At 63.9% G+C, this 56,004-nt stretch carries 57 protein-coding genes (1 of these 57 running past the window's edge); 32 read left to right on the forward strand and 25 right to left on the reverse strand.

Translation table 11 applies throughout. The features are described from left to right. From QA635_RS14530 to QA635_RS14540, 3 genes are all read left to right on the forward strand, one after another. Nucleotides 1-2,687 carry the 3' portion of a molybdopterin-dependent oxidoreductase gene (locus QA635_RS14530; RefSeq protein WP_283069851.1) on the forward strand. The gene continues 715 nt to the left of window position 1, outside the view, so only the last 2,687 of its 3,402 coding nucleotides appear in the window; the start codon falls outside the window, past its left edge; its stop codon occupies nucleotides 2,685-2,687. A 53-nt stretch (nucleotides 2,688-2,740) separates the two neighbouring features. Next, nucleotides 2,741-4,195: a short-chain fatty acid transporter gene (locus tag QA635_RS14535; RefSeq protein ID WP_283069853.1), complete on the forward strand. Its 1,455-nt coding sequence runs from the start codon at nucleotides 2,741-2,743 to the stop codon at nucleotides 4,193-4,195. Nucleotides 4,196-4,555: 360 nt separating this feature from the next. Beyond that, nucleotides 4,556-4,777: a hypothetical protein gene (locus QA635_RS14540; protein WP_283069855.1), complete on the forward strand. Its 222-nt coding sequence runs from the start codon at nucleotides 4,556-4,558 to the stop codon at nucleotides 4,775-4,777. Between the two features lie 9 nt (nucleotides 4,778-4,786). On the opposite strand, the gene QA635_RS14545 is transcribed toward QA635_RS14540, so the two are convergent. Genes QA635_RS14545 through QA635_RS14555 form a run of 3 tightly spaced genes read right to left on the reverse strand, consistent with a single transcriptional unit; the run spans nucleotide 4,787 to nucleotide 9,232 of the window. Next, nucleotides 4,787-5,512, reverse strand: a complete 726-nt coding sequence (locus QA635_RS14545; RefSeq protein ID WP_283071641.1) for a formyltransferase family protein — start codon at nucleotides 5,510-5,512, stop codon at nucleotides 4,787-4,789. A gap of 38 nt (nucleotides 5,513-5,550) precedes the next feature. Then, nucleotides 5,551-6,909, reverse strand: coding sequence for a hypothetical protein (locus tag QA635_RS14550; protein ID WP_283069858.1), 1,359 nt, complete (start codon nucleotides 6,907-6,909; stop codon nucleotides 5,551-5,553). A 58-nt stretch (nucleotides 6,910-6,967) separates the two neighbouring features. After that, nucleotides 6,968-9,232 carry a hypothetical protein gene (locus QA635_RS14555; protein ID WP_341850423.1) on the reverse strand — a complete coding sequence of 755 codons (2,265 nt, stop codon included), beginning with the start codon at nucleotides 9,230-9,232 and terminating at the stop codon, nucleotides 6,968-6,970. A 751-nt stretch (nucleotides 9,233-9,983) separates the two neighbouring features. On the opposite strand from QA635_RS14555, the gene QA635_RS14560 reads away from it, so the two are divergent. From QA635_RS14560 to QA635_RS14610, 11 genes are all read left to right on the forward strand, one after another. Further along, nucleotides 9,984-10,685 (forward strand): RNA polymerase sigma factor, encoded by a 702-nt coding sequence (locus QA635_RS14560; RefSeq protein WP_283069862.1) that lies wholly within the window; start codon nucleotides 9,984-9,986, stop codon nucleotides 10,683-10,685. A gap of 140 nt (nucleotides 10,686-10,825) precedes the next feature. Then, nucleotides 10,826-11,650 (forward strand): flagellin, encoded by an 825-nt coding sequence (locus QA635_RS14565; RefSeq protein WP_028336954.1) that lies wholly within the window; start codon nucleotides 10,826-10,828, stop codon nucleotides 11,648-11,650. A gap of 63 nt (nucleotides 11,651-11,713) precedes the next feature. Further along, on the forward strand, nucleotides 11,714-13,411 hold the full coding sequence (fliD, locus tag QA635_RS14570; RefSeq protein ID WP_283069864.1) for a flagellar filament capping protein FliD: 1,698 nt from the start codon (nucleotides 11,714-11,716) through the stop codon (nucleotides 13,409-13,411). Beyond that, on the forward strand, nucleotides 13,411-13,854 hold the full coding sequence (locus QA635_RS14575) for a flagellar export chaperone FliS (protein WP_283069865.1): 444 nt from the start codon (nucleotides 13,411-13,413) through the stop codon (nucleotides 13,852-13,854). Before fliD ends, QA635_RS14575 begins: the two co-directional genes overlap by 1 nt. Nucleotides 13,855-13,957: 103 nt before the next feature. Further along, complete coding sequence (locus tag QA635_RS41775; RefSeq protein ID WP_425249155.1) at nucleotides 13,958-14,464, forward strand: hypothetical protein; 507 nt, start codon at nucleotides 13,958-13,960, stop codon at nucleotides 14,462-14,464. 231 nt (nucleotides 14,465-14,695) lie between these two features. Continuing rightward, nucleotides 14,696-15,355 (forward strand): flagellar hook assembly protein FlgD, encoded by a 660-nt coding sequence (locus tag QA635_RS14585; protein ID WP_225647635.1) that lies wholly within the window; start codon nucleotides 14,696-14,698, stop codon nucleotides 15,353-15,355. Between the two features lie 19 nt (nucleotides 15,356-15,374). After that, the gene (flgE, locus tag QA635_RS14590) at nucleotides 15,375-16,646 is read left to right on the forward strand and encodes a flagellar hook protein FlgE (protein WP_283069868.1); all 1,272 of its coding nucleotides are present in this window, start codon (nucleotides 15,375-15,377) and stop codon (nucleotides 16,644-16,646) included. Then, nucleotides 16,643-16,897: a hypothetical protein gene (locus tag QA635_RS14595; RefSeq protein WP_283069869.1), complete on the forward strand. Its 255-nt coding sequence runs from the start codon at nucleotides 16,643-16,645 to the stop codon at nucleotides 16,895-16,897. The genes flgE and QA635_RS14595 overlap by 4 nt, the downstream gene beginning before the upstream one ends. A 19-nt stretch (nucleotides 16,898-16,916) precedes the next feature. Further along, nucleotides 16,917-17,372, forward strand: a complete 456-nt coding sequence (locus tag QA635_RS14600; protein WP_283069871.1) for a flagellar protein FlgN — start codon at nucleotides 16,917-16,919, stop codon at nucleotides 17,370-17,372. Nucleotides 17,373-17,399: 27 nt separating this feature from the next. Then, nucleotides 17,400-19,175 (forward strand): flagellar hook-associated protein FlgK, encoded by a 1,776-nt coding sequence (gene flgK, locus QA635_RS14605; protein WP_283069873.1) that lies wholly within the window; start codon nucleotides 17,400-17,402, stop codon nucleotides 19,173-19,175. A 16-nt stretch (nucleotides 19,176-19,191) separates the two neighbouring features. After that, nucleotides 19,192-20,100 (forward strand): flagellin, encoded by a 909-nt coding sequence (locus QA635_RS14610; protein ID WP_283069874.1) that lies wholly within the window; start codon nucleotides 19,192-19,194, stop codon nucleotides 20,098-20,100. Nucleotides 20,101-20,112: 12 nt separating this feature from the next. Here QA635_RS14610 and QA635_RS14615 read toward each other — a convergent pair whose 3' ends face one another. The 3 genes from QA635_RS14615 to QA635_RS14625 form a co-directional block, all read right to left on the reverse strand. Continuing rightward, entirely contained in the window at nucleotides 20,113-21,069 is a 957-nt protein-coding gene (locus QA635_RS14615) for a substrate-binding periplasmic protein (protein WP_283069876.1), read from the reverse strand. Continuing rightward, the gene (locus tag QA635_RS14620) at nucleotides 21,066-21,353 is read right to left on the reverse strand and encodes a c-type cytochrome (protein WP_229188856.1); all 288 of its coding nucleotides are present in this window, start codon (nucleotides 21,351-21,353) and stop codon (nucleotides 21,066-21,068) included. Before QA635_RS14620 ends, QA635_RS14615 begins: the two co-directional genes overlap by 4 nt. Nucleotides 21,354-21,432: 79 nt before the next feature. Beyond that, nucleotides 21,433-23,097 (reverse strand): methanol/ethanol family PQQ-dependent dehydrogenase, encoded by a 1,665-nt coding sequence (locus tag QA635_RS14625; RefSeq protein WP_283069878.1) that lies wholly within the window; start codon nucleotides 23,095-23,097, stop codon nucleotides 21,433-21,435. A 662-nt stretch (nucleotides 23,098-23,759) separates the two neighbouring features. Between QA635_RS14625 and QA635_RS14630 the strand changes: the two genes are divergently transcribed. The 4 genes from QA635_RS14630 (at nucleotide 23,760) to QA635_RS14645 (ending at nucleotide 26,039) form a co-directional block, all read left to right on the forward strand. Further along, nucleotides 23,760-24,158 carry a lanmodulin LanM gene (locus QA635_RS14630; RefSeq protein ID WP_283069880.1) on the forward strand — a complete coding sequence of 133 codons (399 nt, stop codon included), beginning with the start codon at nucleotides 23,760-23,762 and terminating at the stop codon, nucleotides 24,156-24,158. Between the two features lie 335 nt (nucleotides 24,159-24,493). Next, on the forward strand, nucleotides 24,494-24,574 hold the full coding sequence (gene pqqA, locus QA635_RS14635; RefSeq protein ID WP_009031067.1) for a pyrroloquinoline quinone precursor peptide PqqA: 81 nt from the start codon (nucleotides 24,494-24,496) through the stop codon (nucleotides 24,572-24,574). A 37-nt stretch (nucleotides 24,575-24,611) separates the two neighbouring features. After that, nucleotides 24,612-25,685 carry a hypothetical protein gene (locus QA635_RS14640; RefSeq protein WP_425249156.1) on the forward strand — a complete coding sequence of 358 codons (1,074 nt, stop codon included), beginning with the start codon at nucleotides 24,612-24,614 and terminating at the stop codon, nucleotides 25,683-25,685. Between the two features lie 117 nt (nucleotides 25,686-25,802). Beyond that, nucleotides 25,803-26,039, forward strand: a complete 237-nt coding sequence (locus QA635_RS14645) for a hypothetical protein (protein WP_028336941.1) — start codon at nucleotides 25,803-25,805, stop codon at nucleotides 26,037-26,039. A 5-nt stretch (nucleotides 26,040-26,044) separates the two neighbouring features. Here the strand turns inward: QA635_RS14645 and QA635_RS14650 are convergent, their stop codons facing one another. Genes QA635_RS14650 through QA635_RS14665 form a run of 4 tightly spaced genes read right to left on the reverse strand, consistent with a single transcriptional unit; the run spans nucleotide 26,045 to nucleotide 28,811 of the window. Continuing rightward, the gene (locus tag QA635_RS14650) at nucleotides 26,045-26,398 is read right to left on the reverse strand and encodes a hypothetical protein (protein WP_229188786.1); all 354 of its coding nucleotides are present in this window, start codon (nucleotides 26,396-26,398) and stop codon (nucleotides 26,045-26,047) included. 40 nt (nucleotides 26,399-26,438) lie between these two features. Continuing rightward, the gene (locus tag QA635_RS14655) at nucleotides 26,439-27,149 is read right to left on the reverse strand and encodes an ABC transporter ATP-binding protein (protein WP_283069882.1); all 711 of its coding nucleotides are present in this window, start codon (nucleotides 27,147-27,149) and stop codon (nucleotides 26,439-26,441) included. Then, nucleotides 27,139-27,876: an ABC transporter permease gene (locus QA635_RS14660; protein ID WP_225159534.1), complete on the reverse strand. Its 738-nt coding sequence runs from the start codon at nucleotides 27,874-27,876 to the stop codon at nucleotides 27,139-27,141. Before QA635_RS14660 ends, QA635_RS14655 begins: the two co-directional genes overlap by 11 nt. 2 nt (nucleotides 27,877-27,878) lie before the next feature. Continuing rightward, on the reverse strand, nucleotides 27,879-28,811 hold the full coding sequence (locus tag QA635_RS14665; RefSeq protein ID WP_168388419.1) for an ABC transporter substrate-binding protein: 933 nt from the start codon (nucleotides 28,809-28,811) through the stop codon (nucleotides 27,879-27,881). 149 nt (nucleotides 28,812-28,960) lie between these two features. Between QA635_RS14665 and QA635_RS14670 the strand changes: the two genes are divergently transcribed. Further along, the gene (locus QA635_RS14670; RefSeq protein ID WP_370176133.1) at nucleotides 28,961-29,302 is read left to right on the forward strand and encodes a hypothetical protein; all 342 of its coding nucleotides are present in this window, start codon (nucleotides 28,961-28,963) and stop codon (nucleotides 29,300-29,302) included. A gap of 125 nt (nucleotides 29,303-29,427) precedes the next feature. On the opposite strand, the gene QA635_RS14675 is transcribed toward QA635_RS14670, so the two are convergent. Both QA635_RS14675 and QA635_RS14680 read right to left on the reverse strand, forming a co-directional pair. Continuing rightward, nucleotides 29,428-30,252, reverse strand: coding sequence for a quinoprotein dehydrogenase-associated SoxYZ-like carrier (locus QA635_RS14675; RefSeq protein ID WP_225159532.1), 825 nt, complete (start codon nucleotides 30,250-30,252; stop codon nucleotides 29,428-29,430). A gap of 43 nt (nucleotides 30,253-30,295) precedes the next feature. Continuing rightward, nucleotides 30,296-31,186, reverse strand: coding sequence for a quinoprotein relay system zinc metallohydrolase 2 (locus tag QA635_RS14680; protein WP_425249187.1), 891 nt, complete (start codon nucleotides 31,184-31,186; stop codon nucleotides 30,296-30,298). 203 nt (nucleotides 31,187-31,389) lie between these two features. On the opposite strand from QA635_RS14680, the gene QA635_RS14685 reads away from it, so the two are divergent. Together QA635_RS14685 and QA635_RS14690 are read left to right on the forward strand one after the other, a co-directional pair. Continuing rightward, nucleotides 31,390-32,271: a substrate-binding domain-containing protein gene (locus QA635_RS14685; protein ID WP_283069889.1), complete on the forward strand. Its 882-nt coding sequence runs from the start codon at nucleotides 31,390-31,392 to the stop codon at nucleotides 32,269-32,271. Further along, nucleotides 32,268-32,822, forward strand: coding sequence for a PQQ-dependent catabolism-associated CXXCW motif protein (locus QA635_RS14690; RefSeq protein ID WP_283069890.1), 555 nt, complete (start codon nucleotides 32,268-32,270; stop codon nucleotides 32,820-32,822). Before QA635_RS14685 ends, QA635_RS14690 begins: the two co-directional genes overlap by 4 nt. Nucleotides 32,823-32,844: 22 nt before the next feature. On the opposite strand, the gene QA635_RS14695 is transcribed toward QA635_RS14690, so the two are convergent. The 6 genes from QA635_RS14695 to QA635_RS14720 form a co-directional block, all read right to left on the reverse strand. Then, entirely contained in the window at nucleotides 32,845-33,141 is a 297-nt protein-coding gene (locus QA635_RS14695; protein WP_016847793.1) for a copper-binding protein, read from the reverse strand. A gap of 141 nt (nucleotides 33,142-33,282) precedes the next feature. After that, nucleotides 33,283-33,900: a hypothetical protein gene (locus QA635_RS14700; RefSeq protein ID WP_283069892.1), complete on the reverse strand. Its 618-nt coding sequence runs from the start codon at nucleotides 33,898-33,900 to the stop codon at nucleotides 33,283-33,285. Further along, entirely contained in the window at nucleotides 33,897-34,745 is an 849-nt protein-coding gene (locus tag QA635_RS14705) for an ABC transporter permease (RefSeq protein ID WP_225159529.1), read from the reverse strand. The genes QA635_RS14700 and QA635_RS14705 overlap by 4 nt, the downstream gene beginning before the upstream one ends. Further along, nucleotides 34,742-35,563, reverse strand: coding sequence for an ABC transporter ATP-binding protein (locus QA635_RS14710; protein WP_283069894.1), 822 nt, complete (start codon nucleotides 35,561-35,563; stop codon nucleotides 34,742-34,744). The genes QA635_RS14705 and QA635_RS14710 overlap by 4 nt, the downstream gene beginning before the upstream one ends. Continuing rightward, the gene (locus QA635_RS14715; RefSeq protein ID WP_283069896.1) at nucleotides 35,560-36,537 is read right to left on the reverse strand and encodes a YVTN family beta-propeller repeat protein; all 978 of its coding nucleotides are present in this window, start codon (nucleotides 36,535-36,537) and stop codon (nucleotides 35,560-35,562) included. Before QA635_RS14715 ends, QA635_RS14710 begins: the two co-directional genes overlap by 4 nt. A gap of 5 nt (nucleotides 36,538-36,542) precedes the next feature. After that, the gene (locus tag QA635_RS14720; protein WP_283069898.1) at nucleotides 36,543-37,724 is read right to left on the reverse strand and encodes an ABC transporter substrate-binding protein; all 1,182 of its coding nucleotides are present in this window, start codon (nucleotides 37,722-37,724) and stop codon (nucleotides 36,543-36,545) included. A 146-nt stretch (nucleotides 37,725-37,870) separates the two neighbouring features. Between QA635_RS14720 and QA635_RS14725 the strand changes: the two genes are divergently transcribed. Beyond that, nucleotides 37,871-38,392 carry a DUF3280 domain-containing protein gene (locus QA635_RS14725; RefSeq protein ID WP_283069900.1) on the forward strand — a complete coding sequence of 174 codons (522 nt, stop codon included), beginning with the start codon at nucleotides 37,871-37,873 and terminating at the stop codon, nucleotides 38,390-38,392. A 188-nt stretch (nucleotides 38,393-38,580) separates the two neighbouring features. Here QA635_RS14725 and fghA read toward each other — a convergent pair whose 3' ends face one another. Both fghA and QA635_RS14735 read right to left on the reverse strand, forming a co-directional pair. After that, nucleotides 38,581-39,420 (reverse strand): S-formylglutathione hydrolase, encoded by an 840-nt coding sequence (gene fghA, locus QA635_RS14730; protein ID WP_283069902.1) that lies wholly within the window; start codon nucleotides 39,418-39,420, stop codon nucleotides 38,581-38,583. A gap of 30 nt (nucleotides 39,421-39,450) precedes the next feature. Further along, entirely contained in the window at nucleotides 39,451-40,071 is a 621-nt protein-coding gene (locus QA635_RS14735) for a response regulator transcription factor (protein WP_016847801.1), read from the reverse strand. Between the two features lie 181 nt (nucleotides 40,072-40,252). Here QA635_RS14735 and QA635_RS14740 point away from each other — a divergent pair, with 181 nt between their 5' ends. Then, nucleotides 40,253-41,617, forward strand: coding sequence for a histidine kinase (locus QA635_RS14740; protein WP_283069909.1), 1,365 nt, complete (start codon nucleotides 40,253-40,255; stop codon nucleotides 41,615-41,617). On the opposite strand, the gene QA635_RS14745 is transcribed toward QA635_RS14740, so the two are convergent. Then, nucleotides 41,614-42,048, reverse strand: coding sequence for a YkvA family protein (locus QA635_RS14745; protein WP_283069910.1), 435 nt, complete (start codon nucleotides 42,046-42,048; stop codon nucleotides 41,614-41,616). The two genes, QA635_RS14740 and QA635_RS14745, sit on opposite strands and share 4 nt — an antisense overlap. Nucleotides 42,049-42,078: 30 nt before the next feature. Then, nucleotides 42,079-43,053, reverse strand: coding sequence for a helix-turn-helix domain-containing protein (locus QA635_RS14750; RefSeq protein ID WP_016847804.1), 975 nt, complete (start codon nucleotides 43,051-43,053; stop codon nucleotides 42,079-42,081). 420 nt (nucleotides 43,054-43,473) lie between these two features. On the opposite strand from QA635_RS14750, the gene xoxF5 reads away from it, so the two are divergent. From xoxF5 to QA635_RS14790, 8 genes are all read left to right on the forward strand, one after another. After that, nucleotides 43,474-45,279, forward strand: coding sequence for a lanthanide-dependent methanol dehydrogenase XoxF5 (gene xoxF5 / locus QA635_RS14755; protein WP_016847309.1), 1,806 nt, complete (start codon nucleotides 43,474-43,476; stop codon nucleotides 45,277-45,279). A gap of 123 nt (nucleotides 45,280-45,402) precedes the next feature. Then, entirely contained in the window at nucleotides 45,403-45,885 is a 483-nt protein-coding gene (locus tag QA635_RS14760) for a c-type cytochrome, methanol metabolism-related (protein ID WP_038376554.1), read from the forward strand. 50 nt (nucleotides 45,886-45,935) lie between these two features. Next, nucleotides 45,936-47,045, forward strand: a complete 1,110-nt coding sequence (locus QA635_RS14765; protein ID WP_024580243.1) for an S-(hydroxymethyl)glutathione dehydrogenase/class III alcohol dehydrogenase — start codon at nucleotides 45,936-45,938, stop codon at nucleotides 47,043-47,045. Between the two features lie 33 nt (nucleotides 47,046-47,078). Beyond that, nucleotides 47,079-47,642 carry an S-(hydroxymethyl)glutathione synthase gene (gfa, locus tag QA635_RS14770; protein WP_225159519.1) on the forward strand — a complete coding sequence of 188 codons (564 nt, stop codon included), beginning with the start codon at nucleotides 47,079-47,081 and terminating at the stop codon, nucleotides 47,640-47,642. Between the two features lie 137 nt (nucleotides 47,643-47,779). Continuing rightward, nucleotides 47,780-48,262 carry a hypothetical protein gene (locus QA635_RS14775; protein WP_283069914.1) on the forward strand — a complete coding sequence of 161 codons (483 nt, stop codon included), beginning with the start codon at nucleotides 47,780-47,782 and terminating at the stop codon, nucleotides 48,260-48,262. 60 nt (nucleotides 48,263-48,322) lie between these two features. Further along, a complete protein-coding gene (locus QA635_RS14780) occupies nucleotides 48,323-48,733 on the forward strand; it encodes a hypothetical protein (RefSeq protein WP_283069916.1) in 411 nt (136 codons plus the stop codon). 313 nt (nucleotides 48,734-49,046) lie between these two features. Further along, a complete protein-coding gene (locus QA635_RS14785; protein WP_283069918.1) occupies nucleotides 49,047-50,186 on the forward strand; it encodes an epoxide hydrolase family protein in 1,140 nt (379 codons plus the stop codon). Between the two features lie 66 nt (nucleotides 50,187-50,252). Next, complete coding sequence (locus QA635_RS14790; protein WP_341850424.1) at nucleotides 50,253-51,971, forward strand: metallophosphoesterase family protein; 1,719 nt, start codon at nucleotides 50,253-50,255, stop codon at nucleotides 51,969-51,971. Here QA635_RS14790 and QA635_RS14795 read toward each other — a convergent pair. Continuing rightward, a complete protein-coding gene (locus QA635_RS14795; protein WP_283069920.1) occupies nucleotides 51,968-53,002 on the reverse strand; it encodes an AI-2E family transporter in 1,035 nt (344 codons plus the stop codon). The two genes, QA635_RS14790 and QA635_RS14795, sit on opposite strands and share 4 nt — an antisense overlap. 84 nt (nucleotides 53,003-53,086) lie before the next feature. Continuing rightward, entirely contained in the window at nucleotides 53,087-53,551 is a 465-nt protein-coding gene (locus tag QA635_RS14800) for a GNAT family N-acetyltransferase (protein ID WP_283069922.1), read from the reverse strand. A 291-nt stretch (nucleotides 53,552-53,842) separates the two neighbouring features. Between QA635_RS14800 and QA635_RS14805 the strand changes: the two genes are divergently transcribed. Then, nucleotides 53,843-54,475, forward strand: coding sequence for an invasion associated locus B family protein (locus QA635_RS14805; protein WP_283069923.1), 633 nt, complete (start codon nucleotides 53,843-53,845; stop codon nucleotides 54,473-54,475). Nucleotides 54,476-55,168: 693 nt separating this feature from the next. Here the strand turns inward: QA635_RS14805 and QA635_RS14810 are convergent. Then, a complete protein-coding gene (locus tag QA635_RS14810) occupies nucleotides 55,169-55,963 on the reverse strand; it encodes a class II aldolase/adducin family protein (protein ID WP_021080321.1) in 795 nt (264 codons plus the stop codon). Nucleotides 55,964-56,004: the final 41 nt, after the last annotated feature.

Here is a 56,004-nt window from a genome sequence, read left to right on the forward strand (position 1 = left end):
TCGATGCGGATTTCGTCAGCGCATGGACCAATGGATCGCTGCTGGTCGATCGTGCGACGGGACGCTTCCTGCGCGCCGACGCGTTGTGGCCGGATGGCGCGCCGGAGGCTTTCGTTCGTCTCGATGCGTCGGGCGCGGCCGTGCCTTGCGACACGCGTTACGCGCCGGAGAGCTGTGGCCAGCTGCGTGGCGCGCTGCAGGTCCGCACACGCGACGGCCGGATGATAGCGGTGGCAACCGCGTTCGAGCTGCTCGTCGAGCGAGCCGCGCCTTACACGCCGGCGCGCGTCGCGGAACTGACCTGGCTTCCTGTCGAGGACGTCGACGCGTTCAACGCGCTGCTCGCTCGCCGGCCGCGGCTCGCCTATCATTCCTGGACCGGCGTCGGGCAGCACACCAACGCGACCGCGATCGAGCGCACGATTGCGACGTTGTATGCGCTGACCGGCGCTTGCGATCGGCCCGGCGGCAATCGCTGGCCGGTGCCGCCGCCGACCCGTGCCCTCAACGACTACAATATCCTGTCGCCGGAGCAGCAGGCGAAGGCGCTGGGCATTGCCGAATTGCCGCTCGGCCCGCCGGCCAAGGGCTGGATCACGGCGCGCGATTTCAGCAGGGCGGTGCTCGATGGCGAGCCTTACCGGGTCCGCGCGCTGGTCGCCTTCGGCACCAACTTCGTCGTCTCGCAGGGCCATTCCGAGCGCAACCGTGCCGCGCTGAACGCGCTGGAATTCCAGGTTCATATCGACATGTTCATGAACCCGACCGCGGAGAGCGCCGATTTCGTGCTGCCGGCCAGCACGCCGTGGGAGCGCGATGCGCTCAAGATCGGATTCGAGATCACGCAGGAAGCCGTCGAGACCGTGCAGTTTCGCCCGCGCATGGTCGAGCCGGTCGGCGCAGTGAAGGCCGATTACGAGATCGCCGCCGCGCTCGCGCTCAAGCTCGGGATGGGCGAATTGTTCTTCGGCGGCGATATCACGGCCGGCTGGAACTATCAGCTCGCGCCGCTCGGCATCGGTGTCGAGGATTTGCGCGGGCATCCTGAAGGCCGCCGCTTCCCGCAGATCTTCCGCGACGAAAAATACGCCGTGGCGCAAGAGGACCGAACGGTTGCCGGATTCGCGACGCCGACGCGCCGCGTCGAGCTTTATTCCGAGCTGATGCTGGGACACGGGTATGATCCCTTGCCCGACCATGTCGAGCCGGTCGGCAGCCCGCTCACGGCAGCGCCGGATGCACGCTTTCCGCTCGTGCTTTCCACCGCCAAGAGCGGCTGGTTCGTTCACTCCTCTTATCGGCACGTCGCCTCGCTGCGGCGCAAGTCACCCGATCCGGCCGTCGAGATCAGTCCGCAGCTCGCGGCGCGGCGCGGCCTTGCCGAAGGCGACTGGGCCGTGGTCGAGACGCATGGCGGTGACGTGCGCCTGAAGGTGCGCCTCAATGCGGCGCTCGACGATCGGGTCGTCGTCTCCGAATTCGGCTGGTGGGAAGACTGTCCGCCGCTCGGCCGCGAGCGTTCCGCGACGGCAGGCATCCACACCCGCAACATCAATGCCGTGCTGCATGACGATGCGCGCGATCCGGTCAGCGGCTCCGTCCCGCTGCGCGCGATCGTCTGCGACATCAGGCGCGACGGCGTTGCCAGTCGCGGCTTGTGGAGCGGTCAGCGGCGGTTCACGCTCGGTGCGCGCCGCGCCGAGGCAGATAATGTCATCGCGCTCAACCTGCTGCCGCTTGACGGCGGTCCGCTGCCCGACTTCCTGCCGGGCCAGCACGTGATGGTCTCGCTGCCCGGCGCAACGCAGGCACGGGCCTATTCGCTGACCGGATCGGGCGATCGGCCGGATGTGCTCTCGATAGCGGTGAAGGGGCGCTTCTTCAATGAGGCGCCGAGCGGCGACGCGCCGTTCTTCATGCCGGATCGTCTGCACCGTCTTGCCGTCGGAGACGAGGTCGTGCTGGAGCCGCCGGGCGGCATCTTCACGCCGCCATTGAAGGGGCAGCGGCCGCTGATCTTCCTCGCCGCCGGCATCGGCATCACGCCGTTCATCAGCCATCTCGAAACGCTGCAACGGATCGCACCACAAGATCGCGTTGGCGAAATCCTGCTGCTCCACGGCTGCCGCAGCAGTCGGGAGCATCCGTTTGCCGAGCGGCTTGCGGAGTTGGAAACCGGTATTCCGGGGCTGAAGCGTGTGACGTTCTATTCCGCGCCGTTCGCGCAGGATCCGATCCACTCGCATTCGTTGCGCAAGGGGAGGGTTGATCTCGGAGAGGTCAAGCCGCTGTTGCCGCGTTGGCCGCTGGTCTACATCTGCGGCTCGCCGGAATTCGTTGCGGCACAGATCGAGGCCGTGACGGCGCTCGGCGTGCCGCGCTTCGACATTTTTGCTGAAAGCTTCGTGTCGCCGCCGTCGGTGCCGAGCGATCTTGCGCCGCGCACCGTCCGGCTTGCGGGCAGCAAGCAGAGTTTTTCCTGGCGGCCGGAGCAGGGGACGCTGCTTGATGCGGCGGGTGCGGCGGGCGTCGCGCTGCCGAGCGGCTGCCGTGTCGGGCAATGCGAAAGCTGCGCGGTTCAGGTCGTCGATGGCGAGTTCACCCATCTCGGCCCTGTCGATGGCAGTGAGGGACAGTGCCTTGCCTGCCAGGCTGTGCCGCTGACCGATCTCACGCTCGCGCTTTGATGACCAAACACGATTGAAGGCTGTAACCGCGTTACCGGAAGGGGATCAGATTGATGACGAATGCAACGCACGATCAAACCATGAGCTTACGAAAACCTGTCGCGGACAACATCATAGCGCGATTTTCGCAAGCCCTGGTGGCGTTTGCGGAGCGCTGGTTTCCGGATGCCTACGTCTTCGTCCTGATCGCGGTGATTGCGGTCGCGATCGGCGCGATCTTGCATGGCGGTTCGCCGCTCGCCGTCAGCCGCGCGTTTGGTGACGGGTTCTGGAACCTGATTCCCTTCACCATGCAGATGGCGCTGGTCGCGATCGGCGGCTATGTCGTGGCGATGTCGCCGCCGGTGGCGGCCGTGCTGGCGCGGCTCGCCAGCGTGCCGAAGACCGGGCGCGGCGCGGTGGTCTTTGTCGGCGTGCTCAGCATCTTCCTGTCGCTGCTGAACTGGGGCCTGAGCCTGATCTTCTCCGGCCTTCTGGTGCGCGAGATCGCACGGCGCACCGACATCAGGCTCGACTACCGGGCGGCCGGCGCCGCCGGCTATCTCGGGCTCGGCTGCGGCTTCACCCTCGGCATCACCTCCTCGGCCGCGCAGCTGCAGGCCAATGCCGGCAGCATTCCGGCGTCGCTCCTGCCGATCACCGGCGTGATCGGTTTCTCCGAAACCATCCTGACTTGGCAGAATATGGTCACCGTCGTGATGGTGACCGTCGTGTCCGCGGCGATCTGCTATTTCACGACGCCGGCGCCCGAGCAGGCCAAGACGGCCGAAGACCTCGGCGTAGCGCTCGGCGATGATCGCATCGAGGCCAGGAAGCCGGCGCGTCCGGGCGACTGGCTCGAGTTCAGCCCGCTGCTGACGATCCTGATCGCCGTGCTTGCCGCCGGCTGGTTGTGGCAGACATTCCAGTCGGGCAATCCGTTGATCACGCTGTCGGGCCTCAACACCTATAATTTCGTCTTCCTCATCCTTGGCATCGTGCTGCACTGGCGTCCGCGCAGCCTCATCGAGTCGTTCTCGAAGGCGATGCCGAGTGTCTCCGGCGTGCTGTTGCAGTTTCCGTTCTACGCCGGCATTGCGCAGATCCTGACCAAGGTCCCGAACAGCAGCGGTACGACGCTGTCGGACACGATCGCACACTGGTTCGTCGGCGCCTCCAGCAATTCCACCGTATTTTCGTTCCTGGTTGGAATCTATTCGGCGCTGCTCGGCTTCTTCGTGCCGTCGGCCGGCGGAAAGTGGATCATCGAGGCGCCATACATCATGAAGGCGGCCAACGACATCGGCGCGCATCTCGGCTGGACCGTGATGGTCTACAACATCGCCGAGACGCTGCCGAACTTCATCAACCCGTTCTGGATGCTGCCGCTGCTCGGCATCCTCGGCCTGAAGTCGAAGGATCTGATCGGCTACACCTCGGTGCAGTTCTTCATCCATTTCCCGATCGTGATGCTGTTGGCGGCCATCCTGATGGCGACCTTCACCTATCACCCGCCGATCCTGCCCTGAGCGACCTTGGCCGGGCACCGGGATGCACGGTGCCCGGCCAATTCAGCGCTCCACGACCGTCACCACCAAAACTGTGCTGTTTTTCCGCTGGCCGCGAATGAGGCGTCGCGCCGGACTCTTATCTTTGGTCAGCCATTTCATTGACCGCCGCGCGGTTCGGCCGGATATTGCTGCGCGATACCCCGCGTTGTTCAAGGCCACCGCAATGAGACACGACCACCGCAGCTTGATGTGCGACATGCGAAACCGCATGCAGCATCGCTGCGTCTCGGTGGCGACCGGCGTCTGTTGTTGATCGCTCCAACAAGTCAAGCACCCGACAATCAGACAGGAGCGCCGTCGTCCGGCGATCGAACACGCATGTCCCAAGCCCAAATGTCTCAAGCCTATGTCATCGAAGTATCGGATCGGACCGCCGGCATCGTCGTCAGCGACAAAAGCGGCTTCTGCTTCTTCTCCTCCGACCGCGCCTTTGACGTCCTCGACGGCGGCTATTTCGGCTCCGCGCGCGCCGCGGAGCGTGCGGTGAGGGCGCATTTGCAGCGGCACCGCGAGGTCCGGGGCGGTGCGACGCGCGGTTGAGGCCGTTGCTCAGGAGGCCGCGGCAAGCGGCGGCGAGACCACCTGCGGCGCCTCGGGCACCTGCATGGTAGTCGTTGCTAGCTGGAAGCGGATGCCGTGCAGCGAGCAGGTCAGCGGGATGCCGCGAAAGTCGTCGTGGAAGGCGCGGATCCGGCGCGCCAGCTCGCCGGCGCTGATGCCGGCGGGAAGCTCGCACATCTCGCGGTACATCCGCCGCGTGCTCTTGATTCCGCACCAGGCGATCTCCAATTCCGCCAGCGGCATGGGATTGCAGGCGAGATCGCGCGACATCCGCCAGAACAGATGGGCAAGCCGCACATAGGCGATCTGTTCGAGCCCGCGCACGCTGATCTTGTCGGGAATGATGAAGGTCTCGACCCCGACGATCGGGCCGGAATCGACGCGCGCGGCCATCACATGGGCCGTCGCGCCGAAGGTGCGGGCACCGTCATAGAGCGCGAAATGCGCCGGCGCCCAGCCGGGATATTGCGGTGGGCCGGGATGGAAATTGTAGGCGCCGTGGCCGAGCGCCGCCAGAATGTGCTCCGGCACGATGACGCTGGTGGTGAAGGCCAACAGCCGGGCCTCGCGCAAGACCTCCGGCTCGATCGCGGCGAGCTCGTCGGCCGTTACCGCGCAGCGGAATGACAGCGCCGGATTGTGTGCCTTCAACAGCTCGGTAAGCGCGAATTGCTGGTTGGCGACGCCGATAAGAAGGATGATTGTCTTCACGATGTCGATGTCCTTCCCTTGCTCTGTCTTCCCAGCATTCATCAGCCGCGCTGCCCGGCCATCACGACGACGCTGCCGGCATCGCGGGACTGGCCCACGGTGCGGAACAGGTCGGCCGGCAGCGTCTGCCACGGCGCGATCTCGATGATGCGGTTGTTTGCGCTTTTCGCGGCCGATTTCGCCGCGCGGATATCGTCCTGCCAGGGGCAGAGTGCGAGCTCGAGCCTGCCGAACCCGCCGCAATCGGCTGCGAACGCGCCGGTGACCGCCTCGATGCTGGCAGCCATTTCGCGCGCGTCGCTGGCCGCGATATCGCGCATGATCACGGTGATCGCATGATTCGAGGCCGCCTGCGACCGGATCACGATCATGGCGTCACGGCCGCCGCTGCGGCTGGCGCGCCGCGCGGCCCGCATCGCGACGCCGAATTCGGCGTCCGGTCCAAGATCGCTGCTGTCGGTAGGCAGGTTGTGAACGATTGTGGTGTGGCGGGGCGTGCCGGCGTCTTCAGCTGGGGCGTGGTATGAGCGCGGCAGCCAGACGGTGTCGAGCGCCATCTGCGACGACGTCAGGCTCCAGGCCTGGTCGAGCGAATAGCCTTCCCAGACCGCGGGATAGGCGCTCGCGATGTGATGCCAGTTGCGCAGCACCGTTTCGGCGGCGGGCGAACGGCCGAGATAGAGGGTGCGCGCCGACATTTCCCACCGGTTCCATTTGTGGAGCGCGATCTCGCAATCAAGGTATGACGGCAGCAGTGGCGGCTCGCTGAGGACTGCGTCGGCCTCGATGAACAGCAGCGGCTCGCGATGCTGCTCCCACATCCGCAGCAAGAAGGCGGATTTCTCGGCTGCGCGCATGTGCTCGCCGTCTGCGGTGTCGATCGGTGCGATATCGCAGGGGATCCGAAATTCGGCCAGTTTGTCGCGGAGGGCGCGGGCATGATCGTCGCCGCAGGCGCGGGGATAGCAGGAGACCACGCGCAGCGATGCCCCGGACCTCGAGCCTTGCTCGGGCGCGATCGGGCGCCAATTGAGGCCGCCCCACCACATCTCATGCGGGCCATCGAAGCTCGGCCCGATCGTTCCGAAGTCGGTCAGCTTGGATTTCAGGAAGTCGAAGGCGGGATTTTCGCCGAAGGGGACGACGACCGCGCAGTCGGCGCGAAGCGACCGGTAAAGCATCTCTGCGGCAGGGCCGCTCGGCGGCTCGATGAGGATGATGACGCCATGGTCCCTCGCCGGCGCCGAGCCGGACTGATGGACGACCGCGGGTCCGAGCCGCTCCGATAACCATGCGAGCCGCCGGCGCTGCGCCGCGCACATCCGGATGCCGTTCGCCGCTAGCAATTGGTCGAAGTTCGTCTGCAAGCCGTCCGCTTGCGCCGTATCAGCCGAAATCATGCCCGCACTACCCCTTGTTAACCTTCTACGTGCGGGGCGGCCGGATCAGGCGGACAAATCAGCTGTCGTCGTTCGTTGTCGGCATGCCTCTGGCGCTGCGCCAGGTCAGTGTGGCCGAAGCGGCGCCGTTGCCGTCGCGGTCCGCGACCGCAAGGATGCGATCATGGTCGAGGGCGGTCAGCGCGACCGTGTAGATGGCGACGTCGTCTTCGAAGCCGTCGACGGGGATGAGCAGCATGCCGTCGTCACTGGTGGCGCAGAAGTGACAGCCGCGCCGTTCGAGGCCGACATCGATGAGCCGTCCCTCGGCGATCGCTGTCACGTTCGAACCCTCGGCGGCTTTCGCGGCGCTCTGGCCGTATTGGACCGTGATGCCGTGGAGCATCCCGTCGCGGGTGAGCTTGGCCAGCGGCAGCGCGATAGTCGCGATCGCCATCCGGCGCGACAGCGGGATCCGCAGGCGAAGATCGCCGAGCCCGGTATGATAGACGCTGATCGCCTCCAGCGACGCCTGGCCGTTCCGATCGAACAGACCGACCTGCAGCGTCCCGCACAGCGCTTCGCCGAACACATTAGCGGGCAGGCGATTGGCGCCGAACAGCGTGTAGAGATAGGCATGCGACGGCGACAGGGCGGCAAAGCTGCCCGCCAGCCACATCGGGGGCGCCGGAGCCGTGCAGGCGGTCATGAGGCCGCGGGCGATGATGCTATCATTGACGAAGTCGGCATCGAGCAGTGGCGCCAGCGCCTGGGTGCCGAGATTGACGTCATGCTTGATGCCGCCGAGCAGCGCGAGTTCATCATCGTCCGGCAGCAGCAGGAGGCGTCCGAGCACGGCGGCCGTCCAGCGCGCCGCGACCGCGGGGCCGGCATCGGGCTGCAATCCGTAGCGTGGTGCCAACTCGCGGGCGCGCGAAACATAGGCGAGCGTCCCGGATTGCACCTCGGTCGCCAGCGCCAGCTGGGCGGCCGGGCGCTGATCACCCTCGCGCAACACGTCACCGTCACGATAATCCCGCGCCGATCCTTCCGTGGAACAGCACAGCTGCTCCAGCAAGGCGACGTTGCGGATCAGCATGCGCTTGACGTGCGGCGTGACGACGCGATCCGAGATCAGGCCCTCCGCGGTGTCGTCATCGGCGATGTCGTCGAAGGCATCGTCAAGCGTCAGCAGATAGGCGCCGTGCAGTCGAATGCGGATGCCCTCGCGATCGAAAATTCGCCGCAACGATTTCTGCACGCTTGCGGAATAGCCGAGGTCGACCAGGATCAGATCGGTGCAGCCGTCGAAATCCCGGATATGCGCGCGAAGATAGGTCAGCAAACGGGCCCGGACGCCGGCAGCGATATCGGTGATTTCGCGCGGGTCCATCAGATCGGGCAGGGCGTCGGCGAGTTCGCGACCGCTGGCAATGCCGTCGGGATACTGCGCGAAGAACTTCATCACTGCGAGCGGCTGCACCTTGACGATGTCGATAAAGGTCGCCGCGTCGATCTTGACGACCCGGCTCAGCAGCTCACAGAGTGGTTCGAGCGTATCGGCAGACCCGACCAGGCTGACGCGACGATTGATCTCGATATAGGCGCCGGTCTCGCCGTGGTTTGCCTGCCAGACGCGATGCGGCAGCAGGCCGTCGCGGCCGAGGAAGCCGACCGCAACGCGCGCGCCCTCGCGAGCAAGCGCGCTGCGCCGCGCGGCAATGAATGCGTCGAACGCCGCCATCACGGGGCCGAGCACGGTCACGCCGAGGTTGAAGGCGGGAGAATGCTCCGCGCTCTTCGCCGTCACCGCGCGCCGCAGCGTGCGGGCACCGCAATCGAGCCGCGACGGCTGATCGGGACACAGCAATTCGAAGATCGATGCTTCGCGTTGAAACTTGGAAGCCAGCGCCGCGCCGGCCTGCGGGTAGTAGCGCGGACGGATGCCGTGACGGCGCGCCCCCTTGATATCGGCGGTGTGGTTGTCGCCGACATGGAACGAGCTTGCCGCGTCGATGCCTTGCTCGGCAAGATAGGCCTCAAACAGCGCCTCGCTCTTGCTGCTGCCGTGATCGCAGGACGCATAAAGGAAATCCCAGCTCAGCCCGGGACTGCAGGAACGCAGCAGCTGCGCGAGCTGGTCGGTGCTCCAGTAGGTGTCGGAAATGAAGCCGACGCGAAAACCGCCGCGCTTCATGTCCAGATATTGCTCGAGCATTTCGGGATTGACGCGGCAGAGCTCCAGTTCGGTGTCGAACTCGATCTGCGCGAGATCGTGCAGCGCATCGCGGGTCAGGCCGAACAGCCTGAACGGAAAGTATTTGTAGATGTCGGCGATGCGCACTTCAGTTGAGCCGCGGCGCTCTTGCGATACTTTGCGCGCTCGCGCCTCCGCCTGGATTCGATGCTGAACGAAACTGGCGGACATGTTCGGAAATTTTTCAGCAATGCAGGAACGCTGAAAAACCCCTTCAAATGCGCCATCCGGCGTCGTGCAGGCGCGCAACAGAAATGTATCGAAAACATCGAATGAACATGCAGAAACATTCTGCGCTCGACGCGTCGCGTCGACCGTCATGATTGTCATGCGCAAAATTCCCGCCAGTCCTCATGCGTTGAACGCGCGCGTGAGACAAATCAGGCGCGACAGTTCAAAAAAGTTGATGCGGGATTCGAAAACGCGCGCTTCGCGACTGACAGATTCAAAAAATCCGATAACGTCGAAACAGTGATTCGGAAAAATTTTCCTAGTCGCAATCGTCGAATGCAAGATGGCGACCAACGGCGGTGAGTCACTCGCATGCTCGGCGCATGCATGGGTTCGCGTGGCGTTAGTTGGTGTGACAACAGCGTTTTCCGACGCGACGATCTCTTCCGCGGAAATGCGAGGCGATGCTGAACGACTGCTCCAAACTCCGTCGCATTTTTCCCTGCGCCTACGCGCAGCGGCAGCTTTTGCCGGGCGGTCGGCAAAAACATCCAGCTAAGCGTTTGAAAAATAACGAAAAAAGTTCGCCTGGTTTGCTGGACCCCTCCGTTCAACGCTCAGAAGCCGCATGGAATGTGTGCCAGCGGCGTTGGTTGGAGAGCGGCGGATGAGTTACGCGCTTGATATGAGGGCACCGGCCGAAGTGGAGGCCACGCCGGCCGCGGTTGCACCGGCCGAAGCGGCCGCGCCGTGGGGCAACGTCCCCACCGTTGCCGATGCGGGCCCGCTCGACACCGTCGAGATCCACGACGAAGACAAGGACTTGCTCGACCGTCTCGCCGCCGGCGACGAGACGGCATTTCGTGCTCTGGTCGAACGCCACGTCGATCGCGCCTACGCGATCGCGCTGCGCATCGTCGGCAACGCCGCCGACGCCGAAGACGTCGTGCAGGACACGATGCTGAAGGTGTGGACCCATCGCGGCCGCTGGCAGCACGGCCGCGCCAAGTTCTCGACCTGGCTCTATCGCGTCGTCAGCAACCGCTGCATCGATCTGCGCCGCAAACCGCGCACCGAGAATGTCGATGTCGTGCCCGAGGTCGCCGACACCCAGCTCGATGCCTCCGCCGTGATCGAGCGCAACGAGATCGGCAATCTGCTGGAAGTCGCGATGCAGCGGCTGCCCGAGCAGCAGCGCGTCGCAGTGATCCTGTCGTATCATGAGAACATGAGCAATGGCGAGATCGCCGAGGTCATGGACACGACCGTGGCCGCGGTGGAGTCGCTGTTGAAGCGAGGACGGCAGCAGCTGCGCGAGATGCTGAAGCGGCACGAGCGCGACCTGCGCGGCGCGTTTACGGACTGCTAACCATAAATTCCGGCTTCTGAAGATTTTGCGCCTGACCACCGGCGGTCGACCCGTTTGATCGGGCGGACGGGGGCTGGATCCGCGTCACCTCTCTTTTTCACGATGCGGCATGCCATGCCCCATCAGCACAGGAGCTACTCATGCCGGCAATCTCCACCAACACCGCAGCGAACTCCGCGGTCCGTTACCTCAACATCAACTCGCAGCAGGAAACCAGCGCGCTGTCGAAGTTGTCGAGCGGCTCGCGCATCACCTCGGCCTCCGACGACGCGGCCGGCCTTGCGATCTCGACCCGCATCTCCTCCGACATCACGACGCTGCAGCAGGCCGCCACCAACGCGGCTCAGGCGACCTCGATCCTGCAGACCGCCGACGGCGGCGCTTCCAATATCTCGGACATCCTGGCCCGCATGAAGTCGCTGGCTTCCGAGTCCGCCTCCGGCACCGTGGCGGATTCGAGCCGGGCCTACATCAACTCGGAATTCACGCAGCTCAAGGGCGAAATCGACTCGATCGCCAGCGGCACCCGCTACAGCAGCCAGAGCTTGCTCGACGGTTCAAGCGTGTTCTCCTCGGGCGTCTCGGTGCTGGTCGGTTCGACCTCGGCCGACACTATCACGATCACGCTGACGAGCCTCACGGCCTCGTCGCTGTCCGTGACGTCGCTCGATGTGTCCAGTCTGTCGAGCGCCACCAGCGCGATGACGGCTCTCGACACCGCGATCGACAAGGTTTCGTCCGCACGCGCCGAGATCGGTGCTCAGGAATCCCGCTTCAACTTCAGCGCTGACTCGATCTCGACCCAGACCCAGAACCTGCAGTCGGCGAACTCGGCGATCAAGGACGTCGATATCGCCTCCGAGCAGGCGACGCTGTCTTCGGCCGAGGTGAAGACCCAGGCCGCGGTCTCGGCTGAAACCGCGGCGAACCAGATGCCGCAGTACCTGCTGAAGCTGCTCGGCTAATTCGAAAGACCGATCGGGCCGGCATGATGCCGGCCCGATTCTTATCGCGGCGGAAGTGTCGACATGACGGTTAGCAGCGCCACCTCGAGCACATCAGGCACGACGTCGACCAGTTCCGCCAGCACGGTGACAACGACCGGCACGACCAATTCGACCAGCATCGATTGGGATGCCCTGATCGAGGCCGAGGTCAACGCCAAGCTCGCAGCGGCGACCTCGATCACCACGACGATCACCGCGAACCAGGCCAAGATCACGGCCTATCAATCGCTGCAGACCGAGCTGTCGACGCTGGCGACGGGGTTGTCGTCGCTCAGCACGTCGATCATTAATTCGATTGCCACCAACGCGTTCGCTACCCGGGCGGCGACGATCTCGTCCACCGGTGACGTCAGCGCCTCGTCGGCGCTCAACATGAGCGTCAACAGCGGCTCGGCGACCGGCGATCACACGCTCCAGATCACCCAGCTCGCAACCGCGCAGAAGGTGATCGGCTCCTCGCAGTCGAGCAGCTCGACGGCGCTGGGCCTCTCCGGCACTTTCTCGCTCGGCCTGTCCGGCGGCACCAGCACGGCGATCTCGATCACCAGCGGCATGTCGATGCAGGATATCGTCGACACCATCAACGCCCAGACCTCGACCACCAATGTCCAGGCCTCCATCGTCCAGGTGTCGAGCGGGTCCTACGAGATGGTGCTGACAGGGACGCAAGACGCCGCTGACATCGCCTATTCGTCGACGTCGGGCGATGACATCCTGAACAAGCTCGGCGTCACCGACACGTCCGGGGCGTTCACCGACGTGCTGCAGAAGTCGCAGTCTGCGGAGTTCACCCTCGACGGCATCGCGCTCACGCGTAACACCAACGACATTTCCGACGTCCTGTCCGGCGTCACGTTCGACCTGCTGCAGCCGACGCCGAGCGGCACCAGCCTCAACATCAGCATCGAGACCGACACCAGCCAGATCACGTCAGCGCTGCAGGCCTTCGTCACCAACTACAACGCATTTCGCGACCAGGTGATCGCGCAGTCGGCGCAGAATTCCGACGGCACGGCTGCGTCAAGCGCGGTGCTGTTCGGCGACAGCACGATGCGCGATATCATGACCCAGCTGCAGCAGATGCTCAGCGGGACGGTCGGCGGCATGACGATGGCCGATCTCGGCCTGTCCTTCAACGAGAACAACGAGCTCCAGCTCGATACCGGCACGCTGTCGACGGTGCTGACGCAAAATCTCGCCGGCGTCACCCAGCTGCTGTCGGCGCAGACCACCACTTCGTCCAGCCAGCTCAGCGTGGTCAATACCGGCACGTCGCCGCAATCCTTCACGCTCGACCTCACGGTGGACTCCACCGGTACGCTGACCGGAGCCACGGTCGGCGGCGACAGCTCCGGCTTTTCGGTGGTCGGCAACACCATCATCGGCAATTCAGGAACGATCTACGCCGGTATGGCCTTCACCTATACGGGCTCGACCTCGCAATCGATCACGGTGACATCGTCGTCCGGTTTGGCGACGCAGCTCTACCAGCTCGCGCACACCAGTTCCGGAACCAGCGGTCAACTCCAGACCATGATCACCAACTTGCAGTCGCGCGACACCGACCTGCAGTCCCAGGTCAGCGACATTCAGAGCAATGCGGCGACGTTCAAGGCTCAGCTGCAGGTTCAATACGCCAATTACCAGGCGGCCATCGAAAGCGCGAACAACACGCTGGGCTACCTGAAAGCACTCCTAGACGCATCATCGAGTAACTAATGACCCAGAACGCGACCGCCTACCACGCCAACAATGCCTATCGATCCGCCGCGGTGGCGGTGCCGCCGTTGAAGGCGGTGGTGATGCTGTGCGACGGCGCGATCACGCTGTTGCAGAAGGCGCTAGACGCGCACGAGGCGAAGCGCTTTGAGGAAGGGCACATCTATCTGACGCGGGCGACCGCGATCCTGCGCGGGCTGAGCCACAATCTCGACTTCACCCGCGGCGGCGCGATGGCCGATCGTCTCTACCGCACCTATAACGCCCTGATCATGGCGTGCCTGCGCTCGTATGGCCGGCCGCAGGCCAGGGAGAATTTCCGGCGCATCATCGCGAGCCTGGCGGAACTGCGCGACGCCTGGAAGTTCGTCGAGGCGACCGCCGGCAAGGCCGCCAAGGCCAGGGCACTCGACATGACGCTCGAATCAGCCGCCGGCCGCTGAGCCCGGAGAGGGCCGCGAATCACCCGACGAGGGCGCTTAGCCGGCGCAGCAAGGGGCCTGAGCGGGCGCCCTGGTTGGGGAAAATAGCCGCCCGGCGAGCGCCATGTTGGACCTGATGCGACAGCGGCGGAAATTGATTTCCGCCGTCCCGCGAATGCTTTATGACAGCCTTGGCGACGAGGCTGGATCTGCGCGCGCGATGGACGTTGCGACATTCGAAGACCTGATCGGCCGGCTGGGGGAGGATCTGTCCCGCTGGCCCGACGATCAACGTCTTGCCGCCGCCCAGCTCTTGGCATCTTCGGCCGAGGCGCGGACGCTCTACGAGGAGGCGAGCGCGGTACGCCGCGCGCTCGCGGCGCCGCCTGTTCGCGCACCCAAGGGTCTTGCCGACCGCATCGTGACCGCGGCGGCGAAATTGCCCCAGAAGCCCGCGTCGGGGCCGGCCTCGGCTGACGATCAGCCGAACGATGCACAAGCACCGGGCCAATCCGCACAGCAGGGCAAGGTGCTGCCTGCGCTGCTGCTGGCCCTCTGCCTGTTGCCCGCACTGACGCCGCCGGCGGTGATGCTCGGCGAGCCGGATCTGCCGATCAGCCTTTCGCTCTAGAACGCTCCGCATTGCCGTTGCAGCTCTCCGCGGGCTCTCGCGGCGAGATGCACGCCTGCGAGCCGCGAACCCGCAACGAACACGGCAAATTCTGCCGATTCATCAAGTGATTCCGGGTGGATGAATCCGCGCCTGAAATCGGCGCGTCATCCGTTCTATCTGCGAACGACATCACGACCCCAATGTTCCACCGCGTTCCGTCGCGCATTCCGCGGCGAAGAGAGCCTTGTCATGACCGTTTCCTCGGCAACCTCTGCTGCAACCTCCACCACGTCGAGCTCGTCGTCGAGCGCGTCGATGGGGATGAGCTCGACCGATTTCCTCAACCTTCTCGTCAGCGAGCTGCAAAACCAGGATCCGCTGAACGCCACCAGCACGACCGACTTCATCAACCAGCTCACCTCCTACGCCAACTTCACCGAGCAGCAGTCGACCAACGCCAGCATGACGTCGCTGGCGAGCTCGTTCTCGAGTCTCGTGACGCTCAACTCGGTCAACTATATCGGCCACACCGTCGAGGCGAAGACGAATACGGCGGAGCTGACCAACGGCTCGGCGACCTTCGGCTACTCGCTCACCTCGGCTGCGTCCAACGTCGCGATCACGATCCAGGACTCCTCGGGCAACACGGTGTGGAGCGGCAAGGGGACCGGAACCGCCGGCTCCAACACCTTCACCTGGAACGGCCAGACCTCCGACGGGACCCAGCTCAAGGACGGCGGCCAATACACGATTCAGGTGACCGCGACCGACTCCGCCGGAAACTCGCTGCTCAGCTACACCACGATGACGGGAACGGTGACCGGCATCGATGCCTCCGGCTCGACGCCGTCGCTGCTCGTGAACGGCGTCCCCGTCAGCGCCGCCAACATCATCGGCGTCACGTCCTGATTGCCTCCGGAGTAATATCATGAGTCTCACTGGTGCTCTTTCCTCAGCGATCTCGGCGCTCAATGCGCAGAGCCAGTCGCTGGCAATGATTTCCGACAACATTTCCAACGCCGATACCACGGGCTACAAGACCACGTCGGCAATGTTCCAGGATCTGGTGACCGCGTCGAACAGCGCCACCTCATACACGTCCGGCGGCGTCACGGTGTCCGGCCGCGCCAACATCACCCAGCAGGGCTTGCTGTCCGCGACCACCAACGCCACCGACGTCGCGATCCAGGGCAGCGGCTTCTTCGTCACCACCAACGCGACGTCCGGCGGCACCACCTCCTATACGCGCAACGGCGCGTTCACCACCGACAATCTGGGTTACCTCGTCAACAACGGCAACTACCTCGAGGGCTGGCGCACCGACGCTGACGGCAACATCGTCGGCAATGCCTCTGCCGCGAGCCTCGGACCGATCAATACGCAGGTGGCTTCCACCAGCGGCAGTGCCACCACCAAGACCACGGTCGCGGCGAACCTGCCGGCCGATGCCGCGGTCGGCGCGACCTTCAACAGCTCGATGACGGTCTACGATTCGCTTGGCACGGCAAGCACGATCCAGATCGATTGGAAAAAGACCGCCGACAACAGCTGGCAGGCCAGTTTCGAGACGCCAAAGCTCGCCTCGGACTCCACGACGGCCAGCGCCAGCGCGATCACCGATACGGTGGCGATCACCTTCAATAGCGACGGTTCACTCAAATCGACGGTGCCGAGCCCGCCGACCATCTCGGTGACCGGTTGGACAGACGGCGCGGCCGACAGCTCCATTACGCTCAATCTCGGTACGGCCGGCAAGACCGATGGCCTCACGCAGTATTCGTCGGGCGAGACCACGCCGGCCGTCGACCTTACGAGCATCACGTCGGACGGTCTGCCCTATGGCAAGCTGAGCAGTATTTCGATCGGCAAGGGAGGCGTGGTCGACGCCACCTACTCCAACGGGCAGACGATCGCGATCTACAAGATTGCGGTCGCGACCTTCAGCGACCCCAACGGATTGAGCGCGGCTAGCGACGGCATGTACTCCGCGACGGCAGCTTCCGGCAACGCCACGCTGCAGACCTCGGGCACCAACGGCGCCGGCACCATCTACGGTAGCGAGCTCGAGTCGAGCACCACCGATACCAGCGGCCAGTTCTCCAACATGATCTCGGCGCAGCAGGCCTATTCGGCGGCCTCGCAGGTGATCACCACCGTCGACAAGATGTTCGATACGCTGATCTCGGCGGTGTCGCGATGATGACCGAGAAGCGGAATGACCGCCTGCTGATCAGGCTTCAGCGGCTGAAGGCGAAGGCCGCTTCGGTCCGGCCGGACGATCGGGCGCAGCTCCGTGCGTTGCTCGACGATGTCGGAACGTTGCGGGACCTGCTGATGCGCGAATGCGCGCGGCTCGACCAGGAACTCAACCGGGCCGCGGTCCGGGTAACGGCAATCACCGCGTATGGACGCAGCGCGCAATCGGTTCGCGCCCTGCGTCGCGGGCACTAGCTTGAACGGGAGCGATGACATGACACCGGAACGCAACATCAAGGTCAATCCCGCGGGCAATGACGAGCGAGCAAGGTCGTTGATCGCGCTGATCGACAACCTGATCGCGATCGTGAACGAGGAGAATGTCGAGCTCGCCAAGGGCTTGCCGGCCTCGCGGCTGAAGCAGGTCGACGAGAAGCATCGACTTGCCACCCTGTTCGAGCAGTGTGTGGCGGAAGCGGTCGGCAAGACGGCAAATCTCAACGTCCAGGACCGCGTGCTGCGCGAGCAGCTGATGGACCGGATCCTGAAGCTGCGCATGGCGATGGACGAGAATGTGATGCGGCTACGCGCTGCGATCGATGCCAGCAATCGTAGGATCGAGGCGATCATGCAGGCGATCCGCGAGCAGATCGCCAACGTATCGCCTTATGGCGCCGGCGGTCGTCGCGTCACGCCGGCGATGTCCTATGGCACCAACGTGCGGGCCTGATCGGGCCGGCGCCGGAGGGAGTTGGTCGTGTCGTCGCTCGATATCGCACGAAGCATCGCATTCAGCGGGCTGTCAGCCACGCAGGTGCAGATCAGCGTAGCTTCGGCCAATATCTCCAATGCCGACACCAAGGGCTATACCGCGAAGACGGCCAACCAGAGCAGCAGCGTCACTTCCGGTGTCGGTACCGGCGTCACGATCACGGGGATCAGCAGCGCGGTCGACAAGCTGCTTTTGAAGTCGCTGGTCGGGGCCGATTCTGATCTCGGCGCCGCCGACACCACCAACAGCTTTCTGACCGAGCTCCAGCAGCTCTATGGCAGCACATCGAGCTCGGACAGCTCCACGACGGGCACCTCGCTGGCCAACACGATCGCGGCATTCGGGTCGGCGTTGTCGTCGCTGGCGAGCACGCTGAGCAGCGCGTCGCTGCAATCGAACGCCGTCAGCGCGCTTGCGGCGGTGACGACACAGCTGCAGCAGACCTCTAGCGGCATCCAGACGCTGCGCTCCAATGCCGACCAGGACATCGCGTCGTCGGTCACCGATATCAATTCCGACCTGCAGCAGATCTCCGACCTCAACAAGCAGATCAAGCAGCAGGCGGCAGCCGGGCAGTCGACGGCCGATCTGGAGGACCAGCGCAACAGCGCGCTGCAGGATCTCGCGTCGATGATGAATGTGAGCTATTTCACCACGTCGACCGGCGATCTGCAGGTCTATACCGGATCGGGACAGGCGCTGGTCGATAGCACGGCGCATCCGCTGAGCTATACGGCGCTGCCCAGCGTCACGGTGTCGACGACGTATAGCGTGGGATCGTCAAGCGGTTTCAGCGGCATCACCGTCAACGGCGTCGACATCACCTCGCAGATCTCCTCGGGCAAGGTCAGCGCGCTGATCACGCTGCGCGACCAGACGCTGCCGGCGGCGCAGTCGCAGCTCGACGAGCTGGCCCGGCAGCTTGCCGCGAGCGTCAACGCGGTGTCGAACCAGGGCACGTCGGTGCCGCCGCCGGCCAGCCTGACCGGAGCCGCCACCGTGAGCAGCACGACGCCGTTGTCGGCGACCGGCACGGTGCGCATTGCGGTTGCGGACAAGAGCGGCAATCTGGTGTCCTACCAGGACCTCGATCTGTCGTCCTACGCCACGGTCGGTGATCTCGCCACCGCGATCAACGGCATCTCGGGGCTGTCAGCTTCGGTCGATCCCAACGGCCACTTGTCGATCTCGACGACCACATCCGGCAACGGCGTCGCAATCAACGAGATGACGAGCGCGGTCGGCAGTTCGGGCGAGGGCTTTTCGGATTACTTCGGGCTCAACGACCTGATCACAGGAACCAGTGCGTCGAATATCGCTGTTCGCAGCGACATCCTCAACGGCACGGCGGCGCTGCCGACGGCGACGCTCGATGCGTCGTCCACGCTGACCGCTGGAAACTCGGTGCTGTCACCGGGCTCGGCGACGGTGGTGAACGCGCTCTCGAGCGCGCTGACGGGGGCGACCAATTTCGGCATGGCCGGCGGCCTCGGCGCGACCACAGGCTCTTTCACGGACTACGCGGCCGCCATCGTCGCCAACGTCGCCGGCAAGGCGACCCAGGCATCGGCGGCCTACACCGCCAAGCAGACCGCGCAGTCGACCTATGCGAATTCGCTGTCGTCGCAGTCCGGCGTCAACATTGACGAGGAATCCGCAAATCTGAGCGCGTTGCAGAACAAATACGCCGCCGCGTCCCAGATCATTACCGCGATCAACGCCATGTTCTCGGCGCTGATGACCGCGATGAGCGCCAGCTGAACCCGAGGCCGTCGTCATGATGATGCGCGTTGCCACCTTCGCACAGTCGGACCAGATGATATCGAACGCGCTGCGGGTGCAGGCGGTGATGGCCAACGAGCAGGTGCAGGAGTCCTCCGGGCTGCAATCCGAGGATTTCGGCGGCTACGGTTCCGGCGCCGGGCGCGTCATCAATTTGCAGGTGTCGGTGACGCGTGCGCAGTCCTATATCGATGCCAGCCAACTCGCCGACAACAAGGTGCAGGTGATGTATTCGGCGGTCGGGTCGATGACCGACATCATCACGCAGCTGCGGACCCAACTCAGCGCGGCCACCACGGGCAGCAGCACGGCGACGGCATCGGTGATCAACTATGCGCAGCAGGCCATGGCGCAGATGCAGGGGCTGCTCAACACCCAGTATGACGGCGAATATGTCTTCAGCGGCGCCCGCACCGACACCGCGCCGGCGGACCTGTCGAGCTATGGGACGGGCACCGGATCGCTGACGACATCAGACACCAGCTACTACAAGGGCGACGGCGAGATCGCGTCCGTGCGCGTGTCGGACAGCCAGTCGATCTCCTACGGCGTCACCGCCGACAATCCGGCGTTCGAGCAGGTGATGCGGCTGTTGAAGTACGTCGGCAACAGCGCGACGCTGTCGTCGAGCGACATCACGCAGGCGCTCGACCTCGCGAGCAATGCGCTGGATGCCACATCCACCGTACAGGCAAAGTTGTCGGCCGCGGCGTCGCAGATCGAGACCGCCAGCACAAACCAGAGTGACTATCAGAATTTTGCGAAGACGCTGTCGACGGACCTCACCAGCGTCGATGTCGCGGCCGTGACGGCACAGCTTTCGACCTATCAGGCGCAGCTGACGGCGTCCTATTCGGCGATCTCCAAGATCCAGAGCATGAATCTGGCAAGCTATTTGCGATAGCTATCGCCGGCATCACCGGTTCAGGATCTTCAGCCAGACATCGCCGAGGATGATCGGCTCGCGCGGCGGAAGCCAAGTGAGGCCGGCAGCCTTGCCGAGCTCCGCGATGGTGCCCTTGGCCTGCAGGTCGGCGAGGACCTTGTTGACGGATTCCAGCAGCGCCTTGTCGGTCTCGAGCGCAACGTAGCCGCGGTTGGCGCCGATCGGATAATAGTAGCCCGAGGCCGTGATCCTGGTGTCGGGATGTTCAGCGCGGTAGGCGTCGAAGCGGCGCAGGTCGAGCAGCGTGGCGTCGAATTCGCCGCGTTCCAGTTCGCCCAACAGATCGCTGCGCCCCGGAACGAGGTGCGTGATGTCGTCGATCAGCTTTCCCTTGTCGAAGGTCATCAGGATGGCGTCGCCCAGCGTGCCGCTTTCGATCGTCAGGCGAAGGCCCGCGAGATCGCCGATATCGGTGATCTTGCGCTCCTTGATCTTGTCCTTGGCCTTGGGACCGAGCACGACGGTCATCGGCGAATAGATGTAGGGCTGGCTGGGCGCCAGCACGCCGATCGGAATCCGTCGGCGGCGATCCTCGCGGGTGGCGCCGTCGAAGTCCGGCAGCTTGGCCGTCGTGACGCCGGGCGCCTTCAGCGAGTCCTTGGTGAGGGCGTAGCCGCCGACCAGCGAGCAGCGCCCGTCCGACAGCAGCGCATTGGCTTCGAGCGCGGGGCTTGCGGTGTCATCGAGCTTGCTTTCGAACCACTGGATCTCGAGCTTGCGGCCGAGCCGCCCGGTTATTGCCTGCGCGAGCGCAACGTCGAAGCCCGAGGCGGGCTTGCCGCGATGATGCACGGAAAACGGCGGCAGGTCCTCGTCGAGACAGACTCGGAGCGGCTCGTCGGCCGCGCGTGCCGCGGTCACGCCGGCAAGCGTCGAGATCAGTGCGAAGCCGAGAGCGGCGGCTAGCGCCGCGGTCCAGGCCCTCATGGCTTTCTCCGGCTTGCGACGAAGGCCCAGAGATCCGATATCTCCTCGTCGCTCAGGATGTCGCCCCACGGCGGCATCTTGCCGTTCTTGCCCTGCTTCACCGTGGTGACGAACCGTGTCTTGTCATCGGGATGGGTACGAAGGTCCGGCGTGACCGTGCCCGAATTGACCATGTTCGGACCATGGCAGTGCGAACACTTCTGGGCGTAGGTGACTTTGCCCTTGTCGATCGTGGCCTGATCGCCGTCGGCATTTGCTTGCTGTGCGATGGCAGGCATCGTCATAGTCGCGATGCCCGTCATCGCGGCGGCGGTGAACACCGCCGCCGTCCAGATCGATACTGTCTTCACGTGCGATCCGCGCTCACTGCTTGACGGCGAAGACCCAGAGGGACCCGCCCGTCGGCACTTTCGCAAGGCGCTCGTCGCCGGAGAAGATCGAGTACACTCCGCCGTAGCCGCTGGTGACGGCGATATACTGAACGCCATCTTGCTGCCAGGTCACCGGCTGACCTTCGATGCCGGAGCCGGTCTGGAAGCTCCACAGCTTCTTGCCGTTCTCGGCGTCGAACGCATCGAATTCACCGGTCAGCTGGCCGGAGAACACGACGCCGCCAGCGGTCGAGAGCACACCCGAGAAGCGCGGGATCTCGCTCGCCACCTCCCACTTGCTCTTTCCAGTCATGGGCTCGATGGCCTTGAGATAGCCGCGCGGTCCGTTGGGCCAGGCCCAGGGATCGGTGAGGTCCATGCCGAGATACCATTCGCCCTGCTTGTAGGTCGCGGGCTCGGCCTTGTAGTTGCCGCCGATATTGAGCGTATTGGCATAGGCTAGGCCGGTCTGCGGATTGTACGACATCGGCTCCCAGTTCTTGCCGCCAAGGATCGACGGTTGCACGAGGACTTTCTTGCCGTCGCGCGCATCCTTGGAGATGTCGGTCTCAATCGGACGGCCGGTTTTCAGATCGATGCCGCTCGCCCAGTTGACCGTCACGTAAGGATTGGCCGCGAGCAGCTTTCCATTGGTGCGATCGAGCACGTAGAAGAAGCCGTTGCGGTTGGCGTCCATCAGCACCTTGGTCGGCTTGCCCTCGACGGTCATGTCGGCGAGCACCATCTCGGCAACCGAGTCATAGTCAAACGGGTTGTTCGGCGAGAACTGGTAGTGCCACTTGATCTTGCCGGTCTTTGGATCCAGCGCGAGCACCGAGCAGGTGTAGAGGTTGTCGCCGGGACGCACCGCCGAATTGAACGGTCCGGGGTTGCCAATGCCCCAATAGACGGTGTTCAGCTCGGCATCGTAGGAGCCGGTGATCCAGGTCGATCCGCCGCCGAGCTTCCAGGTGTCGCCCTTCCAGGTGTCGCCACCGGGTTCGTCCGGGGACGGGATGGTATGGGTGCGCCATAGATGCTTGCCGGTTGCGGGATCCCAGCCGTCGATGAAGCCGCGGGTGCCGAACTCGGCGCCCGAGATGCCGGTGATCACGACGCCGTCGGCGACCAGCGGGGCCACCGTCATCGAGTAGCCTTCCTTGATATCCGCGGCCTTCTGGCGCCACAGCTCCTTGCCGGTCTTGGCATCGAGCGCGATCACATTGGCGTCGAGCGTAGTGCGGAACACCTTGCCATCGAACAGCGCCGCGCCGCGGTTGATGATGCCGCAGCAGACAATGCGCGGTGTTTCGGCGGGATATTCGACCTTGGTCTTCCACACCTGCTTGCCGGATTTGGCGTCAATCGCCATCGTGGCGTTGTGCGTGGTGAGATAGATGGTGCCCTGGTAGATCAACGGCTGCGATTGCTCGCTGCGATCGTCGGCGAGACTGTAATTCCAAACGGGAACGAGATTCTTGACCGTGTCCTTGTTGATCTGGTTCAGCGTCGAGAAGCGCTGAAGATTGTAGCCCATGCCGTAATTGAGAACGTTCGAAGTATCAGTCGCCCCCTTGACCAACTGCTCGTTGGTCTGGGCGCTTGCACCATACGATGCAAGAATCACGAGGCTTGCGGCCAGCGCAATGCGTCTCATCCTATCCTCCCAATGAACCTTTTTTCGCACGCCTATTCCTGACGTTGCGGACGGAACCATCCGCCTGAAACCAAAACGGGTCAATACGAAAACGTGAACGAGCGCCCGGTAACCGCAAGAGACTGATCGAAAGCGTCAGGTCTTTCGCAGATGCGTTCGTGGCTTGCGGTCGCGTGGAATACGCTACACCAGCGCGGCCCGCCGTGATGCCGCGGCGCGAACGGTCAGCTGGACGGCGTCGGGGGACAGACACTCGGCCGCGGTTTCGCGCCCCGCTTGTCCGGCGGCACATTGCAATTATCGATACGCTGCTCGTCGGTCCATTTGCGGCCGAGCCGTTCCTTGCCGGTGAGAACGCGCTGCTGGACCGCCTCCGCCGATGGGGCAGGGTACCGGGTCTGCGCGGACACGGGCGCGATAAGACCGAATGCAACGAGGCAGCCCAATGCGTTCTTGCAAATGCTGGTCATGGGTCACCTCGCTCGTTGTGGTGCAATCGAGAGCGCCACAGATGGCCCGTGAGGCAACCGCTTTCCACCCGAATCCCGACAGGATTTCGCCGCGTACACGAACCGTGGGAAGCCCCGCTGAAGCTGCTATGGTAGGGTCGGATCGCAGGCGCTCCGTGTCTTCGCCGGAGCGGCACTTACGGGAGACGAACGATGATTTCGCGCCGATCGCTTGCGCTGAGTTTGGCGATGGTTGTCCTGTCAGGTCCCGCGTTGGCCGCATCGGGCGGTCGCAGTGCGCTCAGGATGCTCGACCCCGATAATGACGGCACGGTCGACCTTGCCGAAGCCAAGAAGGCTGCCGCCGATCTGTTCGCGAAGCTCGATCCCGACCATGACGGCACGCTCGACGCGCGCGAATTGCGTGGACGGCTGACCGCGAAAGAACTGGCCGCTGCCGATCCCGATCACGACGGCACCCTGACGCTCGACGAATATCTCGCGGTTGTCGAGCAGCGCTTCAAGGCCGCAGATCCCGACAATGACGGAACGCTGGATGCGAAGGAGTTGAACTCGCGCGCCGGCCGGGCCCTGCTGCGCCTGCTCAAATAAGTTGCCAGCCGGCGAACTTTGCCGGGCGGATTTGCCGGATATTGACGCAGAATTCCGCGCATAACAAAAAAAGTTGCGATTTCGCTCTTGGGCAAGACGCGGCTGGATGAATCGGGTCTCCTTACCCACGCGTCGCCGCCCGGCAGCCGGAAAATGCCCGACAGATCAGTGTCGGAGTTCCCGATGCCGGGCAGATGTCAGCGAGCCGTCGTCCGCTTCGGCATGTCCAGCAGCGAAGTCGGGTCCTTACCCGGCCGGCTTGCGCCCTGGAAAAGGCAGCCCTAGCTTGCCGCGCGGCGCGAGGCTTGCGCCAACTTATGACTTGGGAGAAGGAAATGGCCTGGAAAACACCGAAGATCGTCGAAGTGCCGGTGGGCATGGAAATCAACATGTACGCCTGCGCAGCGCGCAAGTAATCTTAAGACAAGTAACGCGAGACAGCCTGCCCGGCTCGTGCAGCGCGCTGCATCGAGCCGGGCAGGCGTCTTTTGTAGAAAGCGTCTTTCGTGGGTCCTGATGCGGCCGCTCGGACAGCTTCTCTCATACCCTTCCCACAAGACCTTGAGACCGACACCACCTGCGCGATTGGCGGGCCTAGCTGCTTTGTCCTACAGTGTAGCCAGAGGCTGCGGCGCGGGGACTATGAATCCAAAACTCAAGATCAGGCGTTGGGCGGGGATGCTGTGCGCGGCGATTGCCGGCATCGCGGCGTTGTTGCCGCCTGGCGCCCATGCCGAGGACTTTGATACCGAGCACATCTTCGGCTTCATGATCGGCTCCGACGTGGGCAATGTCGGCGAACGTGAATTCCAGAGCCAGACCACCGGGCGCTTCGCCAAGGACGGCGGCCGGTATCGCACGCTCAATCAGGAAATGGAGCTCGAGCTCGTGCCCGCGCCGAATTTTCGTGTCGAGCTCGGAACGTCATTCAGCGCATACGACATCAACCGCGTTCCGGGTCTTGACGATCGGCGTCAGCTGTCGTGGCAGAGCGTCTCGGTCGATTTCCGCTATCGCTTTCTGAATCGCGAGGCGGCGCCCTTTGGCATGACGGTCGCGCTGGAGACGCGTGCCGATCGCGTCGACGAGACGACGGCAGCAGCCGTCCGTAGTTATGGCACCGAACTCACGGTCGCGTTCGACCGCGAGGTGATCCCGAATTTTGTCATCGCGGCCCTCAACCTAAGCTATGAGCCGGAATGGACGCGCACGCCGCGCACCGGCGCTGCGGATCAGGATGCCACCATCGGTGCCGCATTCGGCCTCATGGCCAGGGTAAAGCCGGATATCCTGATCGGCGGCGAAGCGCGCTATTTCAGGAAGTACGAGGGAATCGGCCTGGATGAACTGTCCGGGCAGGCGCTGTTCATCGGACCGACCGCCTATTTCCAGCTCTCCGAACGTTCACGCCTGACCGCGACCTGGAGCGTCCAGGCCTGGGGGCAGCGGGCCGGGAGCAATGCCGCCCTCGACCTCGTCAATTTCGAGCGCCACCAGGCGCGGCTGGTGTACGGTTTGAACTTCTAGAGCGTGAAGCCTCCCGGACCGGGTTCCCCAACCTCTCACGGGGCTGTGAAACCCGGACGTGGCTGATTACGTATTTCGCCGTGTTATCTATTCCATGAGCACGCTTAGGGATCGCGCATGAACCCGATTGATCTGATCGTCACGGTATGTGCCGTGCTGTCGCCCGCCACCTGCGAGGAGCAGCATCTGGTGTTCAACTGGAACGGCTCGCTGCAGCAATGCGCCATGGCCGCGCCGCCTTACATCGCGCGGTGGGTCGGCGAACATCCGAAATGGACCGCGGTGCGCTGGCGTTGCGAATATCCGCACAGCAACGATCGGGCCGGTGCGGGCGGCGAGCTGCCGGCGGGTTAGCCTTCCTATTTGTTGCAGTCCTTCAGGTCCTTGTCGGATACCGAAAACACGGCGTCGGCCTTGATCTCGATGTCGCGAACGAAGCACTGTTTGGCGCCGCTGTAGCCGACCTTGGCGTCGTAGCGGCCGGGCTCGACGCCGGTGATCCGCAGGCGCTCGTCATGGTCGACTTCCTTGTCCTTGTCGTTGAGCGTCTGGTTCGGACCCCACTCGCTCTTGCCTGCCGGCGACAGCTCGAAGCTCGAAATCGTGGCGCTGGTCAGATTCCACAGCCGAATGCCTTTGCCCTTGCTTTGGGCGAGCACCGTCGCCGGCAGCACAAGCGACGCAACACCAACAGCGATCAACGCGCGCGACATCCAGCCTCTCCTTTATGCTTCGTCCAAGGATGACGGCGTCTCACATATTTGCAAGGTCCAACTGTGAGAGCTGCCGCTTGATTTCGTCGATCTCGGGCTCGCCGCGCGTCGCGCGTGGTGCGGCAATGGTCTCGACGTGGAGGATTCGGGCCGGCCGCGACGACAGGAAGAACAGGCGATCGCCGAGGCGAACGGCGTCGTCGAGATCGTGGGTGACGAGCAAGGTCATCATTTTTCGGCTGGCCACCAGCGTCGCGACCTGATCGCGCAGCCGCCCCGCGAGTGCATTGTCGAGCGAGGCCAGCGGTTCATCGAGGATCAGGAAATCGGGCTCGATGGCGAACGCGCGGGCCAGCGCGACGCGGCGGGCGAGGCCGAGCGACAGCTCCGCGGGAAAATGGTTGCGGTGCGCGCCCAGTTCGAGCACCTCGAACAGCGCAGAGAGCGTGCTGTCGCCGACATGCGGCGCGGCCAGCCGCACATTTTCCTCGACCGTGCGCCAGGGCAACAGCCGCGGCTCCTGGAAGACCATGCCAAGGCGCATGCCCGGCGACCGCGCGACATGGCCCCGGTAGTTGGCGTCGAGCCCGGCGAGGATCCGGAGCAAGGTGCTCTTGCCGCAGCCTGACGGGCCGAACAGCACGCCGACCTCGCCAGCGTTCAGCGTGAAGGTGACGTTGTCGAGCACGTCGTGCCGCTTCCCGGCCGCGCTCTCAAAACTCTTGCCGGTGATATTGACTTCAAGCTGCACGGAGCCGCCACCGCGTTAGCCTGGTTTCAAACGGCTGCACCAGCAGGGTTTCGATGATGAGCACGACACCCGCAAAGCTCAGCGAATAGGCGAGCAGCAAGGGGATATCGAACAGCTGGAAGGCAACCCCGATCTCGAAGCCGACACCGTTCGGCCTTCCGAGATATTCGGCGACCAGCACGATCTTCCAGACCAGCGAGAGCCCGGAGCGCGCAGCGGCCGCGATGTAGGGCGCAAGCTGCGGCAGGATCACATGACGGAAGGCGCGGCCGCGCGGAAAAGCAAACGCTGTCGCCATTTCGTCGAGCGCAGGGTCGAGCGCGCGGGCGCCCTCGCGCAGGGTGACGACGGCGGTCGGCAGCTTGTTGATGGCGATGGCGGCGATCGCGGCGACCTCGGTCAGCCCGGCCCAGATGTAAGCGAGCACGATGACGACGAGCGCGGGCAGGTTGAGCAACAGGATCAGCCAGGGATCGCCAAGGCGATTGGCAAGCGAGACGCGGCCCATCAAATAGCCGATCGCCGAGCCGAGCGCCATGGCAAGGGTGAAGGCCAGCGCGACCCGGGCCAGGGTTGCGCCGAGATTGACGAACAGCGCGCCCGATCGGGCTTCGGCGACGAGCACCGACAGCACCGCCGGCGGCGCCGGCAGCTTCGCATCGCCGATCAGGAGAGAGGCAATCCACCAGGTCGCGATGAACAGCGTGAATGAGAGGAGACGCAGCACCGCTAGTCTCCCGGGATCGCTTGGTAGAAGGTGCCGGGATCGAGCTCGGTTGCCGTGCCGACCAGATCGCGGCCGCCGAGCTGCGCCAGCACGCGGTAGAGCACGCGCGCATCCGCCTCTTCGTCCGCGATCGGACGGCGCGGGATGCCTTCGCGGTAGCGCTCACGATAGGCATGCAGGGTTGCGGCATCCTGCGCACCGGTGAGCGGCGCGATCGTGTCCCATTCGGCATCCGAGGTCGCCAGAATCTCTTTCGCCGCACGCGTCACGGCGATGAAGCGGGCCACCAGATCCTTGTTGGCGTTGGCCCAGGCTTCGTCGAACACGTAGCCGATCATGGCGATGCGGCCCTTGCTGCCGAGCTTTTGCAGGATCTCTTCCATCCCGGCGAGCCGGCGAAAGCCCTTGGCTTCGAGCGCGGCGCAGAAATTCCAGTAATTGAGCGTCGCGTCCATCTCGCCGCCGAGCGTCTTGGCGGCGAGCAGCGGCGGCGCGCCGTAGACGATGGTCGCCTGCGACTTCAGGTCGACGCCGTCCTGCTTCGATGCGGCCTGCAGCAACAGCCAGTTCTTGTCGATCGCCCCGCCGGCAATGGCAAGCTTCCGCCCCTTGAGGTCCGCGAGCGTCTTGACCGGCGAGGAGGCCGGGACCATCACGGCGCCCAGCGCGCTCGAATAGGGATAGAATTGCAGCTTGGCGCCGAGCGACCGCTCGCGCGACACCCAGGGCCAGTCCGATACCATCACGTCGGCCGTGCCGGCGCGCAGCGCGATCTTGCCGGCCTCGGGGCTGGCCAGTTCGACGACGTCGATCGACAGATTGGCCTTCTTGTCGAGACCATGGGAGCGAATGACGGCCAGTTCCCAGGCCAGCGTTCCGGTCTTCTGCGCTGCGACGCGGATGGTCTGCGCGTAGCACGAGGTGCCGAACTGCATGACCGCCAGAACTGCCGCAGCCAACACCGTGCGTACAGAGATGATCATCGTTTCTTGAGCCACTTCCCCGAATGTTTTCTTTTCTGATCAACATCCATAGCATAGCTTGCGGAAAGAGAAGAGGAAGCAGGACCATGGCAGGAGCTGGCATGCTACGACCGATTGTCGCCATCCTGGTGCTCGCCGGGGCGGCGGTCAGCGTGCGGGCCCAGGAGATCAACGACTATCCGACCTCGGCGCGGGCGGAATATGTGTTCGGCTGCATGAAGGCCAATGGCGAATCCCGGCAGTCAATCGAGCAATGTTCCTGCTCGATCGACGTCGTCGCCTCGATCATCCCCTATGATCGCTATGTCACCGCCGAGACCGTGCTGAGCATGGCGCAGGTGCGGGGCAATCTGGGCGGCCAGTTCCGCTCGTCCGAGCAGGCCGCGAACGCGCTCAACGACCTCAGGCGCGCCCAGGCCGAAGCCGAAGTCAGGTGCTTCTAGAGCATGATCCGGAAAAGTGCGAAGCGGTTTTCCGGAAAGATCATGCTTAAATACCGGGCTAAAGCGCGATAGCGATCCAACCTGATCTCATCGCATTTTTGCGTCCGTCGTGAGATCGCGAGGCGTCAGGTGCCGGGATTCTCGACCTTCCATTCGTGCTCGAAGATGTGCCCTTCGGTGTCCTTGGCTTCGGCACGGAAGCGCTTGGCGCCGTTCGAGACGTAGGTAAAGCGGATATTGGGATCCTCGGAAATCGAGATTCCTCCCTCCATCGCCAGTACCGGACTGTCGTCCTGCCAGATGTGCAGCTCGTTGACGAAGAAGGCCGGGATATAGAGCTGCGTGACCTGGTCCATCTGCAGGCCTGAATTATTCGGATGCCCGATCATGATTTGGGCTTCCCGCGTGCCGGTCGCTGGTCCCTGTTCGGACTTGGTAAATTGCCGGTAGCGCATCTGGCCGAGGCGGTTCTTGGCTTCCTCGACGTTCTTGCCGGCCGGCGCCGAGCAGCCGCCGGAGGCTTTGACATAGACCTTGCTCACATAGAGCTTGCCGTCGCTGAGCTCCGCGACGGCGTGCACATTGGTGTAGTTGTTGACGCGGACACGGGTCGAGATCTCGGTGACGTTGGCGGCCGGCCCCAGCGTGAACTTCGCGGCCATCGGCGCCGGGTTCTCGTCGATCACAAGCGTGATCGCGACGACGCGGCGGCTGTCGCTCGGTTGCAGCTTGGTGCGCAGCGTCACCGGCACGATCGCGGCGTCTTCCGCACGCATCGGCATCTCGATGCCGATGACATCATTGCCGTCATTCATCGGACGGTTGCTGAAGATGTCCTGGACGAGACCCGGCCAAGGATCATAGGCCTCCGCCGCGGGCGCAGCCGGTGTGCCCAGCGCGATCGTGAGCAGGCTTGCGATGCAAAGCAGGCGGGCGCGATGTCCGGTCATGGTCGCGAAATCCTATACAGCCGCCTCATCATAGGACGAACAGCTACTCCCATTCAATTTCCGAGAATGCTGCAGTTGCGTTGCGGGCGTTGTAGTCGTCGAACAATTGCCAGCGCGGCCGCTCGGCGGCTGCGGCGTGCTCGGCCGCGGCCGTGATCGGTTTGCCGCTTGCGACCAGTGCGCGCACGTCCGCGGCCAGCACCCCAAGATAACGCCGCTCGTCGGCAAGCGCGGCCGGCCACGCGCTCACGGGCCCGTGACCGGGAACCACGCGCTCGGCGGAGATCGCCGCGAGCTCGTCGAGCGCACGCAGCCAGCCCTTGAGGCTGCCGTCGACCACGGGAATATGGATGAGAAACACCATATCGCCGGCGAACAGGGTTCTGGTTTGCTCGTCGAGGACCGTGAGGTCGTTGTCGCTATGGGCGGGCGGCCAGGCTTTCAGGGTGAGGGCCCGCCCGCCGAGGTCGAGCTTCAGCGTGTCCGCGACCAGCACGGTCGGGGGGATGATCTTCACCTCGTTGATCAACGCGTCGCCCATGCTCCGGCGAAACCCGTCGAGGTAGAATTGTCCGCGCGCGGCCAGCGCGCGTGGCAGAGACTTGTGGCCGACGAAGCTGGTCCCGTCGCCGACGAAAGCCGCATTGCCGAAGCTGTGGTCCGGATGCGCGTGGGTGTTGATCACATAGCGGATCGGCTTGTCGGTACGGCTGCGGACCGCGGCGAGCAGCTGTCGTCCTTCGCGGACGCTGCCGCCGGTGTCGATGACGGCGACGGCACTGTCGCCGATCACGAATCCCACATTGGCGATGGCGCCTTCGTTCTCGCGCGTCATCAATGCGGTGACCCCTGTGTGAACGAATATTCCGGGAGCGACTTCGCTTACAGGCAATTCCGCCTCTTGCGCCCGCGCTATGGTCGGAGCCCAAAGCATCAGGAGCAGCGCAAGCACCGAACCGCCATGAGCCATGTTTCCGCCTCAGTTACTCCGCGACGCGCGATCGATGTCGTCGCGTTCCAGTTTGCGCTGCAGCAAGCAGCGCGGCGTGGTCGCGATCATTATTCCTGTTGCACGTCATGGTGCGCCGGGCAATTGCTGGATGGCGGCGATCGATCCGATCAAGAGGAGACCGCGTAATGAGAGTTGTCGGATGCCGTCCTGTTCTGCTCGCGCTTGTCGGCTTCATCGCCTGTCTGGCCGGCCGCGAAACTGCGCGCGCACAGGTCAACGATCAGGGCGAACTTTCCATCGAGCTCATCGATGCCCGCGTGCTGCGCATCTGTGCCGATCCCCGCAACCTGCCGTTCTCGAACGACAAGGGCGAGGGGTTTGAGAACAAGATCGGCGAGCTGCTGGCGGGGAAACTGCAAAAGAAGCTCGACTACATGTTCTTTCCGCAGGCGACCGGGTTCGTGCGGATGACACTCAGCGCGCATCGCTGCGACGTGATCATGGGCTTTCCGCAAGGCGATGACCTCGCGCAGGGCACCAATCCCTATTACCGCACAGCCTATGCGATCGTCGCCAAGCCGGGCAGTGGGCTCGATGAGGTCACGACGCTCGAGGACCAGCGGCTGAAAGGCAAGCATATCGGCATCGTGGCGGGAACGCCGCCCGCGACCAACATGGCCATCAACGGTCTGATGACCAATGCGAAGCCTTATCCGCTGATGATCGATACGCGCTACGATTCGTCGGCCGAGGCGATGATGAACGATCTCGCCAAGGGTGAGATCGACGCCGGCATCCTGTGGGGACCGATGGCGGGCTTTTACGCCAAGAAGGCCAACCCGCCGCTGCACATCACGCCGCTGGTCAAGGAGACCACGGGACCGAAGCTGATCTATCGCATCGGCATGGGCGTGCGGGCGTCCGACCAGAACTGGAAGCGCCAGCTCAATCGCCTGATCCAGGAGAACCAGCCCGAGATCAACAAGATCCTGCTCGACTACGGCGTCCCGCTGCTCGACGAGAACGACCGTCCAATCGGGCCGGAGAAAGCGACCAAATCACCATGATCAGGCTCGCGGCCGTGCTTGCGGTGATGTTGGTCGCCGCTTCGCCCGTCCGCGCGCAGGACCCACCGGTAGAGCCGGAGGGCTATCGCACCGAGGACTACCGCGCGCCGGTGCCGGTGACGCTTGCCGGCGCACGGGTGCTCACGACCGCGGAAGCGGAAGCGATCTGGCGCGACAAGTCCGCCGCGTTCGTCGACGTGCTGCCGCGTGCGCCGAAGCCAAATCTACCCGCCGGCACGGTATGGCGCGAACGGCCCCACCTCAACATTCCCGGCAGCATCTGGCTGCCCGATACCGGCTACGGCAAGCTCGCCGGGCCGACGGAGGATTATCTGCGACGCGGGCTGGTCCGCGCCTCAGGCGGCGACGCGACCAGACTGCTCGTGATCTACTGCCAGGAGAATTGCTGGATGTCGTGGAACGCGGCCAAGCGCGTGCTGTCCTACGGCTACCGCAACGTGGCGTGGTATCCGGAGGGAACCGACGGATGGGAGCGTGCCAAATTGCCGCTGGCGGATGCCGAGCCCGAGCCGCGCGAGGGAGAGCAGTAAGCCTCGCGCGCCACGCGGGCCGTTACTTCTGCTTGTCGAGCTTGTTGATGGTCTTGCCGCCGTCGCTGTCCGTTGTGGTGAACGAGACCTTGTCGCCGGCGTGGAAGGCCTCCAGCGACTGTCCCTTCGGCACCTTGTATTCCTGGATCGCGCCACCGGACGCGCCCACCGTGCCGCCTTGCGTCTGCTGGATCGAGATGGTTCCACTCAGTCGGTCAATCTTGGTGACCATTCCCGACATGGATTGCTGGGCCAAAGCCGCTGTGGTGACCAGGCTCGCGGCGGCAAGGCTGGTCATGACGATCTTGGCTGCTTTCATGGAGGTCTCCCAAGTTCAGATATAGTTGGGGACAACGAGCGGGCAGTGCAGTTTGTTCCGGATCGGCGTGGCCCAACACACTGTTACCCAAAGACCGTCAAAACGGCGCGTTGACGATCCCGGGGCGTTCGGTCGCAGGCCTCAATCGAGCTCCTGCTGGATGGTGCGGCCGAGCGCGAACAGGCGCTGATCGATGGCGGTCGGCACCTCGCAGACGAATTTCACCACGCGCCCGCGGTCCTCGAAGATGCGGGTCTCCCAGACCAGCTGGTTGCCGAGCTCGTCGACCTTGGCCTGATCCGGCGGTGTCGCGTCCTGCAGCGCCTGCAGCTTGAGCGTGTCGTCGCGGATCTTCTCCGCGGCCTCGCGCTGCTTGCGCATCACGCGCTCGAGCCCGTTCATGACCGAGGCGCGCTGTCCGTTCAGCGTATCGAACAGACCGGCGAACAGCAGTTTTCCCGCATTGGCCTTGTCGGCCGCGGCCGCTGACAGGAATTCGGTGATTTCCTTCTGCGCTTCTTCGAGCGGAACGCGGCGCGCCGCGAGCTTGATCGCGAGCGCGCTGACTTTCGGGTCGTCCTTCCACTTGGTCTCGGCATCGCCGAGCGGCGGCCCGGCCCACACCGCGGCCAGCGAGATCTCGGGCACCTTGGCCTGTTGGCAGGGCCAGTCCGGATAGCGCGGGTCGGCAGCCGATGCGGCCTGGTTCGACAGAAACATCGCGAGCAGCGCGCCCAGTCCTGTTCGCCAGCCTGTCATGCCTCGCCTCCGCCGGGTCCGCGGCGCACCAGGCCGCGCGATGGATCGTAAGCCAGGATCGCGCCGATCATGAAGACGACGGTGCAGCCGCCGACCACCGCGAGCGAAACCCAGTTCATCTTGCCGTACAGCGCAAACCGGATCAGCTCCACCGCATGCGTGAACGGATTGCACTGGCAGATATAATACAGCATCGGGCTGCCTTCCTGCACGCGCCACAGCGGGTAGAGGGCCGACGATGCGAAGAACATCGGGAAGATCACAAAGTTCATCACGCCGGCGAAATTTTCCAGCTGCTTGATGCTGGCCGAGATCAGCATGCCCAGTGCGCCGAGCATCAGGCCCGACAGCACCAGCGCCGGAAGCACGGTGAGGTAGCCGATGGTCGGCGGCGCGATGTCCCAGAACCACGCGATGACGAGGAAGGCATAGACCTGGAGCAGCGACACCGCCGTGCCGGCGAGCAGCTTGCAGAACAACAGATAGCCGCGCGGCAGCGGGCTGACCAGCAGCGTGCGCATGTTGCCCATCTCGCGGTCGTAGACCATCGACAGCGAGGACTGCATGCCGTTGAAGAGCTGGATCATCGCCATCAGGCCGGGCGCGATATAGACCTCGTAGAGGATGTAAGTCTCGTAGGGCGGGATGATCGAGATGCCGAGCACCTGCCGGAAGCCGGCCGCGAAGATGAACAGCCAGACCAGCGGCCTGACCAGCGCCGACACGAAGCGCTCGCGCTGATGCAGGAAGCGCAGCGCCTCGCGCCACACGATGCCGTTCAGGCAGACGAGGTATTCCGACAGCGAGAAGCCGCTTCGCTCAGGCGTAACCGTCGTGCTGGTCATGACGGCGGTCTCCCCGCGAGTGTTGCCGTTCCGGTCAGGCGCATGAACGCGGTGTTGACGTCCTGGGCGCCTGCGTCCGCGATCACCCGTGACATCGGGCCGTGCGCCAGCATTCGGCCCTGATGCAGCACGACGAGGTCGTCGTTTGGCATGATCTCGTCGAACAGATGCGTCGCCCAGAGCACGCCGATGCCCTGTTCGGTGACGAGCTGCCGGACATGGTCGAGAATGTCGGCGCGCGCCTTGACGTCGAGCCCGACCGTGGCCTCGTCGAGCAGCAGCAGCCGGGGCCGGTGCAGCAGCGCGCGGGCGATCTCAAGCCTTCGCATCTGGCCGCCCGAGAGATCGCGCACCTTGCTGGCGGCGCGGTCGGCAAGCCCGATGCGGCCGAGCACCTCGGCGCTGCGCAGCCGCGCCTCGCGCCGCGAGATGCCGTGCAGCGCGGCGTGATACAGCAGGTTCTGCGTCAGCGAGAGGTCGAGATCGAGCGTGCGCGGCTGGAACACCACGCCCATCAGCCGCAGCGCTTCACCCGGCGTCCGGCTGATGTCGTGGCCGAAGATCTTGATCTGGCCGTTCTGGATGCCGAACAGCCGCGTCACCAGCGAGAACAGCGTGCTCTTGCCGGCGCCATTGAGGCCCAGCAGCGCGGTGAAGCTCGCAGGCTGAACCGTGAAACTGACATCGATCAAAGCGCGGCGCGGACCGTAGCTGTGGCTGACATTGCCGATCGACAGCGCCGGCTGCACGGCCGCGGCTGTTCCAGGGCCTGCATCCGGCGAGGGCTGGCTCGCGATATGGGCGTCGGTTGCGATCATGGCTGCGCGATCGTGATCCCCCAGGGTAGTTCGCCGACCTGAATGGTCTTGATCACCTTCTGGGCCGCGACGTCGATCACCGAGACGTCGTTGGAGACACCGTTGGTGACCAGCAGGTATTTTTCGTCCGGGGTGAAATCCATGTGCCAGACCCGCTGGCCGACCAGCAGATATTTGAGGACCTTGTGGGTCACACCGTCGACGACAGCGACGCGGTTGGCGGGGCCGAGCGCAACGAATGCGGTCTTGCCGTCCTTAGTCATGCCGATGCCGACGGGCTGGATCGCCTCGTTGCGCAGGCCCGGAATTTCGAAAGTGATCTTGCCGGTCACCTCGCGCTTGACCGGATCGATGATCGACACCGTGCCGCCGATCTCGGAGGAGACCCACAATTCGGAGCCGTCACGCTTGAACTGGGCGAAGCGCGGTCGCGAATCGACCAGCACATTGGCGACGATCTGGCGCGTCGACGTGTCGATGAAATGCGCCATGTTGGTGGTCTCGGAGGTGTTGATCAGGATCTTGCCGTCCGGGCTGATCGTCATGCCCTCAGGCTCGACGCCGACCTGGATGTCGCCAATCCGGGCGCGCTTTTCGAGGTCGATCACGGTGACCGTGTTGTCGTTCTCGTTGGCGACATACATGGTCTTGCCGGCGGCATCCTGGGTGAACAATTCAGGGTCGGGACCGGAGGGCAGGGTGTCGACAATCTCCTGGGTCTTGGTATCGATCACCTGGATCGTGTCGTCGTCGCCGACCGCAACCATCACGAACTTGCCGTCGCGCGAGAACTCGATGCCGCGCGGCCGCTGGCCGACCTTGATGGTTTTGGTCACCGTCCAGCTGCTGGTGTCGATCACCGTGACGGTGTTGCCCTTCTCGTTGGAGACGTAGGCAACGAAGGCGGACGCCGGTGTCGCGGCAAGCCAAACGAGCATCCCGGTCAACAGACAGCGGCGCCACATGCGTTTCATCTCCCTCACTGCAGCTTGCACTTCGTTTCAGGCCGGTCAACTCCGAGCGTGTCGAGTTCGGAGACCTGATGCAGGAAACCTTCCTGCGGCGAGACCGAAACGACCATACGACCATCGGCCAGCAGGATCGGCTGGCGGAGCTGCAGATTCCAGTCTCGCAGGGTCAATCGCGTGCCCTTGAAGGCGGCAATCGAGAAATCCTTGCCCTTCAGGAAGGCGATAACCTTCTTGGGGTCCCCCGAATTGGTGCGGGATGTGGCTTCCCCGATCATGCGCGCGGCGGTCCAGGCCTGCATGTCGAGTGCGGTCATGCGGCGCATGTTCAGCTTGACGAAGCGGTTCTGGATCTGGACCGCGCCCCACTGGTCATGCGCAGCGTCCCAGCTGGTCGGCACGAGGCCCGCCGAGCCCGCCACCGGACGCGGGTCCCAGGTGCGGTACGGCAGATAGTTCGCGAACACCTCGCTCTCGTCGGCGGCGACCAGCACGTCGTAAGCCGGCGCCTGCTGGGTGAACACCGGCATCTGGCGCTGGATCAAGGTCACGCCGCTATCGGTGCGGCGCGCGCCGCCGGTGTCCTCGAAGGTGCGTTCCTGGACGATCTTGGCGCCGAAGCGGGTCGCGGCGCGGCGCAGCGCGTCGGCGTAAAGCTTGTCCTGATCATGCGAGCCGACCACCAGCAGCCAGCGTTTCCACTGCTTCCACACCAGATATTGGCCAAGCGCATCCGCCAGCATCGAGCGGGTGGGTGCGATGTGGATGACATTGGCGCGGCAGTCCTGCTCGCGCAGCCGATCGTCGATCGCGCCGGCGTTCAGCAGCACGGTGCTGCGGTCGCGCAGCGCGTCGGCGACCTTGAGCAAGGCGTCGGCGGGCAGGTCGGTGATGATATAGTCGTTGCGTCCGGCGAGGTCGGTCGCGACCTTGGCGACATCGTCGCTATCCTTGACCTTGACCTCGTCGAGCACGAAGCGCTGGTTGAGGAATTTGCCGGTCGTGTTGTTGTCCTCGATCGCAAGGCGCGCGCCTGCGATGCCGTCATTGTCGGCGGGTTGCTCGACCAGCGAGAGCGTCGATTTGACGCCGGCATGGCCGAGATAGCCGATATGAACCTCGACGGGATCAGCCGCCAGCGCGCCGGTCGCTACCATGCTGAGCGCGATCGTGCCGATCAGCCATCGCAACATAACTCCTCCCGCAGTCTTTTTTCACTCGGTATGGCCTTCGGAAATCCGGCTTCCATGCTGTTGACTTGCAAGATGCCGGAATTGGCCTAGCTTGCAACCCCGCTTTTTGTCGTTGCGACGTTACAAATTACGATTGGTTCACAATCATGAGATCAGCGTTTGCCTTCGCCGTTTCTTTGCTGGTGGTGTCTGCGGCGGCGGCAGCGCGCGCCGAGCCGCCCAAGCTCGCGGTGTTCGACCTCGAGATGATCGACACGAGCCTGCAGGGGGAAGTGAGCGGGCCACGCAGTGATGAGCAGGCGCGGCTGCTCCGGGCCGGCGATCAGGTGCGCAAGGAGCTCGCGGACTCCGGCAAGTTCCGCGTGCTCGACATCGCGCCGGTCAATGCTGCGGCGCATGGCAGCAATCTTCAGGCCTGCGGCGGCTGCGATGTGAAGCTGGCCGGCGAGCTGGGCGCTGATCTCGTGATGACGGGCGTGGTGCAGAAGGTCTCCAACCTCATCCTCAACATCAATCTCTATTTGCGCGACGTGCATAGCGGGCAATTGTTGGCAGCGGCGAGCGCCGACATGCGCGGCAATACCGACGAATCCTGGTCGCGCGCCACCGACTACCTCGTGCGCAACCGCCTGCTCGCGCCGAACTACGGCGCGCCGCAGACGCGGTAGCCTGCGCTCACGAATGGATCTCTGTCATCCTGAGGTGCGAGCCTTGCGGCGCAATTGCGCCGCTGGGCGAGCCTCGAAGGATGAATCGGCCCGGTTACAGCCACACGTAGAAATTCGGGCCGTGCATCCTTCGAGACGGCCGCTTCGCGGCCTCCTCAGGATGACGGGATGAACGGACTGCGTGACGCTCAAGCCTTCAGCCGTGCGGCGTGCCAGCGCAGATGATCGGCCATGAAGGTCGAGATGAAGTAGTAGCTGTGGTCGTAGCCCGGCTGACGCCGCAGGGTGAGGGGGATGTTGGCCTTCTCGCAGGCGGCCTTCAGCAATTCGGGCCGCAACTGCTCGGTGAGAAAGCCGTCGGCATCGCCGTAGTCGACCAGCAGATCGGAGAAGCGGGCACCATCCTCGATCAGGGCAACGGCGTCGTGCCTGCGCCACGCCTGCTTGTTGCTGCCGAGATAGCCGCCGAGCGCCTTGTTGCCCCATGGCACCTGCGACGGCGCTACGATCGGCGCGAACGCGCTCGCCGCCCGATAACGATCAGGATGGCGCAGCGCCACGGTCAGCGCACCATGACCGCCCATGGAATGACCAAGGATCGACTGCCGCGTCGTGTCGACCGGGAACTGCTCGGCGATCAGCTTCGGCAATTCCTCGGTGACGTAGCTCCACATCCGGTAATTGGTCGCGAACGGCTGCTCCGTCGCATCGACATAGAAGCCGGCGCCGAGACCGAAATCGTAGGAGTTGGCGGGATCGCCGGGGACGCCTTCGCCGCGCGGGCTGGTGTCGGGCGCGACGAAGATCAGGCCGAGCTCGGCGCATGCCTGGCGGAATTCGCCCTTCTCGGTGACGTTGGCGTGGGTGCACGTCAGGCCCGACAGATAGGTGACGACGGGCAGCTTGGTGCCGGCCGCATACTCAGGGACGAACACCGAAAAGGTCATGTCGGTCTTGGTCTCGCGGCTTGGATGCCGATAGACGCCTTGCGTGCCGCCATGCGACTTGTTCTGGGAAACCGTCTGCATTGTCGTATTCCTCTTGGTTGGAGCGCTGCGTCAGGCGACGCCGCTCTCGATCGCCAGCCGCACCAGCTCTGCCGAAGTGCGCACGCCAAGCTTCTGGCGCATGATCGATGACGTGTTTGCGACCGTCTTGTATGACGAATGCACCAGCCAGGCGATCTCCGACAGGCTTTTGCCGGAACTGAGCAGGCGCAGGATCTCCATCTCGCGCGAGGTGAGCTTGGAGAGCGGATTTTGCGCAAAGCCGGGCCGCGCAAACGCCACGTTGCGCGCGATCGCCGGTGGCAGATAGACGCCGCCATTGCCGACCTCGCGCACCGCTTCCACCAGATCGTTAGGGTCGCCGGTCTTCGAAACGTAACCCTTGGCGCCGATGTCGATGGCGCGGGCGGCGAACACCGGGTCATCGTTCATGCTGAACATGATGAGGCGCGCAGATGCATCATGCGTCAGGATGCGGCGCGCCAGCTCGAAGCCGGAGACCGTCGGCAGGTTGATGTCGATCACGCAGAGATCGGGCTTCTCCGCGACGAACGCCCGTTCGCCGCTTTCGGCATCCGCCGCTTCCAGCAGCGTGATCTCGGGATCGTCGGCGAACACGGTGCGGCAACCGGAGGCAACGATGGGATGATCATCAACGATCAGAATGCGCATGGCGTTGTTCCGGCGACCTGCTTCGATTCACTCATCATCACGTCGGTTTGCGCGAAGGACAGGTCGGTTCCGACCGGTTGTGCACCTCGTGCGGGATTGCGATAGGGTGCGATTAGATAGCCGGGCAAATTTGGCTGTCAACGATCCTCTCGGAGGAGGGATCGCGGTCGGGGGCAACGTCATGTGGCAAAAGCTATCCTTGCGCGCGCGGATCAACCTGCTGCTGGCGCTGATCCTGGCGCTTGGCCTCGGCATCAATATTGCGCGGCTCGTGCTGGAAGCGGGGCCGCGTGTCCAGGCCGAGGACCAGAGCGTGATCCGCCTGGCGCGTGAATTCGTTGCGACGATCGTGGCCGGTCTCGACGAGGCGCCGGATCCCGATGCGCGGCTCGACCAGATCGTCCAGGACCTGAGCCGGCTGCGTCACGTCAGCATCATGCGGCAGGATGGCGCGACCGCAAAATCTCCTGACCGCCCCGAGGACGCCGGCGATCCGCGCGCTCCGCCGCAGTGGTTCGTCGCGCTGGTTCATCCCGAGCAGACCTCGGTGAGGGTGCCGATCTCGGTGCACGGCAAGCCACAATCGCTGGTCATCACCTCGCATCCCGACGACGAAATCGCCGAGATCTGGGACGGCATCGTCACCCAGATCGAGGTCGGCTCCGCGATCGCGGTCGCGCTGCTTCTGGTCACCATGCTGGTGGTCGGCCGCGCGCTGGCGCCGCTGGAGGCACTGTCGCAAGCCATGACCGGCATCGAGGCCGGGGATTACGATGCCCGCGTCGAGCCCGGCGGATCGCCGGAATTGGCCGCCATCTGTGCCAAACTGAACCATTTGGCGGCGACCCTTGGCGATGCCGTGGAGGGCAAGCGGCAGCTCGCCGAGCGCGCGGTCTCGCTGCAGGATTCCGAGCGCAAGGAGATCGCGCGCGAATTGCACGATGAGTTCGGGCCCTATCTGTTTGCCTTGCGCGCGCATGCCGGCGCGCTGACCCGGCTGTCGGAAGTCGAAAAGCCGGACCCTGCGGCATTGCGCAAGCACGGCAATGCCATCCTCGAGCAGGTCAACGCGCTCCAGCAGTTCACGCGCCGGATTCTGGAGCGATTGCGGCCGGTCGGTCTGGCCGAACTCGGGCTGGCGGAAGCGCTCGGCGCGCTGGTGCGGCTATGGAGCGAAACCCACCCGGAGGTGGAGATCGAGAGCCGCATCTCGCCGGCGCTCGGCGATACCGGCGAGATGGCCGACCTCACGATCTATCGCATCGTCCAGGAAGCACTCACCAACGTGTTCCGCCATGCCGGCGCAACGGCGGTCGATATCACGATCGAACCGGCGGACCGGCAGGCCGGCCTGCGCGGCAGCCGCGACTGCGCCTTGGTGCGGGTTCGCGACAATGGCCGTGGCTTGCTGAGGGATCACAGGCTTGGCCGCGGATTGACCGGGATGCAGGAACGAATCCTCGCGCTCGGCGGCACGCTTAACATCAATTCCAGCGATGATGGCGTGACGGTCGAGGCGCTCGTGCCAAAGGCCGCACAGTCCTAGACGATTGGCTGTCGCCAATATCTGAAAGCCGCCCAAGCCAGCGCCACTGCGCCGGCGATCCAGAGCGCGACGATCGCGATCATTCCCGCCCGGCTGGTCGGACGTTGCAAGACGGCGCCGGCCTCGGCACGGCATTCCGTCATCACCTCGTCCGGCACGAGCGAGATCGCAAGCCAGATGCCGAGCGGCAGCAGGATCAGATCGTCGAGATAGCCGATCACCGGAATGAAATCCGGGATCAGATCGATGGGAGACAGTGCATAGGCCGCGACGGCGACGGCAAGGGCCTTGGCATACCAGGGCACGCGCGGATCACGCGATGCGAGATACAGCGCAACGCTGTCCCGCTTGAGGTTGCGTGCCCAAACCTTGATCGAGGACAGCTTGGTTGAGGACAACTTGATTGAGGAAAGTCTGTTGGCGGACGGCATGGCGCAACGCCAGCGCGTCGGATGGAACCGCTATTCCAGCACCACATCGGCCGGCATACCGCCGTGCAGGCCCTTGTGGACGGAGGAGGGCGCGATGCCGAAATACTTCCGGAAGACGCGGCTGAAATGCGACGAGCTCGAGAAGCCCCAGGAGAACGCGACGTCGGTGATGGTCTTGCCGTTCTGGGACTCCAGCTCCTGCCGGCAATTCTGCAGCCGGGCCTTCCAGATGTAGTCGCTGACCGTCATGCCGCGATCGCTGAACAGCATGTGCAGATAGCGCTTCGAGCAACCGAGCGCCGCAGAAATGCGGTCGATGCAGAGATCCGGATCGCGCAGATGCTCGCGGATGAAGCCCTGGGCCCGCACATAGGTGGCCTCGGCGCTGCCGCGGTCGAACATGGCGCCGGTCTCGCGCAGCGGCAACAGCAGCAAGTCGATCAGCGCATCAGCCACGCCGACGGCGTTGACCGGCGTCAGCGTCGGTGCCTCGCCGAAGGCGGCATGGACGAAATCATAGGCGATGCGGCCGGTGCCGTTGCGCGCCGACAGCTTGCACGGCGCCATCTTGGAAAGCTGGAAGCCGCGCTCCTTGAGCAGGTCCTTTGGAACGATGACGACCTCGTGCCGCGTCAGCGACGGGCTGATGATGGTGTGCGGACACGACACGTCGTAGGCGAAGCAGTCGCCCGGCATGATGTCGAAGTGCAGGCCGTCCTGCTCGAAATGCGAGACGCCGTGGGTCTGGAACACGATCTTGATGTAGGGGTGCTCGCTCAGCTTGATGCGCGAGATGGTATGCGCGATCCGGTGCTGGCTTGCCTCGATCTGACACAGCTTCAGGCGCGATACCGTCGTGAAATTGACCCGGGCTTCGAGCGAGGATCCTTCCAGCGCATCGACGTCGAACTGGCCGCAAAGGTCAGTGAGCGCATCCGACCAGCGCTGAATCTGCCGCTTGGGCGTCAATCCGTTCGTGCTGAGAGAATGGACTGTATCGGACATCTTTCCAGCCACCGATTCGATCCCCACGTGACTGCTCACCGAGCTTAAGTCTGGCCCGGGATGATGCGCCTTCTCCCTGATTCTGAATAGCTTAGGGAGGCGGCGGGATTTCTTCCCGGTTAATGTCGGGTGATCCTCCGACTTAGTTCTAGGCTCGTCAAGCGCAACCTTAGCACGCGTCAATCTGGCATCCGGATCGCGCCGGCCGCGATTGATGCCCTGCAACATGAAGCAAGCTTTCCAGCCAATTCAGGGCCGGGCGACAAAAATCTGACGAAGCTTCGCTTTTGAGCAAACGGCTCTTCTCTTCTGGGCAAGTCAGCGCGCTTCGAGAGGACTATGACTGGGGCACCAAAATGGAAGAAGTGGGGCCGTTTCGGCGGAAACCCTTGAGCTCTTGAACCTGGGAGGAAATCCACGATGCGCAAGATGCTTTACGCGACCGGTCTTGGGGCAATGGCGGTATTTGCCGCCGGAGCGGCCAACGCCAATGACGAACTCCACAAGATGTCGCAGAACCCGAAGGACTGGGTGATGCCGGCCGGAGACTACGCCAACCAGCGTTACTCCAAGCTGAATCAGATCAACGCCTCGAACGTCGGAAAGTTGCAGGTCGCCTGGACGTTTTCGACCGGCGTGCTGCGCGGCCACGAGGGTGGCCCGCTGATCGTCGGAAACATCATGTACGTCCACACCCCGTTCCCGAACAAGGTCTATGCTCTTGACCTTTCGCAGGACAACAAGATCGTCTGGAAGTACGAACCGAAGCAGGATCCGAACGTCATTCCGGTGATGTGCTGCGACACGGTCAACCGTGGCGTTGCCTATGGCGACGGCAAGATCTTCCTGCACCAGGCCGACACCACGCTGGTGGCGCTCGATGCCAAGACCGGCAAGGTGGAATGGACGGTGAAGAACGGCGATCCCAGCAAGGGCTCGACCGGCACCTCCGCGCCGCTGGTGGTCAAGGACAAGGTGCTGCTCGGCATCTCCGGCGGCGAGTTCGGCGTCCAGGCTCATGTGACCGCCTATGACATCAAGACCGGCAAGCAGGTCTGGCGCGGCTTCTCGGAAGGTCCAGATGACCAACTCCTGGTCGACGACAAGACCACCGAGCTCGGCAAGCCGATCGGCAAGGATTCGAGCCTGAAGACCTGGCAGGGCGATCAATGGAAGATCGGCGGCGGCGCGACCTGGGGCTGGATCTCCTACGATCCCGAACTGAACCTCGTCTATTACGGGTCGGGCAATCCCTCGACCTGGAATCCGAAGCAGCGTCCCGGCGACAACAAGTGGTCGATGACGATCTGGGCGCGTAACCCGGATACCGGCGTCGCCAAGTGGGTCTACCAGATGACGCCCCATGACGAATGGGACTATGACGGCGTCAACGAGATGATCCTCTCGGATCAGACGATCGACGGCAAGGCGCGCAAGCTGCTGACGCATTTCGATCGCAACGGCCTCGGCTACACGCTCGATCGCGCCACCGGCGAACTGCTGGTCGCCGAGAAGTACGATCCGAAGGTGAACTGGACCTCCGGCGTCGACATGAAGAAGGACTCGCCGACCTATGGTCGCCCGAAGGTTCTTGATGCCGCGTCGACCGACAAGGCGGGCGAGGACGTCAACGTCAAGGGCATCTGCCCGGCAGCGCTCGGCTCGAAGGACGAGCAGCCGGCAGCCTACTCGCCGGACACGCAGCTGTTCTACGTGCCGACCAACCACGTCTGCATGGACTACGAGCCGTTCAAGGTGAGCTACACCGCAGGTCAGCCCTATGTCGGCGCGACGCTGTCGATGTATCCGCCTCCCGGTGAGACCAACATGGGCAACTTCATCGCCTGGGACGGCAAGACCGGCAAGATCGTGTGGTCGAACAAGGAGCAGTTCTCGGTCTGGTCGGGTGCGCTCGCGACCGCCGGCGGCGTGGTGTTCTACGGCACGCTGGAAGGCTACCTGAAGGCTGTCGACGCCAAGACGGGCAAGGAGCTCTACAAGTTCAAGACCCCGTCGGGCATCATCGGCAACGTCACCACCTATGAGCATGGCGGCAAGCAGTACGTCGCCATTCTGTCGGGTGTTGGCGGTTGGGCAGGCATCGGCCTCGCGGCTGGTCTGACTGATCCGACGGCCGGTCTCGGTGCAGTCGGCGGCTATGCCGCGCTGAGCAACTACACTGCGCTCGGCGGAACGCTCACCGTGTTCTCGCTGCCGCAGCAGTGAGCTGAGCGACCTCGTTCCGGCGCATGGAGCGATCTCCATGCGCCGGTCCGTCTTCAATCTGCACGCGAGGATATGCTTTTGCGTAAGATCTGGTTTGTGAGTGCTGCGATCTTTGTCGTGGCAATGGGTGGAGTTGCCTCCGCCGAGGACGCTGGCGACCCGACCGCCGTCAAGTCCGAGGACGGCAAGTATCTCGACAAGGATGGAAACCCGACGTTCAAGGTTACGGCCGACGGCACGACGGACTGGTACACCTACTCCGGCTATCGCCGCTATCATTCGGAGTGCCATGTCTGCCATGGCCCCGACGGCATGGGATCGACCTATGCGCCGGCGCTGGCGAATTCGCTGAAGACCATGAGCTACGCGGATTTCATGGGCGTGGTCGCGAGCGGACGCAAGAACGTTTCCACGGCGCAGGAGAACGTGATGCCGGCGTTCGGCGATAACCCGAACGTTGCCTGCTACATGGACGACCTCTATGTCTACCTGCGCGCCCGCGCCAATGACGCGGTTGGGCGTGTTCGGCCGGCCAAGCACGAAGACAAGTCGGAAGCCTATGGAAAGGCGGAAGACGCCTGCATGGGGCACAACGACAAGAAGTGAGCCCGTCCGGTGCGAACGAGAAACCTGTTTGACGTTTAGTGGAGACCAAGATGAAGACCCGCGCCGCAGTCGCATTTGAAGCAAAGAAGCCGCTTGAGATCGTCGAGCTCGATCTGGAGGGTCCCAAGGCCGGCGAGGTCCTGGTCGAGATCAAGGCGACGGGCATCTGTCACACCGATGCCTACACGCTCGACGGCTTCGACAGCGAGGGCATCTTTCCCTCGATCCTCGGGCACGAAGGTGCGGGCATCGTTCGCGAGGTCGGCGCCGGCGTGACGTCGGTCAAGCCCGGCGATCATGTGATCCCGCTCTACACGCCGGAATGCCGGCAGTGCAAAAGCTGCCTGAGTCAGAAGACCAATCTCTGCACCGCGATCCGCGCCACCCAGGGCAAGGGCGTGATGCCCGACGGCACCTCGCGGTTCAGCTACAAGGGCAAGACGGTCTTCCACTATATGGGCTGCTCGACCTTCTCGAACTTCACCGTGCTGCCCGAGATCGCGGTGGCCAAGATTCGCGAGGACGCGCCGTTCGACAAGAGCTGCTACATCGGCTGCGGCGTCACCACCGGTGTCGGCGCGGTCGTCAACACCGCGAAGGTGACACCGGGCTCCAACGTGGTGGTGTTCGGCCTCGGCGGCATCGGCCTCAACGTGATCCAGGGCGCCAAGATGGTCGGCGCCGACAAGATCATCGGCGTCGACATCAATGACTCCAAGGAGGCTTGGGGCAAGCAGTTCGGCATGACGCATTTCGTCAACCCGACCAAGGTGGGCGGCGACATCGTCCAGCATCTGGTGGGCCTGACCGATGGCGGTGCCGACTACACCTTCGACTGCACCGGCAACACCAACGTGATGCGGCAGGCGTTGGAAGCCTGCCATCGCGGCTGGGGCGTCTCGGTGGTGATCGGTGTCGCGGAGTCCGGCAAGGAGATCGCGACCCGGCCGTTCCAGCTCGTCACCGGACGGGTCTGGAAGGGCACGGCCTTCGGCGGCGCGCGCGGCCGCACCGACGTGCCGAAGATCGTCGACTGGTACATGGGCGGAAAGATCCAGATCGATCCGATGATCACCCACGTGCTGAAACTCGACGAGATCAACAAGGGCTTCGACCTGATGCACGAGGGAAAATCGATCCGTTCGGTCGTCGTATTCTGAAATCAAAACACCAAGCACTAGGAGGATAGGTCAATGACTGTTCATATCCACCCGTCGGTCGACAATGGCGTCAAGCAAGGCTCCGGCAGTTTTGCCGGCGGCACGCTGGTCTGCAAATGCGCGGACAAGCAGGTCAAGGTCGGCATCAAGGGCGACGTCGCCCACAACCATGCCTGCGGCTGCACCAAGTGCTGGAAGCCTTCGGGCGCCACCTTCTCGGTGGTCGCGGTGGTGCCGCGCGAGAACGTCACCGTGTTGGAGAACGGCGACAAGCTGAAGATCGTCGATGCCGCGGCGGTGATCCAGCGCCATGCCTGCACCGGATGCGGCACCCACATGTACGGCCGGATCGAGAACAAGGGCCATCCGTTCTATGGCCTCGACTTCATCCATCCCGAGCTGTTCCAGGAGTCCGGCTCGGCAGCGCCCGGATTTGCCGCCTTCGTGTCGTCGGTGATCGAGTCCGGCGTCAAGCCGGCCGATATGGCCGGGATCAGGTCGCGGCTCAAGGAGCTTGGGCTCGAGCCCTATGACTGCTTGTCGCCGCCGCTGATGGATGCGATCGCTACCCACGTGGCGAAGTCCAAGGCGGCCTGACGACGGCACCGTGACAAAGGCGGCCTGACCGGCTCGCCTTGACGAGATCCTGCGCCGGCAGAGGGTCTGCCGGCGAGGGATATGCTGGTAGTACCCGTGACCTTGAACCTTGCATGCCCTGCGGACGACCACAGGGCATGCATTTTATTTTCCGCTTTGCCCTCGTCCTTTCCCCGATCCTGCTGCTTTCGCCGGCCCGCGCCGCGTCGCCGGAAGACCGCTATATCGCCGCGCGTGACGCCGCGATCGCCAAATTCGCCAAGCTGTCGAACGACAACAAGATCAATGAGGTCGTCGACAAGGCCGAGGCGGCCGCGCGCGACGAGCTGAGGGGGCAGCTGACGGCCATCCTGTCCCAGCCCGCCCGGCCGGGCTTTGCTTCCGCCCAGCTGAACCTCGACACTCTATATAGAGGCGATATGGGGTTCGGCATGCTGGACGGCCTGCGCTTCGATGCCGACACCGGCAGGGACGGGGCGAAGATCGGAGAAAAGCGTGCCGACGGCAGCTTCGTCGAGCCGAAAGCCCATATCATCGTCACCACCGAGCCTCTGTTCACGCGCTGGCTGCACGAACACAAGACCTGGTGGGACAAGGGCAGCAAGAACGTGCCGCAGTAGGTCGATGCCGCCCTGAAGTTCGAGGGCCTCTACACCCAGGCGATCTCGACCGATGCCGCGGTGGTCAATTTCGACGAGCTGCCGATCGCCAAGCCGGCGTCGGCCACGCTGGCTTACGGCTTCCTGGCCGGCCGCACCCAGGATTCGTTCCCCGACAAGGCCGACGAGGTGTTCGTGGCGGCGCTCGCCGGCGGCAAGATGTATGTCGCCTATGGCGAGATCGAGCCGGCGGTGCAAGTGCCGGCCTGCACCGTGGTCCGCACCGATTACAACAAGAAGGCCGATGCGGCGGCCGAGAAGCTCGAGCGCAAGCAGATCACCAGGCAGGCCTATGACAAGCTCGGCGACCTGCACCAGCAGGGCGAGGACGCGTTCAAGCGCTGCTTCACCGAGCGCGCGCCGCAACAGCCGGCCTTCGCCGCGGCCACCAGGCAAGCCCAGGCGCTGCTCGAGGCGGCGATCGGCAAATAGCTCGGCGAGCTATTGACCAGCGGCAATCCCAACTCTTCAACACGGCATCTTGTCGGTCATGGATGCCAATCAGATAGATTGCCACAACAAGCTCCGTCCTCTGCGACATCAGCGCTTCGATCGCCTGCGCGTGATGTCGATCTATTGTGGCCGATGTCTTAGCAAGATCGCGGTGCCGATAATGGTTCTTGTCGTCAGATTTCGCGGCTAGTCGTGCAGGGTTCGTGCAGGCGGGGTTTGCGGCGCGGGGTTTGATCGGCGACCCGCGCCAGCCTATCTTTCCCCGAAAGTTCAGCATCCCCGGGGAGACGCCATGACCGCCATCAGCCCGTTCCGCATCGCCGTCAGCGACGATGTCCTCGAGGATCTGCGTAATCGGCTGCGCCGGACCCGCTGGCCGGAAGCCGAACTGGTCGACGACTGGAGCCAGGGCGCGCCGCTGCAATGGATCAAGGACGTCTGCCACTATTGGGCCGAGACCTATGACTGGCGGCAGCGCGAGGCGCGGCTCAACCGCTTCAGCCAGTTCACCACGGAAATCGACGGGCTCGACATCCACTTGATCCATGTCCGCTCGAAGCATCCGGAGGCGCGGCCCTTGATCATCACCCATGGCTGGCCGGGATCGGTGGTCGAATTCCACAAGGTGATCGAGCCGCTGACCGATCCGACCGCGCATGGCGGCCGCGCCGCCGATGCCTTCCACGTGGTGTGCCCGTCATTGCCGGGCTTCGGCTTCTCGGCCAAGCCTATCGCGACGGGCTGGGGCGTCGACCGGATCGCGACGGCCTGGGCCGTCCTGATGCAGCGGCTCGGCTACGCCAGCTATTTCGCGCAAGGCGGCGACTGGGGCTCCGCGGTCACGACCGCGATCGGCGGGCAGGATGCTGCACATTGCGCCGGCATTCACATCACGCTTGCGATGTCGACCCGGCCCAATGTCGAGGGGCAGCCGACGCCGGAGGAGACGAGGGCGCTCAACGGCATCAAATATTATGCCGACTGGGATTCCGGCTATTCCAAGCAGCAGTCCACCCGGCCACAGACGCTAGGCTATGGCCTGACGGATTCGCCCAGCGGGCAGGCGGCCTGGATTCTCGAAAAGTTCTGGGCCTGGACCGATTGCGACGGCCATCCGGAAAACATCCTCCGCCGCGACGAACTGCTCGACAACGTCATGCTGTACTGGGTCACCGCAACGGCTGCGTCGTCGGCGCGGCTCTATTGGGAAAGTTTTGGGCCGGGCAAGCGAACCCCGCACAAGGTGAGCGTGCCGACCGGCGTTGCCGTGTTCCCCAAGGAGATCGTCACGCCGGTCCGCAAATGGATGGAGACAAACTTCACCAACATCCGGCACTGGAGCGAGATGCCGAAAGGCGGACATTTCTCGGCATTCGAGCAACCCGAGCTGTTCATCGGCGAGGTGCGCGAGTTCTTCGGGAAGCTGCGCTAAGCCTGACGCGTATGTTGGTCTGAAGCGGTTTGTGACAGAATGCGCCGTGCAACGGAGGACGTCGGCGTGCTGCTTGATCCCCGCCTCGGCGACTTTGAGGACAACGCCGCCAGCCCGGAACAGCGTTCGTTGTTCGCGATCTTGGGTAGCCTTCTGGTTGAGATAAGCCCGGCGAAACTATTGTTCGCCTGGACGGTTTCGCTTCTGCTTCCGGGCGTGCTGCTCGGCCTTGCGCCATTGGTCGCATCCGCCTGGATTTCGACCCTTTCGCAACACGCTCTTGCCCTGTCCGAAGTGGGCGCCGTGCTGATGCTGATTGTGATCGCGGCCTTGGGATGGCTCGGCGGACGACCGCTGCTTCAAATCGCGGAAACAAGCTTCTGGTCGCTGAACGCGCTCGCGGTGCAACCGAGTTATGCCTTCACGCGCGAGGCGCTGGGCCATCTGGCGGAGTTGCTTTGGCGCACCGGCGCAACTCCTGCCGCTCGCACGAGGCTGCGCCGCGGTTGCTCGGTCGGCGCCGGCATACTGCTCTCCGCGGGGGCGGCATTGATCGCGGCCCTGGCCTGGCCTGCCTCGCAATGGACTGCGACCGTCAATGACCTTGTTCTGATCCATCATCTGGTGTTGCCGACGTTCGCGAACGCCGTAGTGCTGGTGTCCTGCTATCTTGCGGTCGCGTCACTGGCCTGGAGCGTGGCCGACGCCAGTATGGAACAACCGGCCGACCTGGCCGGATTCGACGCGACGCCGTCCGGAGGCCGCTGCTGGCGCCTTGCGCATCTGTCCGATCTTCACGTGGTCGGTGAGCGGTACGGCTTCCGCATCGAAAGCGGGACCGCCGGTCCGCAGGGAAACGAGCACTTCAATCGCGTGTTGGCTCGCCTTGCCGAAATTCACACCGTTGATCCGCTCGACCACGTGCTGATCAGCGGCGATATGACGGACGCCGGGCGGCCCGGCGAATGGGCAGAATTTCTCGATGCGTTGGCAGGTCATCCCGAGCTTGCAGCACGCATCATCATGCTTCCGGGCAATCATGACGTTAACGTCGTGGATCGTGCCAATCCTGCGCGCCTCGACCTGCCGTTCAGCCCAGGCAAGCGGCTACGGCAGATGCGTACCCTGTCGGCGATCGCGGCCGTCCAGGGCGATCGCGTGCGCGTCGTCGACGGTTCCGGCAAACCGTCGGCCACGCTGAACCAGGCGCTTGCCCCTCATCATGATCGGATAACACAATTTGCGCAGCACGGGGGCGTGCTCCGCGCAGCGGCGCTCCGTGGCCTGTTCGATGATCAATTCCCAATGATACTGCCGCCGGACCAGGACGGTGGCCTCGGGATCGCCATTCTCAACTCCAACGCCGAAACCCACTTTTCCTTCACCAACGCGCTCGGTTTGGTTTCGGAAGCGCAAACGCGGCGGTTGGAGGCTGCGATCCGTCATTTTCCGACGGCATGCTGGACCATCGCGTTACATCATCACGTCATGGAATATCCCATGCCGGTGAAGACATTTGCCGAGCGCATTGGGACAGCCTTGATCAACGGCAGCTGGTTTGTACGCAGGTTGCAAAGGTTTTCCGATCGGTCGGTGGTGATGCACGGTCACCGGCATATCGATTGGATCGGTACATGTGGTGCGTCGAGGATCGTCTCGGCCCCGTCGCCGGTGATGGGGGCCGACGATGCAGTCAGCTATTTCTATATCCACAAAATGATGGTCGGCCCGGACCGGAAGCTCTGCCTCGCCGAGCCCGAGCGGGTTGAGATTGCCGCAAGCTAGGACGCTTCCGGCTTGTCATGGTGCGATCCGCCACACAGATCGGCTATCCATGCGGCCGACGGACTCTCGGCACAGAAGGTCAGAATAGCGAGCGTGATCGGCACGCCGATGAAGGTCCCAAACAGGCCCCAAAGCGAGCTCCAGAAGAAGATCGCAAACAGCACCAGAAACGGCGAGATCGACAACGTCGAGCCGGCCACCCGCGGTTCGATATAGCTGCCTACCACGAACTGGATGACGTTGAGGCAGGCGAACACGCCAAACACCGCGGGCCAGCTCTCGAACTGCGTCATGGCCAGCAGCGTGGGGAACAGCGTCGCGATGAAAGGACCGACGAAAGGAACGTAGTTGAGGACAAAGGCGATCACGCCCCATTCGAATGCGAATGGCAGCCCGGTCACGGCGGCGAACAGGCCGACCAAGAGACCCGTGACCGCGCTCATCTGCGTCCGCACCAGCATATATTTGCGAAACTTGGCGGCCGTCGCTTTGCTGCCCTTGAGCAGGACGCGCGCAGCTGTGCGATTCTCCAGCCGCTGGATTCGTTGACCAGCGTCTTCGACCTCGAGAAGTCCCAGCACGACATAGACCAGCGCGATGAGCCAGAAACTCAACGTGGTGTTGACGCGCCCCGTGACGTATTGCGTGGTACGCAGCAGCCAGCCGACATTGAAATGCTCCGCCCAGACGCCGGCGAACGAGACGCCATGGCCGTCGAGCCAGATCACCGCGGCATCGTAGAAGGCCTGATACCGCGCCGCATCCGCGATCAAGGAGCGCCCGACGCGGCCAAACCCCCATGCTGCCAGCGAGGCAAACGCGATGCAGGTGGCAACCGTAACAACGACAGTGATGGCGAGCGCGAGGAGCTTCGGCAGCCACGACTGAAGCCGTTGCTGAACGGGCCAGACGATCGCGATGATGAACAGGGCGGCCACAAGCGGGGCAAGCACGCTGCGCGCCTGAGCCACCGCCGCAATGACCAGCACCGCGGCGATGATGCCGGTCGTGATCTTCAACCCGCCAGCCATTCTTGGGTTACCCGATCTCCGTGAACGCAGACATTGTCAATCTGTCTCGTCGCGCGACAAGACGGAAATGGACTTGCGGCGCAGCTACAGCAATGCTCGATAGATCCCCGGCGCGGAGCCTTCGATGGCCACCGCGCCGACAGCTTTCGTATAGAATTCCGCCGGCCCGACGCCGCCGATGATGGCGTAGCCGAACCCCTGGTGCTTCATGTCCTCGAGGCAGGCAAACAGCAGCGCCTTGCCGATTCCTCCCTGCTGCGCCTTCGGCGCGACCCCGGTCGGACCGAAGAAGTTGCGACAGGCCGCGTCGTGGCAGGCGAATCCGAGGATTTTCTTTTGCTGGATCGCGATGAAGCAGGAGACCGGTTGGCGGGTGAACGCGACCTCGGTTTCGCTGGCCCACGCCTCGCTGAATGTCTCCCGCACCCAGGCCACAACCTTGTGCTTTTCCGGGGCGAGCGCGCGGCGCATGACAATTCCGGCCTTGAGCAATCGATCGTAGGCGGGCCGGGAATCGGGCAGGGCGTAGAGCTTGACGAGCATGTCCATCCGGTGAGCTTAGTTGAAAACGCATCCCGCGGGCAAATCACGGGAGCAAGGTGGCGGCGCCCGACTACCATTTGCGTTGTTGCTTGTTCGCGGTCCTGGCTTCACGTGCAATTGCCCAGAAATACCCGCCGCAGAATGCAACGATCGCGACAATCACGCCGGCGGCGATCAGCTCTTGCATATCAGCGGTTCTCCAAGTAGGTGTATCTCGTTCATGTGGGAATTATGCCCACGAATACGCCGACGAAAAGGCAGATCGGTTTCGGGACGTAACGAGGCGGAGCGAATGCAATGGTGACGGTTAGCGCAGCAGGCAGGCGTCTTCGGGCGATCGCCGCTCTCGTCGTCATGGCCGGCGTCGGTTCGGCGCAAGCCGCCCGAACTCCCGATGTGTCGGATGCCAGTGGGAGCACCGTCTCCATCCCGATCGACACGCGGAGCAAGACGTCCGCGATGGACGGCGTGGTCCGCGCCGTCCATCTTCCCAAGGGCGCTTCCGCGATCAGCGAAACCTACGGAGACTGGATCGTCAAATGCCAGCTCGACGGCGGGGCCAAGCTGTGTACCCTCGGGCAGACACAACTCGCCAAGGAGACCAATCAGCAAATCTTCGCCATCGAACTGATTCCCAGGGACGGAAAGGCCGAAGGCAACATCTTGATGCCGTTCGGGCTGAAGTTCGACGCCGGGGCCGTCCTCAAGCTTGACGGCAAGGATCTGGAGCAGACGCGCTTCTCCACCTGCACGACGCAAGGCTGCTTGCTGCCGGTATCCTTTCCCACGGTCGTGACCGACACCATCAGCAAGGCCAAAACGCTCACCGTTGCCGCACAGAACATCAGCAACGGGCAGGCCGTCGTCTTTAACGTCCCCCTCAACGGCTTCGCCGCGGCGCTGGAGCGCACCATTCAGCTCGGAAGCTGAGCGGCACGACGCTCCGCGCCCACCGCACGACGGATGCGACAAATCACCCCGACGGGCAAAATCCCGCTTCCGTCGTCGGGCAAATCAGTGATCCAATTCCGCCCGTCTCACCCGATTGAGGGGCGCTTCGCGGTCGTCATGAACGCGGTGTGAGATGCGGTGGACGCCGAGCGTGGTACTGACGAGAGCACGCGAAGCGGACGGCGAAGTCGTGTGGTCCTGACGCCCTAGCGGCAGGTGTCTTTTCCGATTGCGCAGTGCGCGTTGCGAAGACGGTGACAAAAAAAGCCCAGTCTCGCCGGGGAGAGCACGAAATAAGCCGTAGCCCATCGCGCAGGGAAAGCCGGATTGCTCCGGTTACACCTGTGGTCCTACCCCCGAGCTTTCTACCCATTGCTCGGGGCCCATGGGTGCGATCGGCACCCGGCTTTCCCTGCGCCCTCTGTTCAAGAGAGGGCGGAACGAAGAGCAAAGCTCGGGCGAAACACGCCGCGAGAATGCGGATGTGTGACCCACAGATCGTGCAACAAATTTCAGCGTCGTCCCGGCGAAGGCCGGGACCCATTACCACGAATGCGAATTGTTGCGCGACGCTGGGGCCACGGCCTGTTTTTCAACAACGCTACCCTGTGGTTATGGGTCCCGGCCTTCGCCGGGACGACGAATGGAGAAAGCCTGCGCCGGCTTTCGCTTTCAATCCCGATACGATGGATCCGCCCGGTCGAGCTTGCGCAGCAGCGCGGGCCAGGCGAGTTCGCCGTTGCGGGCGGCGCGGCCCGGCTTCGGCAGCATCCGCTCATAAGTGTCTTCGAGGATATTTTGCGGCGGATAGATCAGCTTGGTGTTGCAGGACAGCGCCATCACCTGGGTCTGGCAGGCGCGCTCGAGGCGGAACAGCACGTTGAAGGCGGCGGGCACGGTGCGGCCGACGACCAAGAGGCCATGATTGCGCAGGATCATCGCCTCGTTGTCACCGAGGTCGCGGACCAGGCGCTCGCGCTCGTCGACATTGTCGGCGATGCCCTCGAAGTCGTGATAGGCGATGTGCAGGAAGCGCATCGAGGTCTGCGCCAGCGGCAACAGGCCGCATTCCATCGCCGAGACCGCCATGCCGGCCGGGGTATGGGTGTGCGCGACGCAATCCATGTCGTGCTTGGCCATGTGGATGGCGCTGTGAATGACGAAGCCGGCGACGTTGACGTCGTAGTCGGTGGCGTTGAGCAGCGTGTTGCCCTCGACGTCGACCTTGATCAGGCTGGAGGCGTCGATCTCCTCATACAGCATGCCGTAGGCGTTGATCAGGAACTGGTCGGTGGTGCCGGGCACGCGGCAGGAGATGTGGTTCGCGATCATCTCGGTCATGCCGTACATCGCCGTCAGCCGATAACAGGCGGCAAGATCGACGCGGGCCTGCCACTCCTCTGCGCTCACCTGCTCGCGAACCGATTTCACGACCTTGATCGCGGGCGAGCTGACGGGGGGATTCATGGCGTTCTCTCCTTGAGATATCCGCGGGGCCGCGGCCCGAT

This window comes from Bradyrhizobium brasilense (genome assembly GCF_029714345.1).
GTDB classification, from domain to species: Bacteria; Pseudomonadota; Alphaproteobacteria; order Rhizobiales; family Xanthobacteraceae; genus Bradyrhizobium; species Bradyrhizobium australafricanum.

Coding starts and splice junctions, on each gene's coding strand:
- QA635_RS14535 (WP_283069853.1), top strand. CDS start 2,741: ATGACGAATGCAACGCACGATCAAACCATGAGCTTACGAAAACCTGTC.
- QA635_RS14540 (WP_283069855.1), top strand. CDS start 4,556: ATGTCCCAAGCCCAAATGTCTCAAGCCTATGTCATCGAAGTATCGGAT.
- QA635_RS14550 (WP_283069858.1), bottom strand. CDS start 6,909: ATGATTTCGGCTGATACGGCGCAAGCGGACGGCTTGCAGACGAACTTC.
- QA635_RS14560 (WP_283069862.1), top strand. CDS start 9,984: ATGAGTTACGCGCTTGATATGAGGGCACCGGCCGAAGTGGAGGCCACG.
- QA635_RS14565 (WP_028336954.1), top strand. CDS start 10,826: ATGCCGGCAATCTCCACCAACACCGCAGCGAACTCCGCGGTCCGTTAC.
- fliD (WP_283069864.1), top strand. CDS start 11,714: ATGACGGTTAGCAGCGCCACCTCGAGCACATCAGGCACGACGTCGACC.
- QA635_RS14575 (WP_283069865.1), top strand. CDS start 13,411: ATGACCCAGAACGCGACCGCCTACCACGCCAACAATGCCTATCGATCC.
- QA635_RS41775 (WP_425249155.1), top strand. CDS start 13,958: ATGTTGGACCTGATGCGACAGCGGCGGAAATTGATTTCCGCCGTCCCG.
- QA635_RS14585 (WP_225647635.1), top strand. CDS start 14,696: ATGACCGTTTCCTCGGCAACCTCTGCTGCAACCTCCACCACGTCGAGC.
- flgE (WP_283069868.1), top strand. CDS start 15,375: ATGAGTCTCACTGGTGCTCTTTCCTCAGCGATCTCGGCGCTCAATGCG.
- QA635_RS14595 (WP_283069869.1), top strand. CDS start 16,643: ATGATGACCGAGAAGCGGAATGACCGCCTGCTGATCAGGCTTCAGCGG.
- QA635_RS14600 (WP_283069871.1), top strand. CDS start 16,917: ATGACACCGGAACGCAACATCAAGGTCAATCCCGCGGGCAATGACGAG.
- QA635_RS14610 (WP_283069874.1), top strand. CDS start 19,192: ATGATGATGCGCGTTGCCACCTTCGCACAGTCGGACCAGATGATATCG.
- QA635_RS14615 (WP_283069876.1), bottom strand. CDS start 21,069: ATGAGGGCCTGGACCGCGGCGCTAGCCGCCGCTCTCGGCTTCGCACTG.
- QA635_RS14620 (WP_229188856.1), bottom strand. CDS start 21,353: ATGACGATGCCTGCCATCGCACAGCAAGCAAATGCCGACGGCGATCAG.
- QA635_RS14625 (WP_283069878.1), bottom strand. CDS start 23,097: ATGAGACGCATTGCGCTGGCCGCAAGCCTCGTGATTCTTGCATCGTAT.
- QA635_RS14630 (WP_283069880.1), top strand. CDS start 23,760: ATGATTTCGCGCCGATCGCTTGCGCTGAGTTTGGCGATGGTTGTCCTG.
- pqqA (WP_009031067.1), top strand. CDS start 24,494: ATGGCCTGGAAAACACCGAAGATCGTCGAAGTGCCGGTGGGCATGGAA.
- QA635_RS14645 (WP_028336941.1), top strand. CDS start 25,803: ATGAACCCGATTGATCTGATCGTCACGGTATGTGCCGTGCTGTCGCCC.
- QA635_RS14650 (WP_229188786.1), bottom strand. CDS start 26,398: ATGTCGCGCGCGTTGATCGCTGTTGGTGTTGCGTCGCTTGTGCTGCCG.
- QA635_RS14665 (WP_168388419.1), bottom strand. CDS start 28,811: ATGCAGTTCGGCACCTCGTGCTACGCGCAGACCATCCGCGTCGCAGCG.
- QA635_RS14670 (WP_370176133.1), top strand. CDS start 28,961: ATGCTACGACCGATTGTCGCCATCCTGGTGCTCGCCGGGGCGGCGGTC.
- QA635_RS14675 (WP_225159532.1), bottom strand. CDS start 30,252: ATGACCGGACATCGCGCCCGCCTGCTTTGCATCGCAAGCCTGCTCACG.
- QA635_RS14680 (WP_425249187.1), bottom strand. CDS start 31,186: ATGCTTTGGGCTCCGACCATAGCGCGGGCGCAAGAGGCGGAATTGCCT.
- QA635_RS14685 (WP_283069889.1), top strand. CDS start 31,390: ATGAGAGTTGTCGGATGCCGTCCTGTTCTGCTCGCGCTTGTCGGCTTC.
- QA635_RS14690 (WP_283069890.1), top strand. CDS start 32,268: ATGATCAGGCTCGCGGCCGTGCTTGCGGTGATGTTGGTCGCCGCTTCG.
- QA635_RS14695 (WP_016847793.1), bottom strand. CDS start 33,141: ATGAAAGCAGCCAAGATCGTCATGACCAGCCTTGCCGCCGCGAGCCTG.
- QA635_RS14700 (WP_283069892.1), bottom strand. CDS start 33,900: ATGACAGGCTGGCGAACAGGACTGGGCGCGCTGCTCGCGATGTTTCTG.
- QA635_RS14705 (WP_225159529.1), bottom strand. CDS start 34,745: ATGACCAGCACGACGGTTACGCCTGAGCGAAGCGGCTTCTCGCTGTCG.
- QA635_RS14710 (WP_283069894.1), bottom strand. CDS start 35,563: ATGATCGCAACCGACGCCCATATCGCGAGCCAGCCCTCGCCGGATGCA.
- QA635_RS14715 (WP_283069896.1), bottom strand. CDS start 36,537: ATGAAACGCATGTGGCGCCGCTGTCTGTTGACCGGGATGCTCGTTTGG.
- QA635_RS14720 (WP_283069898.1), bottom strand. CDS start 37,724: ATGTTGCGATGGCTGATCGGCACGATCGCGCTCAGCATGGTAGCGACC.
- QA635_RS14725 (WP_283069900.1), top strand. CDS start 37,871: ATGAGATCAGCGTTTGCCTTCGCCGTTTCTTTGCTGGTGGTGTCTGCG.
- fghA (WP_283069902.1), bottom strand. CDS start 39,420: ATGCAGACGGTTTCCCAGAACAAGTCGCATGGCGGCACGCAAGGCGTC.
- QA635_RS14735 (WP_016847801.1), bottom strand. CDS start 40,071: ATGCGCATTCTGATCGTTGATGATCATCCCATCGTTGCCTCCGGTTGC.
- QA635_RS14740 (WP_283069909.1), top strand. CDS start 40,253: ATGTGGCAAAAGCTATCCTTGCGCGCGCGGATCAACCTGCTGCTGGCG.
- QA635_RS14745 (WP_283069910.1), bottom strand. CDS start 42,048: ATGCCGTCCGCCAACAGACTTTCCTCAATCAAGTTGTCCTCAACCAAG.
- QA635_RS14750 (WP_016847804.1), bottom strand. CDS start 43,053: ATGTCCGATACAGTCCATTCTCTCAGCACGAACGGATTGACGCCCAAG.
- xoxF5 (WP_016847309.1), top strand. CDS start 43,474: ATGCGCAAGATGCTTTACGCGACCGGTCTTGGGGCAATGGCGGTATTT.
- QA635_RS14760 (WP_038376554.1), top strand. CDS start 45,403: ATGGGTGGAGTTGCCTCCGCCGAGGACGCTGGCGACCCGACCGCCGTC.
- QA635_RS14765 (WP_024580243.1), top strand. CDS start 45,936: ATGAAGACCCGCGCCGCAGTCGCATTTGAAGCAAAGAAGCCGCTTGAG.
- gfa (WP_225159519.1), top strand. CDS start 47,079: ATGACTGTTCATATCCACCCGTCGGTCGACAATGGCGTCAAGCAAGGC.
- QA635_RS14775 (WP_283069914.1), top strand. CDS start 47,780: ATGCATTTTATTTTCCGCTTTGCCCTCGTCCTTTCCCCGATCCTGCTG.
- QA635_RS14785 (WP_283069918.1), top strand. CDS start 49,047: ATGACCGCCATCAGCCCGTTCCGCATCGCCGTCAGCGACGATGTCCTC.
- QA635_RS14795 (WP_283069920.1), bottom strand. CDS start 53,002: ATGGCTGGCGGGTTGAAGATCACGACCGGCATCATCGCCGCGGTGCTG.
- QA635_RS14800 (WP_283069922.1), bottom strand. CDS start 53,551: ATGGACATGCTCGTCAAGCTCTACGCCCTGCCCGATTCCCGGCCCGCC.
- QA635_RS14805 (WP_283069923.1), top strand. CDS start 53,843: ATGGTGACGGTTAGCGCAGCAGGCAGGCGTCTTCGGGCGATCGCCGCT.
- QA635_RS14810 (WP_021080321.1), bottom strand. CDS start 55,963: ATGAATCCCCCCGTCAGCTCGCCCGCGATCAAGGTCGTGAAATCGGTT.